The sequence below is a fragment of the Flavobacterium sp. genome, from assembly GCF_047602195.1.
Lineage (GTDB): Bacteria > Bacteroidota > Bacteroidia > Flavobacteriales > Flavobacteriaceae > Flavobacterium.
In genome coordinates this window covers 115,344-173,014 of record NZ_JASGHW010000004.1, presented here as the reverse complement: position 1 = coordinate 173,014, position 57,671 = coordinate 115,344, and the positions used below count along the sequence as shown (strand labels likewise).

At 48.9% G+C, this 57,671-nt stretch carries 40 protein-coding genes (1 of these 40 only partly in view); 28 read left to right on the top strand and 12 right to left on the bottom strand.

Annotated features, from left to right (window positions below; translation table 11 throughout):
• The 6 genes from QM717_RS07175 to QM717_RS07150 all read left to right on the top strand — a co-directional run.
• A protein-coding gene (locus QM717_RS07175; protein ID WP_415036309.1) for an aminotransferase class V-fold PLP-dependent enzyme crosses the window boundary here: on the top strand, window positions 1-853 show its 3' portion. The gene continues 362 nt to the left of window position 1, outside the view; only the last 853 of its 1,215 coding nucleotides appear in the window; its start codon lies beyond the left edge, outside the window; it ends in the stop codon at window positions 851-853.
• 10 nt (window positions 854-863) lie between these two features.
• Window positions 864-1,301: a hypothetical protein gene (locus tag QM717_RS07170; protein ID WP_415036307.1), complete on the top strand. Its 438-nt coding sequence runs from the start codon at window positions 864-866 to the stop codon at window positions 1,299-1,301.
• The gene (locus tag QM717_RS07165) at window positions 1,301-1,726 is read left to right on the top strand and encodes a SufE family protein (protein ID WP_415036305.1); all 426 of its coding nucleotides are present in this window, start codon (window positions 1,301-1,303) and stop codon (window positions 1,724-1,726) included. Before QM717_RS07170 ends, QM717_RS07165 begins: the two co-directional genes overlap by 1 nt.
• A gap of 6 nt (window positions 1,727-1,732) precedes the next feature.
• Window positions 1,733-2,056, top strand: a complete 324-nt coding sequence (locus QM717_RS07160) for an SUF system Fe-S cluster assembly protein (protein ID WP_415036303.1) — start codon at window positions 1,733-1,735, stop codon at window positions 2,054-2,056.
• A 5-nt stretch (window positions 2,057-2,061) separates the two neighbouring features.
• The gene (locus QM717_RS07155; protein ID WP_415036301.1) at window positions 2,062-2,574 is read left to right on the top strand and encodes a DUF2480 family protein; all 513 of its coding nucleotides are present in this window, start codon (window positions 2,062-2,064) and stop codon (window positions 2,572-2,574) included.
• 69 nt (window positions 2,575-2,643) lie between these two features.
• A complete protein-coding gene (locus tag QM717_RS07150) occupies window positions 2,644-3,576 on the top strand; it encodes a DUF3078 domain-containing protein (RefSeq protein ID WP_415036299.1) in 933 nt (310 codons plus the stop codon).
• A 41-nt stretch (window positions 3,577-3,617) separates the two neighbouring features.
• Here the strand turns inward: QM717_RS07150 and hflX are convergent, their stop codons facing one another.
• Window positions 3,618-4,844 carry a GTPase HflX gene (gene hflX / locus QM717_RS07145; RefSeq protein WP_415036297.1) on the bottom strand — a complete coding sequence of 409 codons (1,227 nt, stop codon included), beginning with the start codon at window positions 4,842-4,844 and terminating at the stop codon, window positions 3,618-3,620.
• A 170-nt stretch (window positions 4,845-5,014) separates the two neighbouring features.
• On the opposite strand from hflX, the gene QM717_RS07140 reads away from it, so the two are divergent.
• The 7 genes from QM717_RS07140 (at window position 5,015) to QM717_RS07110 (ending at window position 26,094) form a co-directional block, all read left to right on the top strand.
• A complete protein-coding gene (locus QM717_RS07140) occupies window positions 5,015-11,620 on the top strand; it encodes a choice-of-anchor L domain-containing protein (RefSeq protein ID WP_415036295.1) in 6,606 nt (2,201 codons plus the stop codon).
• A 66-nt stretch (window positions 11,621-11,686) separates the two neighbouring features.
• Window positions 11,687-12,610, top strand: coding sequence for a type IX secretion system membrane protein PorP/SprF (locus QM717_RS07135; protein ID WP_415036289.1), 924 nt, complete (start codon window positions 11,687-11,689; stop codon window positions 12,608-12,610).
• 159 nt (window positions 12,611-12,769) lie between these two features.
• Window positions 12,770-14,509 (top strand): OmpA family protein, encoded by a 1,740-nt coding sequence (locus QM717_RS07130; RefSeq protein ID WP_415036293.1) that lies wholly within the window; start codon window positions 12,770-12,772, stop codon window positions 14,507-14,509.
• 357 nt (window positions 14,510-14,866) lie between these two features.
• Window positions 14,867-21,904 (top strand): fibronectin type III domain-containing protein, encoded by a 7,038-nt coding sequence (locus tag QM717_RS07125; protein WP_415036291.1) that lies wholly within the window; start codon window positions 14,867-14,869, stop codon window positions 21,902-21,904.
• A 66-nt stretch (window positions 21,905-21,970) separates the two neighbouring features.
• A complete protein-coding gene (locus QM717_RS07120; RefSeq protein ID WP_415036289.1) occupies window positions 21,971-22,894 on the top strand; it encodes a type IX secretion system membrane protein PorP/SprF in 924 nt (307 codons plus the stop codon).
• A 20-nt stretch (window positions 22,895-22,914) separates the two neighbouring features.
• Window positions 22,915-24,792, top strand: coding sequence for an OmpA family protein (locus QM717_RS07115; RefSeq protein WP_415036287.1), 1,878 nt, complete (start codon window positions 22,915-22,917; stop codon window positions 24,790-24,792).
• A gap of 294 nt (window positions 24,793-25,086) precedes the next feature.
• On the top strand, window positions 25,087-26,094 hold the full coding sequence (locus tag QM717_RS07110; RefSeq protein ID WP_415036285.1) for a hypothetical protein: 1,008 nt from the start codon (window positions 25,087-25,089) through the stop codon (window positions 26,092-26,094).
• 147 nt (window positions 26,095-26,241) lie between these two features.
• Here QM717_RS07110 and QM717_RS07105 read toward each other — a convergent pair whose 3' ends face one another.
• From QM717_RS07105 to QM717_RS07095, 3 genes are read right to left on the bottom strand one after another with little or no spacing between them, the layout of a single operon-like run.
• The gene (locus QM717_RS07105) at window positions 26,242-27,645 is read right to left on the bottom strand and encodes a DUF5689 domain-containing protein (RefSeq protein ID WP_415036283.1); all 1,404 of its coding nucleotides are present in this window, start codon (window positions 27,643-27,645) and stop codon (window positions 26,242-26,244) included.
• Between the two features lie 10 nt (window positions 27,646-27,655).
• Window positions 27,656-28,270 carry a DUF5017 domain-containing protein gene (locus tag QM717_RS07100; RefSeq protein WP_415036281.1) on the bottom strand — a complete coding sequence of 205 codons (615 nt, stop codon included), beginning with the start codon at window positions 28,268-28,270 and terminating at the stop codon, window positions 27,656-27,658.
• A gap of 12 nt (window positions 28,271-28,282) precedes the next feature.
• On the bottom strand, window positions 28,283-31,099 hold the full coding sequence (locus QM717_RS07095; protein WP_415036280.1) for a carboxypeptidase-like regulatory domain-containing protein: 2,817 nt from the start codon (window positions 31,097-31,099) through the stop codon (window positions 28,283-28,285).
• A 138-nt stretch (window positions 31,100-31,237) separates the two neighbouring features.
• On the opposite strand from QM717_RS07095, the gene QM717_RS07090 reads away from it, so the two are divergent.
• The 8 genes from QM717_RS07090 (at window position 31,238) to QM717_RS07055 (ending at window position 41,447) form a co-directional block, all read left to right on the top strand.
• Window positions 31,238-32,341 (top strand): endonuclease/exonuclease/phosphatase family protein, encoded by a 1,104-nt coding sequence (locus QM717_RS07090; protein ID WP_415036278.1) that lies wholly within the window; start codon window positions 31,238-31,240, stop codon window positions 32,339-32,341.
• 87 nt (window positions 32,342-32,428) lie between these two features.
• Window positions 32,429-32,953 carry a 3-hydroxyanthranilate 3,4-dioxygenase gene (locus QM717_RS07085; RefSeq protein ID WP_415036276.1) on the top strand — a complete coding sequence of 175 codons (525 nt, stop codon included), beginning with the start codon at window positions 32,429-32,431 and terminating at the stop codon, window positions 32,951-32,953.
• Between the two features lie 106 nt (window positions 32,954-33,059).
• Window positions 33,060-35,207: a histidine kinase gene (locus QM717_RS07080; RefSeq protein ID WP_415036274.1), complete on the top strand. Its 2,148-nt coding sequence runs from the start codon at window positions 33,060-33,062 to the stop codon at window positions 35,205-35,207.
• 3 nt (window positions 35,208-35,210) lie between these two features.
• Window positions 35,211-35,960 (top strand): LytR/AlgR family response regulator transcription factor, encoded by a 750-nt coding sequence (locus tag QM717_RS07075; RefSeq protein ID WP_415036272.1) that lies wholly within the window; start codon window positions 35,211-35,213, stop codon window positions 35,958-35,960.
• Window positions 35,961-36,088: 128 nt separating this feature from the next.
• Window positions 36,089-36,310, top strand: coding sequence for a hypothetical protein (locus tag QM717_RS07070; RefSeq protein ID WP_415036270.1), 222 nt, complete (start codon window positions 36,089-36,091; stop codon window positions 36,308-36,310).
• Window positions 36,311-36,555: 245 nt separating this feature from the next.
• A complete protein-coding gene (locus QM717_RS07065) occupies window positions 36,556-39,078 on the top strand; it encodes a T9SS type A sorting domain-containing protein (protein WP_415036268.1) in 2,523 nt (840 codons plus the stop codon).
• A 254-nt stretch (window positions 39,079-39,332) separates the two neighbouring features.
• Window positions 39,333-40,889 (top strand): aldehyde dehydrogenase family protein, encoded by a 1,557-nt coding sequence (locus QM717_RS07060; RefSeq protein ID WP_415036266.1) that lies wholly within the window; start codon window positions 39,333-39,335, stop codon window positions 40,887-40,889.
• A 168-nt stretch (window positions 40,890-41,057) separates the two neighbouring features.
• Complete coding sequence (locus tag QM717_RS07055) at window positions 41,058-41,447, top strand: carboxypeptidase-like regulatory domain-containing protein (protein ID WP_415036264.1); 390 nt, start codon at window positions 41,058-41,060, stop codon at window positions 41,445-41,447.
• Window positions 41,448-41,499: 52 nt separating this feature from the next.
• Here QM717_RS07055 and QM717_RS07050 read toward each other — a convergent pair whose 3' ends face one another.
• From QM717_RS07050 to QM717_RS07035, 4 genes are all read right to left on the bottom strand, one after another.
• Entirely contained in the window at window positions 41,500-42,036 is a 537-nt protein-coding gene (locus QM717_RS07050) for a DUF6646 family protein (RefSeq protein WP_415036262.1), read from the bottom strand.
• A 43-nt stretch (window positions 42,037-42,079) separates the two neighbouring features.
• Window positions 42,080-42,811, bottom strand: a complete 732-nt coding sequence (locus QM717_RS07045; RefSeq protein WP_415036260.1) for a metallophosphoesterase — start codon at window positions 42,809-42,811, stop codon at window positions 42,080-42,082.
• A 74-nt stretch (window positions 42,812-42,885) separates the two neighbouring features.
• Entirely contained in the window at window positions 42,886-43,602 is a 717-nt protein-coding gene (locus QM717_RS07040; RefSeq protein ID WP_415036258.1) for a LytR/AlgR family response regulator transcription factor, read from the bottom strand.
• Between the two features lie 9 nt (window positions 43,603-43,611).
• Window positions 43,612-44,895: a histidine kinase gene (locus QM717_RS07035; RefSeq protein WP_415040087.1), complete on the bottom strand. Its 1,284-nt coding sequence runs from the start codon at window positions 44,893-44,895 to the stop codon at window positions 43,612-43,614.
• A gap of 659 nt (window positions 44,896-45,554) precedes the next feature.
• Here QM717_RS07035 and QM717_RS07030 point away from each other — a divergent pair.
• The 3 genes from QM717_RS07030 to QM717_RS07020 all read left to right on the top strand — a co-directional run bounded on the left by QM717_RS07030 (window position 45,555) and on the right by QM717_RS07020 (window position 47,921).
• Window positions 45,555-46,622: a hypothetical protein gene (locus QM717_RS07030; RefSeq protein ID WP_415036256.1), complete on the top strand. Its 1,068-nt coding sequence runs from the start codon at window positions 45,555-45,557 to the stop codon at window positions 46,620-46,622.
• Between the two features lie 6 nt (window positions 46,623-46,628).
• A complete protein-coding gene (locus QM717_RS07025) occupies window positions 46,629-47,378 on the top strand; it encodes a T9SS type A sorting domain-containing protein (RefSeq protein WP_415036254.1) in 750 nt (249 codons plus the stop codon).
• A gap of 141 nt (window positions 47,379-47,519) precedes the next feature.
• On the top strand, window positions 47,520-47,921 hold the full coding sequence (locus QM717_RS07020; RefSeq protein ID WP_415036252.1) for a response regulator: 402 nt from the start codon (window positions 47,520-47,522) through the stop codon (window positions 47,919-47,921).
• 9 nt (window positions 47,922-47,930) lie between these two features.
• Here the strand turns inward: QM717_RS07020 and QM717_RS07015 are convergent, their stop codons facing one another.
• From QM717_RS07015 to QM717_RS07005, 3 genes are all read right to left on the bottom strand, one after another.
• The gene (locus QM717_RS07015) at window positions 47,931-48,125 is read right to left on the bottom strand and encodes a hypothetical protein (protein WP_415036250.1); all 195 of its coding nucleotides are present in this window, start codon (window positions 48,123-48,125) and stop codon (window positions 47,931-47,933) included.
• Between the two features lie 143 nt (window positions 48,126-48,268).
• Window positions 48,269-50,122 (bottom strand): hypothetical protein, encoded by a 1,854-nt coding sequence (locus tag QM717_RS07010; protein ID WP_415036248.1) that lies wholly within the window; start codon window positions 50,120-50,122, stop codon window positions 48,269-48,271.
• Between the two features lie 5 nt (window positions 50,123-50,127).
• Window positions 50,128-51,426, bottom strand: coding sequence for a hypothetical protein (locus QM717_RS07005; protein WP_415036246.1), 1,299 nt, complete (start codon window positions 51,424-51,426; stop codon window positions 50,128-50,130).
• Window positions 51,427-51,703: 277 nt separating this feature from the next.
• Here QM717_RS07005 and QM717_RS07000 point away from each other — a divergent pair, with 277 nt between their 5' ends.
• From QM717_RS07000 to QM717_RS06985, 4 genes are all read left to right on the top strand, one after another.
• On the top strand, window positions 51,704-52,288 hold the full coding sequence (locus QM717_RS07000) for a TetR/AcrR family transcriptional regulator (RefSeq protein ID WP_415036244.1): 585 nt from the start codon (window positions 51,704-51,706) through the stop codon (window positions 52,286-52,288).
• 51 nt (window positions 52,289-52,339) lie between these two features.
• On the top strand, window positions 52,340-53,392 hold the full coding sequence (locus QM717_RS06995; RefSeq protein ID WP_415036242.1) for an aldo/keto reductase: 1,053 nt from the start codon (window positions 52,340-52,342) through the stop codon (window positions 53,390-53,392).
• An 18-nt stretch (window positions 53,393-53,410) separates the two neighbouring features.
• Window positions 53,411-54,304 (top strand): NmrA family NAD(P)-binding protein, encoded by an 894-nt coding sequence (locus QM717_RS06990; protein WP_415036240.1) that lies wholly within the window; start codon window positions 53,411-53,413, stop codon window positions 54,302-54,304.
• 134 nt (window positions 54,305-54,438) lie between these two features.
• Window positions 54,439-55,347, top strand: a complete 909-nt coding sequence (locus QM717_RS06985) for an alpha/beta fold hydrolase (RefSeq protein ID WP_415036238.1) — start codon at window positions 54,439-54,441, stop codon at window positions 55,345-55,347.
• 46 nt (window positions 55,348-55,393) lie between these two features.
• Here QM717_RS06985 and QM717_RS06980 read toward each other — a convergent pair whose 3' ends face one another.
• Entirely contained in the window at window positions 55,394-57,631 is a 2,238-nt protein-coding gene (locus QM717_RS06980) for a histidine kinase dimerization/phosphoacceptor domain -containing protein (RefSeq protein WP_415036236.1), read from the bottom strand.
• Between the last annotated feature and the right edge of the window lie 40 nt (window positions 57,632-57,671).

Here is a 57,671-nt window from a genome sequence, read left to right as displayed (position 1 = left end):
CCACAGCAACATTGTGCCTTGGCAGATGTTGTGCGAAAAGACCGGAGCCGTCCTCAAAGTCATCCCGATGAATCAAAAAGGCGAACTCATAATGGCCGACTACGAGCAATTGCTTTCGGGAAAAACAAAAATCGTAACGGTAAATCATATTTCGAACGCACTCGGCACCATCAACCCGATTGCGGAAATGATCGAAAAGGCGCACCGTTTCGGTGCGGCGGTCTTTATCGACGGCGCACAGGCTGCCCCGCATTTGAAACCCGATGTGCAGAAATTGGACTGTGATTTTTATGCGTTTTCGGGACACAAAATCTGCGGGCCAACCGGAACCGGGATTTTATACGGAAAAGAAAAATGGCTCAACGCATTGCCGCCTTATATGGGCGGGGGCGAGATGATCAAGGAAGTCACTTTCGAGAAAACGACCTATGCCGAATTGCCGCACAAGTTTGAAGCCGGGACGCCGCATATCGCCGGAGGAATTGTATTGGGAACAGCCATCGATTATTTGAATTCGATCGGGTTTGAGAACATCCAGCGGCAGGAAAAAGAGTTGTTGGATTATGGAACCCGACGGCTGCTCGAAATCGAAGGACTCCAAATTTATGGAACGGGGGAGCAGAAAACTTCCGTAATTTCGTTTAATATAGAGGGCATCCATCCGTATGATGTGGGCGCCATACTCGACAAAATGGGAATTGCCGTCAGGACCGGACACCATTGCGCGCAACCGGTGATGCAGTTTTTTGGCATTCCGGGAACCGTGCGCGCCTCGTTCTCATTTTACAATACCAAAGCAGAAATCGACAGCATGATCGAGGCGGTAATCAAGGCCAAAACCATGTTGTCTTAAATCAAACACCATGAAAGCACTATCCCTATTTTTTTTGACCCTCTTTCTGGCCAAAGGATGTGGTGGCGACACAAGCCAAGATTTAGCCACGGCGGTCGTCGAATATGAAGCCAATACGCGCGGTTTTTACCAAAAAATCACCATCAAGGACCAGATGGTCACCAATACCCGAAACCGCAAAAGCGAGGATGCACCCCAAGCCGAAAAGATTGCTGATGCCAAATGGAAAGAATTGATTTCAGAATTCCAAAAGGTAGACCTCAAGAAATTGCAGGACCTCAAGGCACCGACCGAAAAACGCTATTACGACGGGGCCGCGATTGCCAATCTCAGGGTAACCTACCAGAACAAAACCTATGAGACGACCGGTTTTGACCACGGACAACCCCCGGCGGAAATTGCCCCATTGGTCAACAAAATACTGTCACTCGCCAAAAAAGACGAATAATGACCATAGCCGAAATACAGGAAGAAATTGTCGACGAGTTTTCGATGTTTGACGACGAGAACTGGGACGAGCGTTACCAATACGTCATCGACCTCGGGAAAACGCTGCCCATGATCGACGACCAATACAAAACCGATGCGAACATCATCAAGGGCTGCCAGTCGAAAGTCTGGTTGCATGGCCAGGAGCAGGACGGCAAGGTGGTTTTTTCGGCCGACAGCGATGCGATTTTGACCAAAGGCATCATCGCCATCCTGATCCGCGTATTTTCGCACCAGAAAGCCGCCGACATTCTAGAAGCCAATACCGATTTTATCGACCAGATAGGACTCAAGGAACATTTATCGCCCACGCGTGCCAACGGTTTGGTTTCGATGGTGAAACAAATCAAGATGTACGCGCTGGCCTTCCAATCACAAAAATAAAGCACCATGGAACAAGAAATAGACACCAATGCACTTGGCGAGCAGATCGTCAAAAAACTCAAAACGATTTACGATCCGGAAATCCCGGTCGACATTTACGAACTCGGGCTCATCTATGACGTCATGGTCAACACTGATTATGAGGTCAAGATCCTGATGACGCTGACCTCTCCGAACTGCCCGGTAGCCGAAAGTTTGCCGCGCGAGGTCGAAGAAAAGATCAAGGCGATCGAAAACGTAAAGGACACCGAAGTCGAAATCACCTTCGATCCGCCGTGGAGCAAGGATTTGATGAGCGAAGAAGCCAAACTCGAACTCGGTATGTTGTAATCCAGATGGAAGAAGAAGCAATCATCAACCGCGTGGCGGGCAGCGCGCTAGAAGTGTTTGACCTCGAGGATTATTATCCGAAAGGCCCACGCGTCGCGCTTGATATTTCGCAATGGCTTTTCGAAGGTTTTTTGCTGCGCGAGAAGGATTTCCGCCAGCAGCTCAAGAACCACGACTGGAGCCAATACCAGGGAGCGTATGTGGCCGTGCATTGCAGTACCGACGCGATCGTCCCGGCCTGGGCTTCGATTTTGGTGACGGTGCATCTGACGCCGTACGCCAAAAAAATCGTCGACGGAAAGCTCGAGGCCATCGACGTGGCGTTGTATGAAGAAATCCTGCCCACGCTCGACTATTCACCCTATCAGGACAAACCGGTTATCATCAAGGGCTGCTCGAAAAAACCGGTACCGATGAGCGCCTATGTATTGGCGGCGCAGAAGCTCCAACCCATCGCCAAAAGCATCATGTATGGGGAAGCCTGTTCGGCCGTCCCGCTGTATAAAAAAGCCAAATAATCGCACAAATGTTAAAATATTAGCGGGGCGTTTTTTAATTTTGCCTCCTAAACACTAACGCTTTATCCAATGAAGAAAATTGTAACGTTGTCGATCTTGCTCCTGGGGCTGCTTCATGCCCAGGCCCAAGAGGCCGTCGCCACGGCTGTAGACACCACGAAAGCATGGACATCTAAAGGGAATTTTTCGTTGTTGCTCAACCAGTCGAGCTTCAGCAATTGGCAGGCCGGGGGCGAGAACAACATTTCGGGAACCATTGGGCTCAATTACGACCTCAATTACAAGAAAGACGATTGGTCGTGGGACAACAAATTCATCGGATCGTATGGTTTGGTCAAGACCAACAATTCGCCGTTCGAAAAGAAAACCGATGACCGCCTCGAATTCAACTCCTTGCTCGGTAAAAAGGCATTCGAAAATTGGTCGTACTCTTTTTTCCTCAATTTCAAATCGCAGTTCACCAAAGGATACGAATACGGGAAAGATGATTTCGGCGCCGAAACGAGAACCGAAAATACGCGTTTCCTGTCGCCGGGTTACCTGACTTTCGGTCCCGGTATGGCCTGGAAGAAAAGCGACAACCTCAAGTTCAATGTTTCGCCGGCCACTTCCAAATTGACTTTTGTGGACAACCGTTTCACGCAAGACCGTGTGGTGATTGAAGAAGGTTTGCCGGTGGTTGAGGAATATGTAGATGGCGAATATTTTGGCGTGGACCGCGGCAACAGCATGCGCTACGAGCTCGGTTTTTATGCCTCGGGTTACTACAAATTTGCTTTGATGACCAACGTGACTTTCGAAAACATCATCAGTTTGTATTCGAATTACCTCGAAGACCCGCAGAACGTTGATCTGGATTACCAACTCAACGTGGTCATGAAAATCAACCGCGTGTTGTCTACCAATATTTCGTTCCAGACGATTTACGATGACAACGCTTTCCGCGGATTCCAGACGCGACAGGTGTTCGGATTGGCCGTCAATTACAGCTTTACGAATTAATCGAAATAAAAAAGCCCTTCACAATAGAGGGGCTTTTTTTATTAATCTTCTTTTTCGGTGGCGTCCTTGTAATCGGGATACAAAAACTTGTTGTACGGGAAACGCGTGATGTGGATCTGGCGTACGGCTTCGTAGACGCGCTCGCGGAATTCCTCGAAATTTTCCTTGTTCGTGGCTGAAATGAACAGCGCATTTTCGGCGCCCACATTCGACATCCAGGTTTGTTTCCATTCGTCGAGCGTGTAGTGGCGCTTGGTTTTTTCGGTGATCAGATCATCTTCCTCAATGGTCAAATGTTTGTAGGCGTCGATTTTATTGAACACCATGATGATGGGTTTGTCATTGCTTTTGATGTCGGTTAAAATCTGGTTGACCGATTCGATATGGTCCTCGAAATCAGGATGCGAGATATCGACGACGTGCAACAGCAAATCGGCTTCGCGTACTTCATCGAGCGTACTTTTGAACGATTCGACCAATTGCGTCGGCAACTTGCGGATGAACCCCACCGTATCCGAAAGCAAAAACGGTAAATTCTTGATGACTACTTTTCTTACCGTCGTGTCGAGCGTCGCAAACAATTTGTTTTCTACAAATACATCGCTCTTTCCGATGGCATTCATCAGCGTAGACTTTCCCACGTTGGTGTAACCCACCAAAGCCACGCGTACCATGGCACCACGGTTGCCGCGTTGCACCGACATCTGTTTGTCGATGGTCTTGATCTTGTCCTTGAGCAAGGCGATGCGGTCGCGTACGATACGGCGGTCGGTCTCGATTTCGGTTTCCCCCGGGCCGCGCATCCCGATACCGCCACGTTGCCGTTCCAGGTGCGTCCACATGCCCGAAAGTCTTGGCAACAAATATTGGTATTGCGCGAGTTCGACCTGCGTACGCGCGTAGGAGGTTTCGGCGCGTTGTGCAAAAATGTCGAGGATGAGGTTGGTGCGGTCGAGGATTTTGCAGTTGAGGATGCGTTGGATGTTTTTCTGTTGGGAGGGCGACAATTCGTCGTCAAAGATCACGGTGGAAACGCCATTTTCCTTGACATAGTAATTGATTTCGTCCATTTTTCCGGTACCGAGGAAGGTCTTCGGGTTCGGACGATCCATTTTTTGCCAAAAACGTTTGACGACTTCCCCGCCGGCGGTAAAAGTCAGGAATTCCAATTCATCCAAATACTCGGATAATTTTTCCTCATTTTGGTGTTGGGTGACAATTCCGACAATGACGGTCTTTTCAAAATTGGTATTTTCTTTCTCTAGCATACAAAAAATTGAGCTTACAAAGCTATGAAAATCTGCGCGAAATATAGATAATTCAACGAAATTACTAAATTCAGCATATGATTTAAAAATATCTTAAAAGTTTGATAATTTTTGTTAAATTAGCGAGGCAAAAATTGCAAAAACGATAACAACCAACTAAATTTTCATTTATGAAAAAAAATTTCCTATTAATTTTAATGGGATTCCTCTCCTTTTCTGGCTTTGCACAGCTCGATGAGGATTTCGAATCCGCTCCCGCAGCACCGGATGGTTCCGGTGTGTGGACCATGACTTCCGGGAACTGGTTAGTCAAAGACAACCGGGTCAATGCAGCCCCCAATTGGGAAATCAATCCACAGGGCACTTATCCGGCCAACGGCGGAGTAAAAGCCGCTTTTGTCAACAGGGAGAACACCGGGCCTGGTGTTTTGGCCGAAGAATGGCTCATCACACCGCTGGTTAACGTGACCGATGTCAACCGACAATTGCGTTTTTTCACCAGACAAACCTTGACCGGGGATGATGGCAACGCCGTATATCAAATCCGTGTTTCAACAGATGCCAACCAAGGCAACTTGGGCGCCTACGAAGTATTGGTTACGTACACCGAAACCCAACTGAGTACCATTACGCCTACACAATTGGATTATGAAGAAAAAATCATCAACCTTACGGGAATGTCGGGCAACCGGTATTTTGCCTTTGTGAAGGTTTGTACCCAGCCAAACGCCCAAACGGTGGGTGACCGTTGGCTTATCGACGACGTTCACATCGTGGAACGCTGTCTTGAACCGGATACATTTGGGGTGACCAATGTTTCGGCTTACAATGCCACGCTTACCTGGGAAGGCAACGCGGCCAATTATACGATTGAATACGGACCGTCTGGATTTTTACCGGGATCGGGGACCATTGTAACAGGTATTCCTGATGGAGGAAATACAGATTCTTATACGATTCCATTGCAATCAGGCCCTCCGGGACCTTTGACCCCGGATACAGCTTACCAGTTTTATGTGACTTCGGTGTGTTCGACTTCATCGAGTCTGCAGACCGGGCCGTTTAACTTTATTACCTCGCCTTTGGGCTCTACTTGCGAGGGTCCTATCGAAGTAACCCCATTGCCCTATTCCGATACGGGAGATACCCTCCAGCAAGGCAATAACGTCGATGAAACCACACCGGGATCCAATTGCGGGACGACGGGCGAATACCTGGCCGGAAACGATGTGGTGTACTCGTATACGGTGCCGGATACCACAACCGGGCTGATCAGCATCGAAATGAACCCGCTCGGCAATACCAACACAGGGGTTTTTGTTTACGCAAGCTGCGATGACATCGGGAACAACTGTATTGCAGGTGTCGCCAACAGCAATGGCGGAGTCAGAAGCATTCCTGCTTTGCCTGTTACGGCGGGCAGTACGATATATATAGTAGTGTCGTCGACGATGGCCACACCTTCTTTCACGTACAACATCTTGATCCAGAACGTAACCTGCGCCCCGCCGACCGGATTGTCCGCCACGGGAACAGGACCAAACAGCGCGAACCTTTCTTGGCAAAATCCGGGCAACGCGACCCAATGGGAAGTGTTTGTACAGACGGCCGGAAGCCCAGTGCCTACCACTGCGGGTATCCAAGCCGATACTAATGTCAATTTTGGAGTGACCGAGCTTACCGCCGAAGGAACGACTTTGCAACTCGGCACACCTTACCAATATTGGGTAAGAGCCCTGTGTCCTGATGGCGTATCGTTCAGCCAATGGGCGGGACCTTATTTGTTCAACACCACTTCTTGCTCAAGCGGTTGTAACTATACGTTTGAATTGGTAGATGCCTTTGGCGATGGCTGGAATGGCAATACCATCAGCGTGATCCAGGACGGATTGGCAATCGCAGTACTCGGACCAACATTCACCGATGGCGAAGGACCGGTAACCGTTTCGGTGCCTTTGTGTGACGGACCATTTACGTTGTTCTGGAATGAGGGTGGAGATTTCCCGGGTGAAGTCGGGTTGTCTGTCATCAACTCATTCGGACAGGTTATTTTCGTAAAAGAATTTGGCGATTTTTCACAAAACTCAGAAATTTTCGCAGGAACGGTAGATTGCCAAAACCCATTGTGTTTGCCACCTACCGAAGTGACTTGGTCTACACCAACCACCAACGGGGTAATCGTGGCCTGGGTACCTAACGGGCCAGCACCGGTAACCTGGGAAATCTATGCGCTCCAGGCGGGTGACCCAGTTCCAGATGCGGGAACAACCCCAACAGTAACAGGAATCCCAGGAACCGACAATACCTTTACGCTTACCACCCAATTGGATCCGGATACCGAATACACCATTTATGTAAGGGCGGTTTGTTCAGGACCGGGCGAAAACCCATGGTCTGAGCCATCGGAGCCGTTCACAACTTTACCGACTTGTCCGAGACCGACCAACATCCAAACCACGGCAGCCGATTTGACTTCGTTGTCTTTCACCTGGACTGCCGGCGGAACCGAAACCGCTTGGGAATACGCGATTGTACTGGACGGAGATCCGGTTCCGACGACTTGGTTGCCAGTTGGTACGAACTCGGTGACCATCAACACCGATTTGACCCAAGGGACGGCTTATGATTTCTATGTACGCGCGGTTTGTATACCAGGCGAAGACATCAGTGTACCGGCAGGACCGCATTCGGCCAATACGACCGTCTGTCCGGCATCGGAACAATGTAACTATACCTTTACGCTGACCGATTCATTCGGTGACGGCTGGAATGGCAACACGATGAGCATCCTCCAAAACGGCATTGTGGTCGCTACGATCGGTGCCGATTTTGTAGACGGAGCAGGTCCAATCGAAGTCCAAGTGCCTTTGTGCCACGGTGTCGCTTTCGAATTGTTCTGGAACAATGAAGGAAACTTCCCGGGTGAAGTAGGGGTTTCAGTAACGAGCTTCCTCGGCGCGACCATCTACAACAAACCATTCAACACAGGCGAACCGGGAACAACCTTATATTCAGGAACAGGAGAGTGCGTCGCACCAACCTGTTTGGTTCCTACTGGCGTGCTGGTTACCAGCACATCGTTGACTACAGCGACCATCACTTGGGATGAAAACAATCCGACACCATCTGGATCATGGGATATTTTGATCCAATCCTCTACCTTGCCACCACCAATACAGAGTGCACCGGGATGGATCAACGTAGACCAAAATCCATACACTTATGGTCCATTGGACCCAGCTACTTCCTATACCGTTTATGTGCGTTCGGTATGTTCAGAGACCGATAAGAGTTTCTGGAGCATCGGAGCCGATTTCGGTACACAGATCTGTTTGCCTGCCAACGTGTGCGACTATACCTTTACCATGACCGATTCCTTCGGTGACGGCTGGAACGGCAACACGATGACGATTTTACAAAACGGCATTCCAGTAGCGGTGATCGGAAACGAGTTCACCGGCGGAACCGGCCCAATTGAAGTAGTCATTCCATTGTGTAACAACATTCCTTTCTCGGTGTTCTGGAATAACGGTGGAAACTTTGCCGGAGAAGTGGGCATGAGCATTGAAAACGCCTCGGGCGATCCAGTGTTTACCCTCGAACCGGGCAGTTTCGATCTGCAAGGAACCACTATTTTCGAAGGCGAAGTCAACTGTGTACCGGCAACTTGCCCAAGACCAGTTCAACTCAACGCTTTGGAAATCACAGAAACATCGGCTCAATTGAGTTGGACCGAAGCGGGTACGGCCACTTCATGGGAAGTCATCGTACTTCCTGCGGGCTCGACTGCACCAGCCAATACGCCACCACCTTACCCAGGTGCTATCTTAACCACCGATAATCCGGTTACAGTCGCTCTTGAATCAGGAACAGCCTACGTATTTTATGTACGCGCGCTTTGTTCGGACAGCGACATCAGCAACTGGGGCGGACCAAAAGCATTCAACACGCTCATCACCAACGACGAGTGCGACGAAGCCATCCATGTTCCGGTTAACGGCGACCAGTCTTGTGCGGAGTTTGCCTCTGGAACCATCATCGGTGCGACGCCATCGGCATTGCCAACAGATTGCGGCGGTACGGCCGACGATGATGTCTGGTTCGAATTTACCGCGGTGACCACGGCACACAACATCAACCTGACCAACGTGGCCGGTTCGACCGAAGATTTGTTCCACGTCCTGTACCAAGGAGACGAATGCGGCAACATGACGCAGATCTATTGCAGCGATGACAACCAGAGTATCGCCACGGGTCTTACACCGGGCGGACATTATTTCATCCGCGTGTATTCTTGGACCGATACGCCAAACCAAACCTCGACTTTTAATATTTGTATCGGAACCATTCCGCCGCCGATTACCTCGAATACGGAAACCTATACACCGGTGCAGTTGATCGAGGACGTATTGATCAATTCGACCTGTGCGAACATCTCCAACATTACGTATTCTACAGGAACCAATTTCGGTTCGGTCAACGGTATCGGTTATTTTGAGAAAAACGGATCTTCGTTCCCATTCGATTACGGTATCGTATTGACTTCTGGAAACGCCGACTTGGCGCCGGGTCCAAACACCAACATCATGAGTGAAGGTATTCCGGAATGGCCGGGCGATCCTGATTTGGCGCAAGTCCTGACCGACCAAGGCATCACTGGAATCACCGGAAATGCCACGACGCTCGAATTTGATTTCGTGCCACTTACAGACAGCATCAGCTTTGACTTTATCTTCGCGTCGGAAGAATACGGTACATTCCAGTGCCAGTATTCGGATGTATTCGCGTTCTTGTTGACGAATTTGAGTACAAATGAAACGACGAATCTTGCGGTATTGCCAAGTACCGACATCCCGGTTTCGGTAACCACGATCCGCAACGGGTTGTACAATGAAAACTGCGAATCGGCCAATGAGGAATATTTCGCGGCTTACTATCTCGATCCGGGATTGAACCCGCTCGAGGCTCCGATTAATTATAATGGTGTGACCGTCCCGTTGACGGCTTATTCTCAGGTTACGCCGGGCCAAGCTTACCACATTAAATTGGCGATTGCCGACTTCGGTCCGTTCTTCCAGGATAATGCGCTCGATTCTGCGGTGTTCCTCAAAGGGGGCAGTTTTGGAATCGGAGACATCGAATTGGGGGATAACCTTTTGGAAGAAACGGGTAATGCCGTTTGTTCAGGCCAAACGGTCGTGATCAACTCGACCCTGGATCCTGCAGATTATACTTTCGTATGGTTGGATGGCGAACAGGTGATCGATGGTGCCAATGGAGCGACATTGACCGTAGACCATGAAGGAACGTACACGGTTCAGGCGCATTTGAACAATTCAACATGTATGGGAACCGACTCGGTCATTGTAGAATACTACAGCCCAGTTCAACCTACACAGGCGCCAGATTTGGTGTTGTGCGATTCAGACATGAATGGCGTAGAAACTTTTGACCTGACGGTTAATGAACCGGTCATTTTGGGTGCGCTTGGCGGAAATTACACGCTGACGTATTTCAATACTTTGGCCGATGCCCAAAGCAACAACCTCGATGCGGATATCGAAACCCCGACCACCTATACGGGTACGAATGGAGAGACCATTTATGTTAGGGTAACGTTGAATCCGGTGGGTTGTTTCGAGGTCACCACCTTCGATTTGATCTTGACCAATCCGAATATCGTTCCGGTATTCAATGCCATCGGAAACATCTGTTCAGGCGATGCGCCTCCGGTGCTCCCTGGAACCGACAACAATGGAATCACCGGAAGCTGGAGTCCGTCGTTCATCGACAATACGCTCAGCGGGGTGTATGTGTTTACACCGGACTTGGGTCAATGTGCCGTTCCTTACTCGGTCAATGTGACTGTACTTCCTGCGGGACAAGTACCGCTTTTTGCCGCCATCGGACCAATCTGTGTAGGGGAAACTTTCGTGTTGCCGACGCAATCAACCAACGGAATCAATGGAAGTTGGACCCCGGCGGTAAACAATACGCAAACCACAACCTATACCTTTGAACCGGCACCGGGTCAATGCGCGGTGAATACCACGATTACTGTGGTAGTCAATCAACCGATCGACCCTGGATTCGAACCAGTAGGTCCTTTGTGTGAAGATTCACCACCACTTACCTTGCCAACTACTTCGGACGCCACGGGCATTACCGGAACTTGGAATCCGGCGGTAGTCAGCACCGATACCGTAGGGACATCAAGCTACGTATTTACGCCTAATGCAGGGCAATGTGCCAATGGGCAGACGCTTTCGGTAACTGTTATCGGACAACCGGCGTTTACCCTGGCCAGCGGATGTGTGGGCTTGGAATATGTATTGACCGTTACGCCAGGAACCAATTTAGGAAACGATGTTACCTATACCTGGACCGACGCACAAGGCGATCCGATACCGGGCGCCGACGAAGCTTCATTTGTGGTTACCACTACCGGAACCTATGGATTGACCGTAACTTCGGGACAGTGTTCCTACAGCCAAGACATTCTTGTGACTACGATATCTTGTACGATCCAACGCGGTATTTCTCCTGGTGACGGATCAGACAACGATTTCTTCGACCTTGCGGGTCTCAATGTCCGCAGGCTGGAGATCTTCAACCGTTACGGTACCAAGGTGTACAGCAAGACGAACTACTCCCGCGAGTGGTACGGCCAGTCGGACAACGGCAACGAGCTTCCGGACGGTACGTACTTCTACGTGATCGAACGCGACGGGGTCGAGAACACCACGGGCTGGATTTACATAAACCGAGTAAAATAAGAGAATAAGGAAAAGCCTTTCCCCCGGTCTTATGGGACCGGGGCGTTGGGCACAAAACATACACACATGAAGAAAATCTATTTCGCGGCCCTCTTGCTTGTATTGGGTCTTTCGGAAGCCGCGGCGCAGCAGGATCCGCACTACACGCAGTACATGTACAACATGAACGTGATCAACCCGGCGTATGCCGGCTCTAAGGAGAACATGTCCTTCGGTCTTTTGTACCGCAAGCAGTGGGTGGACATCGAGGACGCCCCTTCCACGTTCTCCTTCTCGGGCTCGACGCCCGTTGGCAAGAACGTCGGTATCGGTTTGTCGTTGATCAACGACCAGATCGGGCCGGTGGAGGAGACCAACGCCTATGCCGACATCTCCTATACGCTTAACCTTGGGGGGGAGCACCGCCTTGCCTTCGGTATGAAGGCCGGGGCTACGTTCCACAAGGTGGGCCTTTTCTCTAAGATCGGCAACGGCTATGTCCCGGATGCGGGCGACGATGCCTTCGCCGAGGACACCAGCAACACGTTTTTGAACGTGGGTGCGGGCTTTTTCTACTACACGCAGAAGTACTACGTTGCGTTTTCGGTGCCCAACATGCTCAAGAGCACGCACCTGGATTACAACGGCCGCAAGTTCGGTACCGAGAGCCTGCACTACTTCCTGACGGGGGGTTACGTGTTCGATCTCTCCCCGAACACCAAGCTCAAGCCGTTCGCGATGGTCAAGAGCGCCTTCGACGCGCCGGTCTCTTTCGACGCCTCGGTCAACGCCTTGTTCTTCGAGAAGTTCGAGCTTGGGGTTACCTATAGGCTCGAGGACAGCTTCGGCGGTATGGTGGGCTACAACATCACCCCGAACCTGAAGCTTGGCTACGCCTACGACCACATCATCTCGGACCTTAACGTGACCACCCCTTCCTCGCACGAGTTCATCCTTTTGTTCGATTTGAACTTCCCGAAGAAGGTATCGCGTTCGCCACGTTATTTCTAACCCAAAAAGCAGCATAGCACATGAAAAATCTATATACAGCATTGATATTCGCCCTGGCGGGAGCCACCCTTTCTGCACAGAACAAGGACACCCAGAAGGCGGACAAGCTCTTTCGAGAAGTACGAATACGTCGACGCGGCCCAGGAATACCTGAAGCTTGTGGACAAGGGCAAGGCCGACAACTACGTCTACCTTCAGCTAGCCGACACGTACTACAACATGTTCAACACGGCCGAGGCGGCCAGGTGGTACGCCAAGGCGACCGAGCAGAAGCAGGACGCGGAGATCTACTACCGCTACGCGCAGATGCTCAAGGCCAACGGCAAGTACGAGGAGTCGAACAAGCAGATGAGGACCTTCGCGCAGATGGCCCCCGGGGACCAGCGTGCCAAGGCGTTCAACGAGAACCCGAACTATGTCCCGAGATTGCTTGACAAGAGCAAGCTCTATGAGGTCAAGCCCTCTGATGTGAGCTCTGACAAGTCGGACTTCGCCGCGGTGCTCTACGACAAGAGCGTATGGTTCGCCTCAGCCCGCAACGGCGCGCGCAAGGACTACGGCTGGAACGAGGAACCTTACCTTGACATCTACCGCGCCGACTACAACGACGACGGTACGATCACCAACGCCGGAACGGTATCGGAACTCAACTCGAAGTGGCACGACGGCCCCGTGACGATCTCGGCCGACGGCAACACGATGTACTTCTCTAGCGAGAGCTTCAAGGAGAAGGAATCGGAAAAGAACAAGAAACTCAACGCCAAGTTCGGGCAGGTATACCTTTTCAAGGCGACCAAGCAGGGGGACAAGTGGGGCGATATCACGCCGCTTCCGTTCAACGACAAGACCTACTCTTGCGCCAACCCGAGCCTGTCGAGGGACGGCAAGACGCTGTATTTCTCCTCGAACATGCCGGGCTCTATGGGCTCTACCGGAGCCACCGACATCTGGAAGGTATCGATAGGTTCGGACGGCAGCTACGGCAAGCCGGAGAACCTTGGGAAGAACATCAACACCGAGGGGGCCGAGAGCTTCCCTTACATATCGGATGACGGCACGGTGCTGTTCTTCGCCTCGGCGGGACGTCCCGGACTGGGCGGCTACGACGTGTTCCAGGCCGATTTGCAGAAGAATACGGAAGCCACCAACCTTGGCAAGCCGGTCAACACCGAGAAGGACGACTTCGCCTTTACGTTCAACAAGCAAAGGAAGACAGGTTTCCTCTCGAGCAACCGCAACGGCAACGACGACATCTTCGTGGTGAGCCCGATCTGCGGGGTGCAGTTGCTGACGGTGGTTACCGACGCCAAGACGGGCAACATCCTTGCCAATGCATCGGTGTCTATCGTTGACGACAGGAAGAACGTGATCGCCACCGAGCAGTCCAACGCCAAGGGCGAGGTGACCTATCGTGTGGAGTGCAACCGCGAGTACACGATCCAGGCCTCGAAGGACGGCTACGAGGGAGCGGGCTTCCCCGTGAAGAAGCAGGACGGCGGCGACCAGAGGGTCGAGGCCAAATTGCAGCCTATCGAGACGATCGTCAAGGAAACGGAGATCGTTTTGAACCCGATCTTCTTCGAGTTCAACAAGTCTAACGTCACGCGCGAGGGTGCCTTCGAGCTGGACAAGCTGGTTCAGGTGATGAAGTCGAACCCGAACTTGACGATATTGGCCAAGTCGCACACGGACAACCGCGGTTCGGACGCGTACAACCTTGCCTTGTCCGACCGACGTGCCAAGAGCACGGTCCAGTACGTGATCTCCAAGGGTATCGCCAAGAGCAGGATCACCGGCAAGGGCTTCGGGGAATCCGAGCCTAAGGCCGACTGCGGGGAGAACTGCACGGAGGAGCAGCATGCACAGAACAGACGCAGCGAGTTCCTGATTGTCAAGTAATCGGAAACACAATCATAACGCAATCATAACACAAAACCTCCTGTATGGGAGGTTTTTTTATTGGATTATTGTAGGGTTAAATCGAACTCGGTGGTTTATTGGAAACCGGGAGCCGCATCAGGGATGGCAGCAGGGCACCGTGTGCCGCGGACAGCCCGGCGCCGACGAGGGACGAGGAAGCGGATGCCAAAAAAAGTCGAAAACGTCAAAATCAGGAACTTATTTTCCTTACTGTCAGTGCATTTATTAACAGAAAAAAGTTAAAAAGTAATTTTGTCTTAACGGTTTCATAAATTTTGTTAAATTTGGAACTCAAAAATTTACAAAACTATATTAAACCACCTAAATTTTCATTTTATGAAAAAAATTATTTTACTTTTTTTGGTGTTGTTGAGTAGTTCGTTGGCTCATTCTCAGGGGCTTAACGAAAAATTCGAGTCAGCACCAGACACGCCAGATGGCTCGGGGGTTTGGACTTTGACCGACGGTAACTGGTTGGTGACGGATAACGTTGCCTCTTCTACTGTCGATTGGCAAGTGAACCCAGATCCGCCTTATCCGGCTTATGAAGGCGTAAAATGCGCATTTGTGAACAGGGAAAACCTTGGGAATGGAGGCAGTTCGGAAGAATGGCTGATTACCCCACAGGTAAACGTCACTGCCAACCAGCAATTGCGTTTTTTCACCAGGCAGACGCTGGCCGGGGATTCGAACCAAACCATTTATGAGGTAAGGGTTTCCAGCAATGCCAACCAAGCCAACTTGAATGCGTATACGGTTCTGGCCTCTTACACAGAAACACAGTTGAGTTTGCTTACGGCAAACCAGTTGGACTGGGAGGAAAAAATCATCAACCTTGGTTTTACCGGTATGCGCTATTTTGCGTTTGTAAAAGTATATACCCAACAAGGAGCGGCGACCAATGGTGACCGCTGGTTGATTGACAATGTAAAAATGGTACAACGCTGTGTTGAACCGACTGTTTTGACAGCAACTAATATTTCTTCTACCGGTGCAACCGTGGGTTGGACAGGATCGGGAAGCAACTACACGATTGAGTACGGTCCTCAAGGTTTCACACCAGGAACCGGTACGATCGTCAGCAACGTTCCGGACAGCGGTCCGAATGACACTTATGTCATTCCAGTAGGATCATTGACACCGGACACTTGTTACCAATTTTATGTAACGGCACATTGCGGATCCGGAGAGACGGGTTCGAGCAGTTTGCAGACGGGACCTTTTAACTTTTGTACGGAACCTTTGGGAACGACTTGTGCGGGACCAATCGTGATCGATCCAGGATTGCCTTATTTTACTTCTGATGATACCAACAACTATGGTAACGGCATCAGCGGAACAGGAAACACTTGCGGCACCAGCGCCAACTTCCTCAACGGAAACGATGTGGTTTATTCTTGGACGAATACCGCTGCGGCCGCTGTCAATGTTAACATCCAAATGAATCCGGGTTCGGCTACGAACACCGGCGTTTTTGTTTACAGCAGTTGTGCCAACATCACCAGCAACAACTGTTTGGCCGGTGTTGGAAATGCCAACGCGACCATCCGCGAAATTCCTTCGCTCAGCGTAGCCGCAGGCGCGACCATCTATGTGGTGGTTTCTTCGACAACGGCTACACCAAGCTATACGTATACTTTGGCTTTGCAAATCGTCAACTGTCCGGCTCCAGTCAATGGACAGGCCGTACCGGGAACGATTGGTATGACCGATGCACAATTGTCATGGGCCAACGGAACAGGCAGTACTTCTAACTCTTGGGACGTAGTGGTTCAACCTGCCAATGCGGTTACCATCCCAACAGTGCCTGGATATGAAGTAAACGGAACACCTCAGGTATCTGCGGCGCTGGCTTATGGCGCACCATTGACGTCAGCCACAGGATATGTATTCTGGGTTCGTGCAGATTGTGGCAACGGAACCAACAGCCTTTGGTCTGGACCGTATGCTTTCGCCACCAAAATTTGTGAGGCGGTTGACCAGTGTAACTATACCTTTACTTTGACCGATTCATTCGGAGACGGATGGAACGGTGCCACCATGCAAGTAAGACAAGGCAACGACCACATCGTCGTAGCGACTTTGGGTACGACTTTCACCACAGGAGGTGGACCGATTGTGGTTACGGTACCGATGTGTAACAACTTGCCATTCGATTTGTACTGGAACGCCGGCGGAGGTTTCCCTGGCGAGGTCAGAATTTCGATCAAGAACTCTTTTGGACAAACCATCTATGCGATGACCACAGCCAGTGGCGCATTGGTCAATACGGAAGTTTATTCAGGAACAGTTGACTGTCTCAACCCATTGTGTTTGACACCGACAGCTTTGGCAGTTCCTACGGCTACCGTTACTTCTAACGGTGCGGTGATCAACTGGACTTCTTCGGGTGTGCCAACATCAGGTTGGGATTTGTACGTGGTACCGCAAGGAACTGCTGCACCGCTATCAGGAACACCACCGACTTATACTGTACCAGGACCGACACCGACTTACACGATTCCAAACGGACTCTTGGCAGACCAATGCTACGATGTTTACATCCGTTCGGTATGTACGGTGAACAGCCCAAGTGTTTGGACAACGACACCGGTTACTTTCTGTACGTTGCCAACTTGTCCGAAACCGACCAACATTCAGGTTCCGGCAGCAGGCATCACTTTGGACAGTGCCAACATCACTTGGACGGCTGTAGGCGCAGCGACTGGATATCAAGTAGCGATTTTGCCATCGCCATCGACGCTTCCTATTCCAGAAGTAGCATGGTCAGCGGTACAAACGGGAACCACTTATCCTGCAAGCGGATTGAATTCGGGGACATTGTATGATGTGTACGTAAGATCGATCTGTTTGGACGGAGGTGATATAGGTCAGCCAAGCGCGCCGGTCACTTTCAATACCATCATTTGTTTGCCGGAACAACAGTGTAACTATACGTTCACTTTGACCGATTCATTCGGTGACGGATGGAATAACGCCAGAATGCAGGTAAGACAAAACGGTATCGTAGTGGCTACCTTGGGTGCCAACTTCACCGGTGGTGCCGGACCAGTAGTGGTCAACGTACCACTTTGCCACGGTGTTCCATTCGATTTGTACTGGAGCGTTGCCGGAGGTTTCCCTGGCGAATGCCGTATTGCCATTACCAACAACTTTGGCCAGCAGTTGTATGCCATGACTGCAGCAAGTGCCGGTTTGGTTGGAACGGTTCTTTACGAACAGGATGAAGTAGATTGTTTGGCGCCATTGTGTTTGCCACCAACCGTGCTCACAGCGAATCCGAGTATTTTTGATGCGGTCATTTCTTGGACGCCTTCTACATTCAATACCGCTTTTGATGTGTACATCGTAACGGAAGGTTCGCCTGCTCCGGATGCCAGCACCATCCCAACTTATTCAGGTGTAACTGGCAACTCGGTCAACACTTTGACGCAATTGCCTGAATTCCACTTGAACCCAAGTACGACTTACGTCGTGTACGTAAGAGCGATTTGCGACGCAAACAGCCCAAGTATTTGGACTCCACCAACTACATTTACTACTTTGCCGACTTGTCCGCAGCCAATCAATTTGATGGTTGATGGAACAGATACGAACTCTGCGACCTTGACCTGGACCGAAGTGGGTCCTGCAACGCAATGGGCGGTTTACATCGTACCTTCGGGTTCACCTGCACCAGTTCCAGGAACGGATGCACCTACTTTTATTGTCAATGGCGCAGGGCCGACAATAACTTTGAATACTTTGACAGGAGTCCTTCCTGACCAGCCGGGCGCACCGATGGATCCAGGATTCTACCAATATTATGTAGTGGCCCAATGTACCGAAACCGACCACAGTACGCTTGCTGGTCCGGTTAACTTCTTTATCTTGAACTCTACTTCGGTATGTCCGGATGTTATTGTGCCGCTTGAAACGCCAATACCGGGAATCGTCGATTTCTGTCCGGGAGAACATTGCTTCGACCTTACAGCGGAATACGTAGATTTCAAAGACACGACTACTTATATCGTAGATGCGGTTCCATTCGCCCCGCCATTCCCATTCGTCGGCGGCACCGAATTGAACATCACCACAGACGACATCTGGGGACCACCAGTAACCTTGCCTTTCGATTTCTGCTTCTTCGGGGTGAATTCACAGTCCGTACAAGTTGGATCGAATGGTGTAGTGACCTTTACACCACAAGCATTCCCGGGCAACTGTCCATGGGCATTTACCCAAACCATCCCGAATGCGAACTTCCCGATCAAAAACGCAATCTATGGCGTGTATCAGGATATCAACCCGAACGTTTCGACCGCACCACTGGTACACAGTATCAACTACCAGGTATTGGGTACGGCACCATGTCGTTCATTCGTGGTAAACTACTACCAAGTAGCGCAGTTTAGCTGTGGTACTACAGTTGGTTTGCAAACGAGCCAGATCGTATTGTATGAAACTTCGAACATCGTTGAAGTATATGTTCAAGACAGAACCGTTTGTACCGGATGGAACAGCGGAAGCGGTGTGATCGGAATCCAGAATGCAGCCGGAACACAGGCGCATTTCCCTCCAGGAAGAAACACCGGACCATGGGAAACCCATAACGAAGCTTGGCGTTTTACACCGAACGGTGATTCAAACGTAGAGTTTACTTGGTTGCAAGGCGATTCTCCTATTGGAAATGGTTCTACTGACGTTACCGTTTGCTTCTCAGAAACCACATTGATGACTGCCCGTGCTACTTATACCGGTTGTGGAGGTGATCAGGTTGTGAAAGAAGTGAGCGTCTTGCTCAGAATCAATGAAGTGGACATCGAGCCAATCGAAGATGTAGTACAATGCGAATGCTATGTATTGCCTGCATTGGAAGAAGGTCAGCACTATTATACCGCTACAGGCGGACCTAACGGAACAGGAACCGAAATCGCTGCCGGAACTTCCATCTGCGACCCATCGACTACCATTTTCGTATACGCAGCTTCGAACACCGAACCACCATGTTCCGATGAAGAAGAGTTCAATGTGACCATCAATTTGGTACAGGCACCGACGCTTCCGGACGTAACAGTTTGCGAAAGCTATACCTTGCCTCCGCTTGAAGAACCATACTACTATTTCGAGCAACCAGATGGCGGCGGACAGCAGTTTGAGCCTGGAGCAGTAATCAGTACGCCTGGACCAATTTACATTCTGGGTGTAGTGGGCGAATGTCTCAGCCAAAGCAGCTTTACCATTTCAATTGGTGCCATCGAAGCCGATGTATTGGCCGACGTGACCGATTGTAACGGATTCATCTTGCCGGAATTGTCAGCGAACAATACCTACCATTCAGAACCGGGTGGAACAGGAGCGACTTATGAGCCGGGAACAAATATCAACCAGACGCAGATTATTTACATCTATGCGCAACAAGGCACTTGTATCGACGAGAGCCAGTTTACGGTAACTGTTCAGGATCAAATCATCCCGACCTTCGAACCGATCGCGAACATCTGTGTAGGCGGAACAGCCGATCCATTACCGACGTCTTCTACAAACGTTCCGGCTATCAATGGAACTTGGAATCCGCTGACTATCGATACATCAGTTGCAGGTACATTTGATTTTACCTTTACTCCTGATGGAACGATTCCTTGTGCAGTTCCAACAACAATCCAAGTGACGATCGATCCATTGATTACACCGGCGTTTACGCAATTGTCGGCGGTTTGTGTCGGCGGTACGATTACTTTGCCAACGCAATCGAACGATCAAACACCGATTACCGGTACTTGGTCTCCTGCACCAGACAATACACAAACAACGGAGTATACCTTTACACCGGATGCGGGTCAAGGCTGTGCAACGACAACGACAATGACCGTTGTAGTTAATACAAGCATTATCCCGACATTCAATCCGATTGCACCAATTTGTGCGGGTGATGCGAATCCTTTGCCGGCAACCTCAAACGGACCTGAATTCGTGACGGGTACTTGGACACCAGTTTTTGATCCGAACCTGACTACAGAGTATACGTTTATACCAGATCCAACTTTGTTCCCATGTGCCGATGCAAATCAAAAGTTGACCGTTACTGTCAACCCTATCATCACACCGTCATTTAGTATAGCAGCTATTTGTGCGGGCGATGCATTGATCTTGCCAACGACATCCAATGGGCCTGACGCAGTAACAGGTACTTGGTCTCCTACACCGGATAATACGCAAACCACGACATACACCTTTACGCCTGATGCAGGTCAAGGTTGTACTGTTCCGGTTGACGTAACCGTAGTGGTAAATCAGCCAGCTACTCCAGTGTTTACACTTCCATCAACCATCTGTACAGGCGATGTTCCTCCGGTGCTCCCTGCAACAGACAACAATGGAATCCCTGGAACTTGGAGTCCACTGACGGTAGACAATACGTTGAGCCAAGTGTACACCTTTACCCCGAATTCGGGTCAATGTGCCGTACCATTGGTTGTTAATATTACCGTATTGCCTTCGATTACACCGACGTTCAACCAACTTGGACCAATCTGTGCCGGTGATGCTTTGGTATTGCCAGCGCAATCAACCAACGGTATCAACGGAATCTGGACCCCGGCGGTAGACAATACGCAAACGATGACTTATACGTTTAATCCTGCTGCAGGACAATGTGCAGCTCAGGTTACCATGACTGTTGTTGTGAACCCGATTGTTGTCCCAAGTCTTACTCAGATTGGAGCGATTTGTTCTGGAAGCACGGCACCAACATTATCGCCAACCGATCTCAACGGGGTGAGCGGAACATGGAGCCCTGCCCAAGTGAGCAATACACTAACAGGAACGTATACGTTTACGCCAGACCCAGCCATTTACCCATGTGCTGAATCGGCTTCTATCGAAGTAACGGTGAATGGTTTGCCGGCATTTACGCTGACAGACGGTTGTATCAACAACGATTATACGTTGTCTATTTTGAGCAGCAATTTCGAAGCAGATGATGTTACGTATGCATGGACTGATAGTAATGGATCACCAATCCCAGGTTCTGGAAACAATCCTAAAGCGGTTATTACTACGCTGGGAACTTACTATCTTACTGTAAACCTGGGCGGATGTACCACTACCGAAAGTATTACACCGACCACCGTATCTTGTACGATCCAACGCGGTATTTCTCCTGGTGACGGATCAGACAACGATTTCTTCGACCTTGCGGGTCTCAATGTCCGCAGGCTGGAGATCTTCAACCGTTACGGTACCAAGGTGTACAGCAAGACGAACTACTCCCGCGAGTGGTACGGCCAGTCGGACAACGGCAACGAGCTTCCGGACGGTACGTACTTCTACGTGATCGAACGCGACGGGGTCGAGAACACCACGGGCTGGATTTACATAAACCGAGTAAAATAAGAGAATAAGGAAAAGCCTTTCCCCCGGTCTTATGGGACCGGGGCGTTGGGCACAAAACATACACACATGAAGAAAATCTATTTCGCGGCCCTCTTGCTTGTATTGGGTCTTTCGGAAGCCGCGGCGCAGCAGGATCCGCACTACACGCAGTACATGTACAACATGAACGTGATCAACCCGGCGTATGCCGGCTCTAAGGAGAACATGTCCTTCGGTCTTTTGTACCGCAAGCAGTGGGTGGACATCGAGGACGCCCCTTCCACGTTCTCCTTCTCGGGCTCGACGCCCGTTGGCAAGAACGTCGGTATCGGTTTGTCGTTGATCAACGACCAGATCGGGCCGGTGGAGGAGACCAACGCCTATGCCGACATCTCCTATACGCTTAACCTTGGGGGGGAGCACCGCCTTGCCTTCGGTATGAAGGCCGGGGCTACGTTCCACAAGGTGGGCCTTTTCTCTAAGATCGGCAACGGCTATGTCCCGGATGCGGGCGACGATGCCTTCGCCGAGGACACCAGCAACACGTTTTTGAACGTGGGTGCGGGCTTTTTCTACTACACGCAGAAGTACTACGTTGCGTTTTCGGTGCCCAACATGCTCAAGAGCACGCACCTGGATTACAACGGCCGCAAGTTCGGTACCGAGAGCCTGCACTACTTCCTGACGGGGGGTTACGTGTTCGATCTCTCCCCGAACACCAAGCTCAAGCCGTTCGCGATGGTCAAGAGCGCCTTCGACGCGCCGGTCTCTTTCGACGCCTCGGTCAACGCCTTGTTCTTCGAGAAGTTCGAGCTTGGGGTTACCTATAGGCTCGAGGACAGCTTCGGCGGTATGGTGGGCTACAACATCACCCCGAACCTGAAGCTTGGCTACGCCTACGACCACATCATCTCGGACCTTAACGTGACCACCCCTTCCTCGCACGAGTTCATCCTTTTGTTCGATTTGAACTTCCCGAAGAAGGTATCGCGTTCGCCACGTTATTTCTAACCCAAAAAGCAGCATAGCACATGAAAAATCTATATACAGCATTGATATTCGCCCTGGCGGGAGCCACCCTTTCTGCACAGAACAAGGACACCCAGAAGGCGGACAAGCTCTTCGAGAAGTACGAATACGTCGACGCGGCCCAGGAATACCTGAAGCTTGTGGACAAGGGCAAGGCCGACAACTACGTCTACCTTCAGCTAGCCGACACGTACTACAACATGTTCAACACGGCCGAGGCGGCCAGGTGGTACGCCAAGGCGACCGAGCAGAAGCAGGACGCGGAGATCTACTACCGCTACGCGCAGATGCTCAAGGCCAACGGCAAGTACGAGGAGTCGAACAAGCAGATGAGGACCTTCGCGCAGATGGCCCCCGGGGACCAGCGTGCCAAGGCGTTCAACGAGAACCCGAACTATGTCCCGAGATTGCTTGACAAGAGCAAGCTCTATGAGGTCAAGCCCTCTGATGTGAGCTCTGACAAGTCGGACTTCGCCGCGGTGCTCTACGACAAGAGCGTATGGTTCGCCTCAGCCCGCAACGGCGCGCGCAAGGACTACGGCTGGAACGAGGAACCTTACCTTGACATCTACCGCGCCGACTACAACGACGACGGTACGATCACCAACGCCGGAACGGTATCGGAACTCAACTCGAAGTGGCACGACGGCCCCGTGACGATCTCGGCCGACGGCAACACGATGTACTTCTCTAGCGAGAGCTTCAAGGAGAAGGAATCGGAAAAGAACAAGAAACTCAACGCCAAGTTCGGGCAGGTATACCTTTTCAAGGCGACCAAGCAGGGGGACAAGTGGGGCGATATCACGCCGCTTCCGTTCAACGACAAGACCTACTCTTGCGCCAACCCGAGCCTGTCGAGGGACGGCAAGACGCTGTATTTCTCCTCGAACATGCCGGGCTCTATGGGCTCTACCGGAGCCACCGACATCTGGAAGGTATCGATAGGTTCGGACGGCAGCTACGGCAAGCCGGAGAACCTTGGGAAGAACATCAACACCGAGGGGGCCGAGAGCTTCCCTTACATATCGGATGACGGCACGGTGCTGTTCTTCGCCTCGGCGGGACGTCCCGGACTGGGCGGCTACGACGTGTTCCAGGCCGATTTGCAGAAGAATACGGAAGCCACCAACCTTGGCAAGCCGGTCAACACCGAGAAGGACGACTTCGCCTTTACGTTCAACAAGCAAAGGAAGACAGGTTTCCTCTCGAGCAACCGCAACGGCAACGACGACATCTTCGTGGTGAGCCCGATCTGCGGGGTGCAGTTGCTGACGGTGGTTACCGACGCCAAGACGGGCAACATCCTTGCCAATGCATCGGTGTCTATCGTTGACGACAGGAAGAACGTGATCGCCACCGAGCAGTCCAACGCCAAGGGCGAGGTGACCTATCGTGTGGAGTGCAACCGCGAGTACACGATCCAGGCCTCGAAGGACGGCTACGAGGGAGCGGGCTTCCCCGTGAAGAAGCAGGACGGCGGCGACCAGAGGGTCGAGGCCAAATTGCAGCCTATCGAGACGATCGTCAAGGAAACGGAGATCGTTTTGAACCCGATCTTCTTCGAGTTCAACAAGTCTAACGTCACGCGCGAGGGTGCCTTCGAGCTGGACAAGCTGGTTCAGGTGATGAAGTCGAACCCGAACTTGACGATATTGGCCAAGTCGCACACGGACAACCGCGGTTCGGACGCGTACAACCTTGCCTTGTCCGACCGACGTGCCAAGAGCACGGTCCAGTACGTGATCTCCAAGGGTATCGCCAAGAGCAGGATCACCGGCAAGGGCTTCGGGGAATCCGAGCCTAAGGCCGACTGCGGGGAGAACTGCACGGAGGAGCAGCATGCACAGAACAGACGCAGCGAGTTCCTGATTGTCAAGTAATATTGAATCACAAAGACAACATAAAAGCCTTCCGAAAGGGAGGCTTTTTTATTAGAACTATGGGCCAATATGGATTCACTCGGTAACGGGAAGGGAAACTAAAGAAAGGACACGGAAGACCGATTTAAAAAGAGCAAACAGAATCTTCATTGCTTGTTTTTTGGCATTGGAAGGTTTCGGATTTGGTTAGCAATGTGCTGTAGAATTTATAGCTGCTACAACGGCGAATAGCAAAAACACCATGCAGGAATTCAGGGTCATACAGTAAAAACGATACACACAATTAACACTTAAATGAGCTCAGTACATTATTTTCAAAGATATTCTCAACCCGAGAACGTAGCAACAAATAACACCTTGCATTTGCTTTCTCGGCTTTACCAACAGTCGCCGAATAAGTTCAAAGGTTTTTTAAATGAACTTTTGGGAGATACCGATTTAGAAGCTGGAATTTTGTTTCATCAACAAATTAAAGGCAAAGGTTCCATACCTGATGGAAACTTGAGTCAGTCGAGTTTCAAAGTTGCTATTGAAACCAAGCTGCACCAGAACTTTTCATTACAGCAACTCACGAGTCACCTCAATAGCTTTTCTAACGAAGAACATAAAATTCTTTTATCGTTAAGCCCACAATTTCCTTCACTGCATTTGAAAAATCAAATCGAAAGCAATGTTCATAGTTTCAATATTACAAACAATGTCAGCATTAAATATTTTCCAACAACGTTTCAGCAAATAGTTGAAAAATTCAATAATATTCTAGAGGATTACGATTTTGAGTTGCAACAATTGATCGACGACTTTGAGAGCTATTGCATCCACGATAAGTTAATTACGGATAGTGAATATAGAATGAGAGCTGTTACCTGTGGATGGACGCTGGATGAAAATTTTGAATATTCCCTCTATTATGATAATGTTAGTGATGGCTATTCCGAACATTCATACGTAGGAATATACAGCAAAAAAAGTATTCGGGGAATTGGCAAATTGACGAATATCATAGAGGCGGATCTCGTTGGTGGAGTATTAAATATTAAAAAAAGCTTACAAACGCCAACGCAAGCGCAGAAGCAAAACATAATTGATGTGATTGCGGCTGCTAAAACAAATAATAATTGGGATATTTCGAAATCGCACAATTTCTTTTGCGTAGATAAATTCTACAGAACAGATTTCAAAAAAGAAACGAAATATCCACTACAAGGGACAAAGTTTTTCAATCTAAAAAAAGAACTTAACCTGACAACATTGCCTTCGACAGAGAAGATTGCCGAATTGTTGAAAAAGGAAACATGGTAAGCACAACCGCAAGCCATGCTCTACTATTGCTAGTTTAAAGCAAAATTTGACGCTTACGCCGACCAAAACCATTTTTCTTGGAAAAGATAAAGCATAAAAAAAGAGGCCCTTAAAGAGCCTCTTTTTGATTGATAGCAATCGAACGGATTAGTTGATCACGATATCGTCGATCTGTGCTGTAGTGGTCACCGCTGGTGTTCCAGAGTGCTCAAACACAAAGAAACCGGTTCCGGTCAAACTGGCCGGGATGTTGTAGGTTCCTGCAGAGTTGAAATTCGCTTCTGAAGCGCCTGAAGCTGGATAAGTAATACCGAAGCTTGCCGTGATGTCGGTGAAATTGGCTACGTTGAATGAACCCAGCGCCGTGTATTGGTCTGAAGTCACATAGTAAACCTTCAAAACTTCACCGGCCATAAACCTCATTTTTTCCTTGAAGGTCATCGTGCTGGCCGCGGTAAAGTCTACCGGGATGAAGATATAAGCCTTGGCTGTTACACCACTGCCACCAAATGAAGTCATCTCGATGTATTTGTTTCCTGAGAATTCTTTGATCTGCCAGTATCTGTTTCCAACAGTTTGGTCGTTTACATAAGCCGGGAAGCTTGTTGCGTTGGCGGCATAGCTTGTAAACGGTTCGTTGAGCGTACCGCTAAAAACGATATTGGTTCCGCCCAGTGGCGCGTGCGCGATGAAACGATCGCCTTGCATATCGATGTCGGCTTCGGTACGTGCGAGGAATTGGTAATCGCCACGGTATTTGGTCAAGACGCCGCGTACTTTTCCGCTTCCGGTTGGTACTCTTTTGTTGGCGAATTTGGCAAACTCACTGGTTCTGAAAATGATGCTTTTTCCAGCCTCGTCCATCAACATCAGGTTGGTTGCCCCTCCGATGGTTGCAGTAGAATTCTCCTGGTAATAGGTTTTTTCTTCACCGCTGTAAGCCGATTCAGTAAACTGAACCCCGTCGAGTTCGATCAGTTTGTTGATGTTGCTGTCGCTCAAAGCCTGCGTGATGGTCAGGTGCTGTACGAGTTGCTCCTCATCGACTTTCTCGCAAGAAGCTTTTACGGTTCTCCTGAATTCCTCCGGAACCAAGCGGCCGATCTGGTCGATGAGCGGGGTGTCCGGATCGTTGTACAAATCACCGATGATCAATGAACCATACGTCTGGTTGAAGTGTCTTCCCTTGAGGTTGACATACACTTTTCTGCCTGGGATGAACTCGGTGTAGATGTTGTACATATCGACCGGGATACTGAAGGCAAGGCTTCCGTCGAGGGTTTGGAACGAAATTGATTTGTAAAAAGTACCTCCTGCATCGCTCGAAGTCACGTAAGCCTCAAGAATGCCGTCTTCGTCATAATATTGTACCGCACCGATGTCGGTTGAATTGGCCGGTGCCAAAGCGTATACGTCAGCAACAGTGGTGGTTGGCGTAGCGGTATAGCAAGTCGCGGCCGGATCTTGGTATCGGTCGTCGTTTTCACAGGCTGAAAAGATTCCCAACGCTGCCAAGGATAAAAGACCCGATTTTATAAGAGTTGATTTCATTTGTCTAGTTTTAGAATATTTTGATATTGTCTACCTGGAATCCTCCGGTTTGTGTAGTCGAGTTGCCTTTGACACGGAAAGCGATGTAAATTTCTCCAGAATATTGAGAAAGATCCACTACGCCAGAGTTTGCAAACTCATAATTTTTTCCGCCGTATCCGATGTATTTTGGCAATCGGAATGTTTTGGTTTCCCAATCGGCAGTCAAAACATTTTCTCCGTCATAGTTCGTAGAAACCAAAAGCTCAAATTTGTTGTCCAATGAAGTGGCGTGGTGCTGGGCCGATTGGAAAATCAATCTTTTGAGTTTGGCATTGTCGATATTGATCGCAGGGCTAACAAGCCATCCGATGTTGGAGGCATTGCCCGAATTGAACGAACTGAATTCGAGGTATACATTATCGTCGAAATCATTGATGAACCAGTTCTTGGTTCCGGCCTCTGCAAAAACAGTCCAGGTATCAAGGTCAAAGCTGTAATCGCCAGACTCACTCACCGTACCGAAATCTTCTGAATAAGTCGCGTAAGCAGTCTCAGGAAGCGCGGTATCATCATCTTCAGAACACCCGGTGAATACACCCGCGAAAAGCAGGGCTACCAGTGTCGATTTTAAATAATTCTTCATCTTTTATAGCAATTAAAAGTTAATGTAAAGGTTTACAAAATAAGTTCTTCCGTAACCAAAGAAATACCTGTTTCCAAAAGCACGAGTGCCGCTGGCGTTGTCTTCGTTGATTTCACGGTAGTTGGCATTTCTGGCCGATTCGAAACCACCGGTTTTGTATACTTCGTCGAGCACGTTGTTGACCGAGGCAAAGAAACCAACGGTTTTCCCTTTGATTCTCCAAGACTTACCACCGGTTAAATTTACCAAATAAAACGGGTCGAATTTCTCCTGCTTCAACAAAAAGTCCGCTCTTTCCGGAGTGGCCTCCGGGAAAGTAATACCGCCTTGGTTAGGCACTTGGTAGAAGTTGTTGGTTCTGAGCAATGGATCGATATCTACGTAAGAATCCGCGAGGTAGTTTCCATTGACGCCCACCCACCAGAAGTGCGGGTCGCGGTATTCCACACCAAACGAATAAGCCTGTTGCGGCATGCCACCTTGCTTGTAGTTTTTCATGTACGATTGACCGAAGTTCACTACCGGGTTCAAACCGGCGGCCTGTCTTCCGTCAACGCTCAATGAAACGTTCGGGTTGTTGTTGTAGATGTACTGTCCGTAAGCGGCAGAACCGGTCAATTTAATCGTAGAAGTCACTTGGTATTCCATACCGAGTTCGGCACCGAGGTTGCGTTTGTCCATGCCTTGGGTGATTTCGGCTACGAATTCGTCTTCGCCGCTGTCGTCGTCCAAAGAAAGTCCTTCAGAATAGAAGAAACCAATTTTGGTTGCATTCTGGATCATTGAGTAGTAACCGGTCAATCTCGCCTTGAATTTAGGCGCGTTGAGGATGTAGCTCACATCGGCACCCGATACGGTTTCGCTTTCGAGACCATCGAGGATGTTGTTGTTCAAACGCGCATTGGTAAAGGTGTTTCTGAGTGAAGGCGCTTTGGTCATGTAAACGGCATTGACGTTGAAGAAGCTTCTTCCAGACAATTTATAAGTCATACCGCCTTTGAAACCAAAGTTGTCAAACTCGGCTTTCTCGCTCTTTCCGTAAGAATTGTTGGCGTACAGACCATTTCTGTACAGACCGTCTCTTTGGTATTCTGTTCTGGTGTAGTTCTGTGCCAGGTAGAAATCGATTTTCTTGTAGGTGAATTTGAATTGCGTAAACGCATCCAAAGTGCTTGCGTACAAAATGTAGTTGTATCCGTAACGGTCGCCTTCGTAAACGGCACGGTTCGGGTTGTTCAAATCCGATTGGTTCTGACCTTCAGAAAATTCGGCGCCTTCGTAGAAACTGTCGGTATCGATGAGCGGATTGTCGCCCAACAAATCGATCATTTTCTGGAAGTTCTCCGAGCGCAACGAACGGAAAGTAGCACCTCCGTTGAAAGAGATGTTGTCGGCCAACTGTGAACTCAAGATCGAGTTGACGGTAATCAAATCGTCTTCGGTGCGGTCTTCGTAAAGCGCGTAAATCGCACGACCGTTGTCCTTGTTGGCGGCATACATACGGTCCCAGTTGATTTGGCTGTTCGACATGAAATCGCCCAATGCACCGGTCGCTTTAATATAGTCGGGTTGCCATACCGGTACGTTGAAAGGATCGTCGAGGTTGTTGTCGTAGTGGTAGTTCAACCAATAGCTAGGCAAGTTTTTGTAGTACGTAGGGTCAGGATTGTTCCCGCCGTTGTAGTCCAAACGCGTGTTGGCGATGTGTCCGGTTTGAAAAGTCACATTGGTGTTCAAATTCGTTTTTGGCGAAATTTTCCAGAAGTGGCTCAGCATGATGATCGGCTCCTCAACATCCTTGTCTCTTGAGTTTCTTTTCTTGCCGTCTTGCCAACCCCAGTAAGAGTTGTATTTTTCGCCTTTAAGGTCGATGGTTTCCTGTGAATTCGGTGAATTCTTGCCACGGCTGTTCTGCGCATAGATCGCCGTGAGGTTCAAGGAATGCTTGCTGTTGAATTTCTTTTCGACACTCGCAAACAAAGAAGCCGCTGCATAATCGGTTCCTTCGAAATACCCCTCGTCGGCCCATCTTCTTCCGGCAGAAACCACAAAGGCCCAGCCGTTGGTGTTCATTCCCGAAGCGTGTGTTCCCATCACCCTCCAGTTGTAATTGGTATTGGTTCCCGCAAACGAGATTCTCGATCCCGGTCTGTAGATCGACGCGCGGGTATTGATTTCCTGCGTACCGAGGATGCCGCCGAAGGTATAATCGGAAGGAGCGGAACCGGTGGTGAATTCCTGGTTTCTGGTCGCGTCGTTGAGTCCGCCCCAGTTGCTCCACTGCGGTCTTCCGTCGTAGATTTTATTCATGACAACCCCATTGATCATGGTAGTCGCGTACTCATTGTCAAGGCCACGGATTCTGTAACGCGCCTGGCCCCAGTTGAAAGCGGCCGTTTGTTGGAACGCGTCGCGCGAAGCCTGAAGCAATCCTGCGGTACTTTCCGAACCACTGTTGTCATCGCCCAAATCGTTCTCGGTGATGGTGATGAGGCTGAGCTGTTGTTCTTCGGTCTGGTCTTCTTCGAGGACAACGATTCCCAAGTCGAGAATTTTCCCCTTTACGATTTCAACCTGAAGCAATTGCTCTTTGTAACCTTGCGTTTTGATCTGCAATAATTGATTTCCGGCAGCGATGTCAGAGAAGGTGAATTTACCAGTGGCATCGGTCAACTGGGTCAAATTGGTGTTCTGAATCGTAGCAACCACATTTTGCAATGGTTGTTGCGTCTTCGAATCGACCACTTTACCCGAAACACCGGTTCCGGTCTGGGCGAATGCCAAAACGACTTGCATTACAAATAGAGTACTAATAACAAGTTTTTTCATAAATAAAAATTAGTTTAATTTTCCTTTTTTGTAAGTTAATAAAAACTTAACAGCCGACAAATGTACATCTTTTAATAACATTACATACCTTTGGCGCGAAAATTATAGCAAAGTTCACCATAATTTAATATGTGATTTATGAGGATTAAAAGATTTATCGCCCTGTTTTTTGTTATATTCGCAATTCAGGCGTCAAAAGCACAGCAAAAAAAATTTATTGTTCATACGGTCGCATTCTACAACTTGGAGAACCTTTTTGACACCATCAACCAAGCCAACAACGACGAAGAGTGGTTGCCCAATGGCGCACAAAACTGGACTTCGGCCAAATACAAGCAAAAGCTCAAGAACATGGCGCGTGTCATTGCTGAAATCGGCACGGGCGAGAATCCAAACAATTCACCTACTTTAATCGGTGGGGCCGAAATCGAAAACCGCTTCGTACTCGAGGACCTGGTCAAGGAACCGGCACTCCTTAATAAGGACTACGGCATCGTGCATTTCGACTCCCCGGACAAAAGGGGAATCGACGTGGCTTTGCTCTACCAGAAAAAGCACTTCAAGCCAACGAGTTACAAAAATATCCCGCTCTACATCTACAACGATGTACAGAACACCAAAGAAAAAACTGAAAAAGAGGAAGCCACCGATGACAAATCGGCCGAAGACCTTGCCTCCAAAAGAGTCTACACCCGCGACCAGTTGCTCGTGACCGGATTGCTCGACGGGGATGAAGTGAGCATCATCGTCAACCACTGGCCCTCGCGTTCGGGCGGGGAAAAGAAAAGCAGCCCGTTCCGTGAAGCCGCCGGGAGACTCAACCGCCAGATCATCGACTCGCTTTATAAAATCAATCCGAACGCCAAGATCATCACCATGGGCGACTTGAACGACGGGCCTTACAACAAAAGTGTCAAGGTCGAACTCGGTGCCAAGCTCAAGCGCGACGACCTCAAACAGGGCGACATCTACAACCCGTTCGAACAGATGCAGAAAGAAGGCAACGCGACCTTGTTCTACCGCGACGCGGGCGACATTTTCGACCAAATCATGATTTCAGAACCGCTCGCGCGCAAGGACTATTCGTCGTTCCGTTACTGGAAAGCCGGAATCTACAACAAACCCTACCTGATCCAGACCACCGGCCAATACAAAGGTTATCCGCTCAGGCACGGGGCCAACGAAGTGGGCTTTAGCGACCACTTCCCGGTGTACATTTACTTGATCAAGGAAGTGAAATAATTACAGCAAACAATATTTCAAGGTCGGTTCATCCGGCCTTTTTTATTTTCGTAAATTAGCGACACAACTTCAGTAAAACCGAAAACCATGAAGCCGTTCAACCTCCACCAATGGATCGAAGAAAACCGCCACCTCTTGAAACCGCCCGTCGGCAATAAAAATATGTACCCAGATTCGGGCGATTATATCGTCATGGTGGTCGCCGGACCGAACGCGCGCAAGGACTATCATTACAACGAAACCGAAGAATTGTTTTACCAACTCGAGGGTTCGATCAAGGTTATCGTACAAGAAAACGGGCAGCGCAAGGAAATGGAACTCCACGCCGGAGACCTGTACCTGCATCCGGCCAAGATGCCGCATTCGCCTGTGCGTTCCGAGAATTCCATCGGATTGGTCATCGAACGCAAACGCGCCGGCAAAGGTTTTACCGACGGTTTGTTGTGGTTCTGTGACCACTGCAACCACAAACTGCACGAGGTTTATTTCGAGCTGCACGACATCGAAAAGGATTTCTTGCCGCACTACCAGCATTTTTACAAGTCCGAAGATTTGCGTACCTGTAAGCAATGCGGGACCGTCATGCCTACCGACCCGCGTTATATGCAGTAATTTCGGCTGTTGAAAACCCGCTTGCCGGAGCTTCCGTTTTTTGTCTGACCAATATTCTGATAAATTCGTTACATTTGGGACTTTGAATGACCAACCCAAACCATCCATGTTCAGATTGCCCCAACTGATCCGCCTGCTATTTTTCCTTTTTGTTTTTTCAGCCGGTTTTGCCCAGAACAGGAATGTCGATTCCTTGAAGGTCGTATTGGCCAATCCCAAGATCAATGATACGGCCCGCATCGGCACCCTGCTCGCGCTCATGGACCATACGATTACCTGGAGCAAGGAACACATGGGCTATGTGTACCAATTGGAACCGATTTTTCGAAAAGGGCTGGAAATCAAGCACAGCAAACCCGAAGTAAAGGAAAAATACCATTATGCGGCGGCCGTTTATTATTACAACGTCGCCAAAAAAGAATCGATCGACGGCAAGGGCAATCCGCCGGCGCATTTTGATGAAGCCATGAAGTATTTCAAATTGGCCCACGAAGAAAAGGCGGCCAATATCGCGATGGTCAGCAAAGGCGCGCATTACCTTAAACTCGCCAATTATCCCAAAGCCTTCGAATGTTATTTCCTTGCGCTCAAATTCTACGAAAGCATCAACAACGAGTCCGGCATTGCCAACGTCAACAAAGAGATCGGGGGCGCACGATTGGTACAGCGCGAATGGCAAAAAGCAATCGGGCATCTTCAAAAAGCCCTCAAGTATTATGACGTGCCGGTTTCCACGATGTACATCGGCGACCGCTATGAAGTCAGCGTCATTTACAACAACCTGGGCGTGGCCTACAACGGCCTGGGTAAATTCGAAGAAGCGCACCAGTGTTTCCTCAAGGCCCATGATTTTATCAAACGCAACAACGACCCGTCGACCGAAAGCATCATACTGGTCAAGCTTGCAGGCTCAAGTGCCGATCTGGCCCGACCCGCCGATACGCAACGTTACCTGCAACAGGCGCTCGAATTGAGCAAGACAGATGCATCAAGACAAATGGTGTACACCAAGGCGGCCGATATTTACTACCGGAACAAGAATTACGACAAGGCCGCCGAATATGGCGAATTGGCTTATGTCATGCTCAAGGAAACCAAAAGCATCCACCCGATGACCGCGCTGAGCACGATCCTGTACAAAATATACAAAGAAAGCGGACAATATGAAAAGGCGCTCAAAATGTATGAAGTATCGATGACGCTCAAGGATTCGACCCAATTGGAATCGTCCAAAAACGAACTCGCCCAGCGCCAATTGAAGTACGATTTCGAGAAAAAGGAACTGCAGCAAAAAATACTGCAGCAAAAGAAACTCGAGGCGCTCAAACTCGAGGCGGCCAAGGAAAAAGCCATGGAAGCGTCGAGGAACAAACTCGAGCAGCAGCAGCTTCGGTACGATTTCGAGAAACGACAGCTCAACGAAAAACTGACCCAGGGAAAGAAACTCACGGCCATCAAGCTCGAGTCGCAAAAGAAAACGGCTGCGATCAAACTCGAGGGCGAAAGGAAGGCCGCGGTCAAAAACAATTGGCTCATTGGTCTATCGGGCATCCTTTTACTGATCGTGCTCGGCGGTATTTTCTATTACCGCAACAGCCGCCAGAAACAGTCGATCGCGGTGCTCGAGAAAAACCAGATCAAGCAAAAGCTGCTCGTCACGCAGATGAACCCGCATTTCATCTTCAACTCGGTGCACAACATCCGCAACCTGATCGACAACCATCAAAACAAGGATGCGGTCAAATACCTCGACAAATTTGCAGTGCTCACGCGCCAAATCCTCGAGCATTCCAACGAGAATTACATTTCGCTCGAGGAAGAAGTCGACATGATCCGCAATTACCTCATGATCCAACAGTTGCTCTACAACCACAAGTTTGACTTTGAGGTGTCGGTCGAGGAAGACATCGATACCGAATCGACTTTCCTGCCGCCGATGCTCACCCAGCCGTTTATCGAAAACGCGATCAAGCACGGTTTGGGCAACAAGGCGGCCAATGGCAGGGTCGAGGTGCGTTTTTTCCTCGATGCGGGCAAACTGTTCTTTGAGGTCACCGACAACGGGCAAGGTTTCGATGCCACCAAAGTCACGACCAACCACAAATCACTCGCGATGACCATCACCAAGGAGCGCCTGGTGGGCTATACCAAAAACCAGGACTTCAACGTGCAGACCGACAACATCAAGGACCAGCATGAAAACATCGTCGGTGCCAAGGTGCGTTTCGAAATCCCTTATATTTACGAAAATTAAAACATGGTACGAGCGGTTGTTATTGACGATATGGACGGGATACGCAAAGACAATGTGGCATTGATCAAAGCCCATTGCCCGAACGTATCGATTATTGGACAGGCCGATTCGGTCGAATCAGGCATTGCACTGATCAAACAAGTGGCCCCCGAACTGGTGTTCCTCGACGTCGAGATGCCCGACGGCACGGGATTCGATTTGCTCCAAAAGCTAAAGCCATTCGATTTCAAGGTGATTTTTGTGACCGGTTATGAAGATTTTGCGATCCGTGCGTTCCGCTTTTCGGCCATCGACTACCTGCTCAAGCCACTCAGGGCCACCGATTTGGTAGAGGCCGTGCAAAAAGCCGAGGAATCCTTGAACAACGAGGTGCTCGAGCTCAAGCTCAACAACCTGTTCGCCAATCTCGAACGCCCCAAAAACCTGCAAAAACTGGTGCTCAAAACCACCGACAAGATCTATTCGGTCAACATACAGGACATCGTGCACTGCGAATCCGACAAAAATTATACGACTTTCCATTTCATCAATGCGCCGCAACTCGTCGTTTCGACCAACCTCAAGGAATACGATACGATGCTGACGCCGTACCAATTTTTCAGGACACACAAATCGCATTTGATCAACATGGCTTATTTCGACCATTTTGTCAAATCCGAAGGCGGCAATACGATCGTGATGAAAAACAAGACCAGCATCCCACTATCGGTGCGCAAAAAAGACGAATTCCTCATTTTGCTCGACCAGTTGTAAGGCCGTTTTTACCCCAAAACGTTGTTCCGTCGTTTCCCGACGTTAATAGTCCAAAAACCGACGTTGGTTCATTGGCCAAAATTCCCATGCGCGTTTGTTTTATTATTGCAGCGTAAAAATGCAAAACGATGAAAACAGCACTCAAAATTTCGGTAGCCCTGGGCTTGATTTCAATCCGAAGTGCCCGTTCGATTTACCGGGGCCTGCTTTTGCGCGAGCAGATCAAGCAGCAAAACAAGGAACAGGCAAACCATGCCGCACTCCCATTACCGAAAATGATACGCCACGGCGGCATTAACACCCAATCCATTGAAATCACCCAAGTACTTAATCGACAGAAGGTGTTTTAATAGGAAAAACTAAGAATAGTTGTACAAACCCATATTAAGACTTATGTTTGCGTCCCAAAAAATCTGCATTACAAGCCCAATAAAATAGGTGTTTTTCTATAAAACATTGACAATCAATAAAATCAAAAAAAATAAACATCGGTGTTTCTGGCCTGGTTGCCGGTGCTTACCTGGTGCAATCGGATACAGGTACCAACAGTTCGTCCAAAAATGATCAAACAATAAAACCTAACAATTACCTTTATATGAGAAAACTCTATCTATTGCTCTGCACTGTTTTTACCGCGGCGGTATTCGGTCAGAACTACAATTACACGCTGTACCATCCGTCGAATTCGGCGATTGCGTCGGCCAACATCTATGACATCGAAATTGATGGCAGCGGCAATCTTTGGCTGGCCACCAACGAGGCACTCACGATGTTCAACGGAACTACTTTTACCAATTACTCGGGCCTTCAATCGGGAATCGAAATCTGGGGCTTGCGCAAGATTGCCATCGATGGGCTCAACCGCAAATGGATCACGACCGTACAAAACGGCTTGATCATGTACAACGGCACGACCTGGACCAATTACCGAATGGACAATTCGGGCATCCCGAGCAACGTCATCAACGACGTCGCGGTCGATGCTTCGAACAACGTTTGGCTTGCGACCTACAGCGGACTCGCCAAGTTCAACGGTACGACCTGGACCGTGTACAACGGCACGAATTCCCCGATCCTGGGCGGTGCAGTCAATTCAGTAGCGACCAGCGGAAATACGGTTTATTTGACCAACGAGGGTACGTTGCGCAAACTCGTCGGCAGCACGTTTTCGATCTTGGGCGACCAGGCCAAGGAAATCAGACGCATTGTGGGCAACGATATGTATGTTGAAAAATACGGCGGTTACCTCAAATACACCAATGAAGATGTGACTTTTGGTGTCGACTATCAAAACTCGTGCATGCTCGACTGTCAGATGGGCGGCCTCGATGTAGACCAAAACGGCAAGGTCTGGATCGGCTATTCTCGTGAATGCGAGAGCGGCGGCTTGCAAAATTTCACCGATTGCGCGAGCTACATTCCGGCAACACCGGGTGCGAGCTTCGAATACACCAGTTGTCTCGAAGTGGTCAACTCTAATACCATCTGGATTGGAACCTATGAAAACGGTTTGGTTAAAATGACCGCACCGGCAGGAACCTGCAACGCGCCGAGCAATTTGACGGTCGGTACCACTACTTCTACAACGGCTTCGTTTAGCTGGACCGCCGCTTCGCCTGCGCCAAACGGCTATGCGGTATTGATCAACAACTCGCCTACGATCGGAGGAACTCCTTATTATACGACCTCGACCTCGATTACAATCGATGGCCTCAGCCCGAATTCTGACTATTACTTTTGGGTGGCTTCGAATTGCGGAAACGGCCAAAGTCAATGGGTTTCCGGAGGCTTTTTCAACACGCCGATTCCACCGCCATGCTTTGTAAAAATGTCCAACGGCGACAACCACACACTGGCCATCAAGGCCGACGGCTCGCTTTGGGGTTGGGGACTCAACGACGAATACCAATTGGGATTGGGTGTGACCGGAAACAAGAATACACCGCAACGCATCGGGATCGCCAACAACTGGGTCGCGGTAGCAGCGTCTGCATACCACAGTTTGGCACTCAAATCAGACGGAACGCTTTGGGCTTGGGGACAAAACAACGGAGGTCAGTTGGGAATCAATTCAACGACGGCAGCGATGGTGCCGACCCAAGTCGGTACTGCCAACAATTGGGCTAAAATTGCAACGGGCGGCGAAATTTCGATGGCCATCAAAACCGACGGGACTTTGTGGGTTTGGGGTAATGGCGTTCTCGGATTCGGAGACTTCCATACCTTTTTGGTACCAACACAACTCGGTACAGCGACCTATAAAGAAGTCTCCACCGGCGGCGGACATACGCTTGCGATCAGAACCAACAATACGTTGTGGGCTTGGGGTTGGAACAACTTGGGATCGGTGGGCATTAACAATACATCGACGACCGTGGTTTACACACCAACGGCAATCGGCACCGCTTCTTGGAAATATGTCGAGGCCAACCAAGCCGTGAGCTACGCCATCAAGACCGACGGCACGCTTTGGGCTTGGGGCGTAAACGAACAGGGTCAATTGGGCTTGGGCACAACAGCGAGTGCCAATGCGCCGACGCAAATCGGCACATCAAACCTTTGGTCTAAAATCCAATATGGCATCGGTTCCACAATGGCCATTCGCACCGACGGCTCGCTTTGGGGCTGGGGATCGAATACCCAAGGCCAATTGGGCACCGGGGATGTCAATTTCCGTCCAACACCGGTACGCATCGGATTTGCCAACGACTGGACCGAAGCCGGTGGCGGCGACCGTTACGGCATCTACCTCAAAACCAACGGCGATGCCCACACCGCAGGCTGGAGTCCGCAAGGACAAATGGGTCTCGGACCGAACGCGCTGCACACGACCATGGTGCAGATTGCCTGCCCGACATCAACCCTGGAAACCGAAGATTTCGAAACGGCAGCCCAAATGAAAGTCTATCCGAACCCGGTCAAAGACCAATTGCAGCTTTCTTACGATTCGAAAATCTCGACCGTGGTTCTCTACAACCTGCTCGGTCAGGAAGTAATTGCCAAAACCCTCAATGCCAATGAAGGTACTGTCGATGTTTCGCACTTGTCTGCCGGAACCTACCTCGTAAGGGTTGTTGCAGGCGATGAGGTGAAAACCGCGAAAGTCATCAAACAATAGTAGTTAGGTTTTTAATAGTTCAAAATCCCAAATTCTTCGGAGTTTGGGATTTTTTGTTTGGGGGAGCCGGTCCCGAAGCGTCGGGATGCTGTCCGCTCTATCTTTTGCTTTTTAAAGAAAAAGCAAAAGGATGCCACTTTCACCGGGGCTAGGGCATCCGTTTCCAAACGAAATGTCAATTATTAACTATTAATTATTCATTATTAACTACTTTTGCGTCCGAAAACGATATCACGAATAAAACAATATAGATTATGACAACGACAATCGCAGAACAATTCGGTATGACCGAAGCCCTCGCACAACTTGGCGTAAAAGCCATCAACGAAGGAACTTCAACCGGACAAAATAATTTTGCCTCAGGCGAGCTTCTCGAATCCTATTCACCCGTAGACGGCCAATTGATCGGTAAGGTAAAAATGTCTACCGCCGCCGATTACGAAAAAGCCATGCAGGCGGCTACAGAAGCATTCAAGACGTTCCGTTTGATGCCGGCACCGCAACGCGGCGAAATCGTACGCCAATTCGGGGAAAAACTCAGAAAACACAAAGAAGCCTTGGGCAAACTCGTTTCTTATGAAATGGGCAAATCGTTGCAGGAAGGTTACGGAGAAGTTCAGGAAATGATCGACATCTGTGATTTCGCAGTCGGTTTGTCGCGCCAGTTGCACGGACTCACGATGCATTCGGAGCGTCCGGGCCACCGCATGTACGAGCAATACCATCCACTCGGAATCGTCGGAATCATTTCGGCCTTCAACTTCCCGGTGGCGGTTTGGTCCTGGAACACGGCCTTGGCTTGGATCGCCGGAGACGTTTGCATCTGGAAACCATCCGAGAAAACCCCTTTGTGCGGCATCGCCTGCCAAAACATCATCGCCGAGGTATTGAAAGAAAATAACCTTCCGGAGGGCATTTCTTGCCTCATCAACGGCGACTATAAAATCGGGGAATTGATGACCGCCGATACGAGAATTCCACTCGTTTCCGCAACGGGTTCAACAAGAATGGGTAAAATCGTGGCGCAAGCCGTGGCAGGTCGTCTCGGAAAATCATTGCTCGAACTCGGCGGCAACAACGCCATCATCGTCACACCGGATGCCGACATCAAAATGACGGTAATCGGAGCGGTGTTCGGAGCCGTTGGAACAGCAGGACAAAGATGTACGTCCACGCGTCGTCTGATCATCCACGAAAGCATTTACGATAAAGTAAAAGACGCGATCGTGAACGCCTATGACCAACTCCGTATCGGAAACCCACTCGACCAGAACAACCACGTCGGGCCGCTGATCGATACGCACGCCGTGGAATTGTACAACAAAGCACTTGATAAAGTCGTAGCCGAAGGCGGTAAAATTCTCGTTCCGGGCGGCGTATTGTCGGGCGAAGGTTACGAAAGCGGTTGCTATGTCAAACCAGCGATCGCCGAGGCTGACAATTCATTTGAAATCGTACAGCACGAGACCTTCGCGCCGGTATTGTACCTGCTCAAATATTCAGGCGAAGTAGAAAATGCAATCGCGTTGCAGAATGGTGTGGCGCAGGGACTTTCTTCGGCCATCATGACCAACAATTTGCGCGAAGCCGAGCGTTTCCTTTCCGTAGCCGGATCAGATTGCGGAATCGCCAACGTCAACATCGGAACTTCGGGTGCCGAAATCGGCGGGGCTTTCGGTGGCGAAAAAGAAACCGGCGGCGGACGCGAATCGGGATCGGATGCCTGGAAAATCTACATGAGAAGACAAACCAACACCATCAATTACACCACGAGCCTGCCATTGGCACAGGGCATTAAGTTCGATTTGTAAAAAAATGCTTCGCGCGACGCAACCATTGCCCTCGCGCGACGTCTTACCAATAACTTAGTAATTGGGTTAATAATACACACGGAAAGACCGGCTTACTCTTGAGCCGGTTTTTTTACGCAACCAATTTTCGTAACTTGCATCTCACAAGCAATACTTATTCAGAAAGTTATGAAAAAAATACTGATGCTGTTGTGCCTGTCATCGTTGCTGATGTCGCACACTTGTACCGACGATGACCGTTACTATTACCATGATTATCCTTGCACCGAAGAAGCGCGCGCCGGACTCAATGTCAATGTAAGCCTCAACGGAAACCCCAATGTCAGCGCGGACGGGATTACCGTTACCGCCCGTTCCGGCAATTACATCGAGGATTTATTTCCGAATATTCCCGATACGCCCAGTTTTTCGGGCGCCTACGAACGCGCCGGCAATTATATCATTACCGTGAGCAAACAAGGCTATGAAACTTTTGTGTCCAATCCCGTTCGGGTAGAACGCGATGAATGCCATGTGATCCCGAGGATTATTTCGGTCAACCTGATTCCAGAAAATTAAGCATAAAAAAACCCGCAATTGAAGCGGGTTTTTCATTTATAAGAGGATCGGTTTAGAAATTGAATGACGCCCCGATATTGAACACAAACTGGTTGTTGTATTGCTCTACGCCATGTGCCGAACCGCCATATTTGGTGATTGGGATTCCGGCCTCGCTGAATACGCCGAAACCGTCGGTAAAGAAATAACGGAAACCGAGGTGCGTACCGAAATTGCGCAAACCGAGGTTCAATCCCGGATAGACATCCATTGCATCGGGCAAACCGATTACGTTGCCAAGGTTCGCATTGAAACGGAATTTGGCATCGAACTTATCGGTAAAATCCGGTTCTTCGGATGCGGCATACGGGAATCCGAATCCATCGCGTTTGATTTCAACCTGGTCATCGGCCGCCAAAAGATAAGTCGCCGAAAAACCGTAGGAAATGTTTTCCCCGAGTCCGAAATCGGCCGAAGCGTGGATACCGGTACCGCCGCTCTGGATGTTGGCCGCCACCTGGAATTTCTTGTCCCCTTTGCCATTGTAGGCTTTTTGCGCGTGGGCGAAAAATGCCGCAGCCAAAAACAACACTGTAAAAACTTTTTTCATGTTTGGAATATTTGAATTAGCGGTGCAAATGTAACAAGTTTCCTTACAAATTTCGCCCATTTTCATTCGGATAAAGTTGCGGCAGCGGATCGCTTTGCCAAAATTGCTTGGTTTCGATGTCCATAATCGTGAGCGGACCATGGAAAGCGGCGCCCGTATCGAGGTTCCAAACGTTGGCGCGCCTGACCGGAATGGTTTGGCCGATTCGCGTCACCGGGGTATGCCCGATGTAAATTTCTTTATAAAGCAAGAACCGTCGTGGATAGGAAGGATCGTCTTTTTCCATCTGTGGGTCGAGCGCGAGCGCGGTTTCCCAAAGAGTGCGGTCCCAATACAACAGCCGTGGAAAATGTTTGAGCAATACCCCGTGCAGGCTCGTGAAGCCGGCATGCACGAACAATCGGTTTTGCTCGTCAAGGTAATAATCCTGCAGTGATTCGAGAAAGGCGATGTGTTTTTTGCGGTCGGATGCGGAAATGTTTTCGTAGGCCAATATGGTTACGCCGCCACCATGTTTGTTCCACAGTACATTTTCATCGGCCCCGTTGAGCCATTGCCACAAGAGTTCGTCGTGGTTGCCGCGCATGAAAATGCAGTCCTGTTTGGTCCTGAAATCCATCAGGAAATCAATGAGTTGCGGCGTCTGGCTCCAGCCATCGGCATAGTCGCCCAGGAAAATGATTTGGTCTTCGGGCGAGAGGCCGGCGCGTTCAAAAACCTGCTGTAAAGCAAGTAGTCCGCCGTGAATATCGCCAATGACAAGGGTTCTTTTCATATTTTAAAGCTAAAGAACATCAAGGCGAAGGAAAAATTATTTAACATTTTTTACAGAAATCAAACTTTACGTTTTCAATCTTTCGCGATTTTGCGGATGATTTTATCGCAAAGCACCACCATGTGATTTTGCTGGTCGATTTTGGTAATGAAAGCCGGATTGATCAGGTGTTTCCGGTGGATGCGTTGGAAATCGAAATGGTCGGCCTCGAAATAAGTTTGGTATTTGCCCAAATTCCAGGAAACGTCATGGTGGCTTTCTATGGTCTGGTCTTTTGAGAGGTAGAAAAGGATGGTGGTGTTCTTCTCTGAATCGCAGCAAATCACTTCTTCGGGCTTGACGTAAATGCCCGATTTCAAAAGTCTTTTGATGCAACCGCTTTTCGCAACCACAAATTTTTCTTTCGTTTTTTTGATATTGCGCTTGCCTTGGCCCATCCTTTTTTTAAGCAGGTCTATCGTTTCCTGCATTTTTTTGCTTAGCGGCGGCTTTCCAAGAAAATTCACCGGATCGAAAGGGAAGGCATCGAGCGCATATTTTTTGTGGTCGGTCAGGAAAACCACGTACGGATGATTGCCTGCGAAAAGTTGCAACAAATCAAATCCGGTTTCTTCGCCCAGGTGAATATCGAGAAAAATGAAATCGGGTTGGAGCTCCGTAATGGCTTGGTAAGCGGTCTTGACGCTGTCGCAATAACCCAAGATTTCGATTTCCTTGGCAAACTCCTCTTTGATCAACGCCTCGAGCGTGATGTAACTGTTGTATTCGTCATCGACGATAATGGCTTTCATAGAAACGAATTATAGGGGAACATTTATTTCAACCTTGGTACCCGAGGCCAAGGGAATGATGTTGAGCGAGCCGTTATTTTTTCGGAGTCGGCTTAAGATTTTCAGGCGCTCGCGGATCAAGTCGATGGCGTGTTGGGTTTGGTCTGTTTTTGGCGCTTCGGAGGGCTTGAATCCTACGCCGTTGTCTTCAATGGTGCAATGGAGCAGGCGTTCGTTTTGCCGGATTTGAATCCGGATCAGCCCGTCGTCTTTTTTGGATACCAGCCCATGCAGGATGCTGTTTTCGACAAACGGCTGTAGCATCAGCGGCGGAATCATGACCCGGTCCCGATTGATTCCCTGATCGACCAAAATCTCATAACGGAACCGGTCGTTGACCCGGGAGCGTTCCAGGTCCATATAATCCTCGAGCATTTTGATTTCGGCCGACAACGGGATTGCTTTTTTTTGCGCGTTGTCGAAAATCCCGCGCATCAATTCAGCGAATTGCGCCAAAAGCTGCGTGGCTTTTTGTCGGTTTTCCTGAATAACGGAGGCCGAAATGGCGTTCAAGGCATTGGACATGAAGTGCGGGTTGAGCTGTAAACGGAAAATGTTGAGGTTGTTCTCAGAGCGCAAACGTTCCAGCTTGTCGCTTTTGCGCTTGCGGTCAATCCAGTAAATGCAGGCCAGCGCAAGGAACAAAACGGCCCCGGAAATGAGCAGGTAATTTTGGCGCCTGATTTTTTCCGCGGCGGTGCGTTTTTCGGCTTCGGCCTCGAACCGGGTTTCCATACGCGCGATGGCTTCTTTTTTATCGACGATGATGCTGTCCTTGACTTTCGAATATTGTTTGTAGGTGTCGAGCGCCAATTCGAATTTTTGCTGTTTCGTATACACTTCGGCCAGCAGCCCGAGCGAATCATAAACGCGCGATCCGGAGCGTGACGATCTGGCTAGCGCCAAGCCTTCGCTCAAGTATTTTTCGGCTTCGGTATAACGGCCTTTGAAAAAATAAGCCTCGCCCAGTCCGCAGAGCAAATCGGGTTTGGCCGACGGATCTTCCGAAGTATAAGCCATGCCTTGGTTGAAATAAGTGATTGCGGCATCATAGTGCTTGCGTTGGGTTTCAATCATGCCTTTGTTCCCGAAACAAAGCGGCAGGATTTGCGTAAAGCCGATCGATTGTGCCATGGCGATGGATTGGTTGGCGTGCGCTTCGGCTTTCTCGAGTTGATGGAAAGCAAGATAACTCGTAGAAAGGGTCAGGTGGATGACGGCAATCGAACGCTTGTCGCCTGATTTTGACGAGATGGAAAGTGCTTTTTTGCCGAATGAAATGCTTTTCTGATGGTCTTTCGAGCCGCGTGTAAATCAGCGCCAGGTTGTTGTAGAGCGTGGCCTTGACGAAATTTCGTTTCTGCTCCGGCACTTTGGGCATCCTTTCGAGCTGTTGCTCGGACGCCAACGAATAGTGGAGGGCTTTCGGATAATCGGCCAGGTTCAGGTAGATGGCTCCCATTTGCCATTTGGCCGAAAAAATACCGTTTTCCCAATCGGCTGCCTTGGAAACCTCGAGTCCTTTTTGGGCATATTTGAGCGCTTCAATGTTGTTGTAATTGATCAGTATTTGGCTTACTTCGAATAGTTTTCTCGCCTTGACCGAATCGGTTTTGGTATACGCGGCAGCGTCACGTTTCATCGCCGCAATGAGCGAATCGTTTGGCTGTTGGGCAAACAGCATCTGGGCCACCAACAAAGGGGCAATCCATAAATATCGCATAGTGATAGAATTCTGTGTATTAGTGTTTGATCAAATATAAATACAATATGTCGGTTTTAAGTACTTCAAGTACAGGTTTTTGCCTTTCAATCATAAAAAGACCCTGTTTAATCACGATAAGCGGTGGCGTCCATTGGGGCGGTTTAAATTTGGGTCAAATAAAAACAAAACCACTTTAAATGAACACATTATGAAAACAACATTACATTTATGGATCTGGGCCGCATTGGTCCTGTGTGGCTCCGAAAGCGCGATGGGGCAGCAACACGTTTGGCGCGTCAATAAAAATACGGCCTACAACCAGTGGACCAACCACCAGGTTTTTACCGAATTGCAACAGGCCATCAACAGCAATGTCGTGCAGACGGGCGACACGATTTACGTGGAAGCCACGGCGCCTTCAGAATACTACCTTCCTGCGACTATCACCAACAAAAAACTGACGATCATTGGGACGGGCTATTTCCTGACGCAGAATCTGGGTTTGCAGCACAATTCCAATACTTCCCGTGTCGCGAGTATTACTTTTGGCCCGGGCTCGAGTGGTTCTTCGGTCTACGGAATCGAGACAACCGGTGGCGCCGGATCCGGCATCCATTTCAGCAACAATGCACTCAGTGACATTACGGTGGCGCGTTGCACGGGATTCATCGAATTCAACAATTCGGTTTCCGTTCCGCTCAACAACATCCGGATCCAGCAGAACCACGTTACGATCAACTTTGGGGCGAGCAACATCAGCCAGTTGTTGGTGACCAATAATTACCTCAAAGTGCTCGAGATCGGGGAATTGGCAGAAGGAAACGTCGCCCAGAATGTCATTTTCACCAATGTCAACATTCGCGGCATCCAGTTTTTCAACAACATTGTGCTCGGCGACATCATTCACCAAAACACCAACAGCGCGGCCAATGTGTACAACAATATTTTCGACTTTGCGCAACCGGCCTGGCTTGTCGGCGGGAACAACAATTTCGGCTTGCCTTCTGAATACATTTTCTCGACAGCACTGACCAGCACTGACGGACGTTTCCAAGTTAGGCCAGCCAACCAGTGCCCGGAATGTTACCAAGGATTTCCATTTCCGACAGGGACAGGCGTGCAGATTGGAATGTTTGGCGGCAACAATCCGCAGGTCGAGGCTTACCGTTTGAGCGGAATCCCAAGTATTCCCAGCATTACCAATCTGTACGGTCCGGCATTGGCGGTCCCCAGCGAAACCATTCCCGTTACAATCAGTACCAGAACCAATAATTAAGGCGTCATGAAAAAATTACTTTTGCTTCTGCTGGCGGCGTTGTGGTCAATTCCGTTTCAGGCACAAAACATCACGAAGATGGAATACTGGGTCGATGCCGATCCGGGGTTCGGGCAGGCATTTCCGATTACGGGATTTGCCAGCCAATCCATGATCAATAATTTTGGGTTCCAGACCATGTCATTGTCCCCGGGTGCACATACCATCGGTTTCCGGACCAGGGACGCAAACGGGCGTTGGAGCCACGCCAATTTCGTCCAACTGTATGTTTCGGCATCCTTGGTGGAATCGGACATCGTTTCGCTCGAATATTTTTGGGATAGCGATCCGGGATTTGGAAATGGACAAGTCGTCGCTTTTTCTCCTTCGGAAACCATCAGCGGGCCCTTCTCGGCAGACGTTCCGCCGCTTTCTGTTGGCGACCATTATTTGTTTGTCAGGAGCCTGGACAGCCACAACCGGTATTCGCATACCAATTACCTGTTGGTCAGTGTTCCGGGTATCGGCTTTGAAGATATGGAAAACGAGTCTTTCAAGATTTATCCCAATCCGGTCGAGGATAATCTTTACATCGACTTAAAGAAAAGTGGCAAAACGCGGCTGCTGTTGTACGACCTGAGCGGCAAAGTGGTGGCCGATGAAGTGATGGACCAATCCACCCAGGTCCCGGTCGGCCATTTGGCTTCAGGCGTCTATTCGGTTTACCTTTGGACCTCGGAAAACACAATCTACACGGCCAAAATAATCAAGAAATAAAACCGAAGATTGCCCGGCCTGATGTCGGGCATTTTTTTTATGGGGAGGGATGTGATTTTGGAATTTCATAAGAAAACTTTAAAATCATGTAAAAGTCAATCAGTGAAGGATTTATAAATTGCAAATTGACTATCCCCAATCATGAAAAAAGCAATTTTCTACCTCGACGACGACACCGACGACCTGCATTTCTTTAAGGAAACCGCCGAAGAAATGGGTCATGAGGTCCACATTTTTGTCAACGGCACGGTCATGCTCAAGGCCCTGACCAAGGGTAAGCCGCTGCCCGATATTATTTTCCTCGACATCATCATGCCGGTATTCAACGGCGAGCAGTTCCTCGATGTGCTCAAAAATTCACCCGAATGGAAACACATTCCCGTGGTGTTGATTTCGGGGGCTTATTCCAAAGGCTCTGTGGCGGGTTACCTCGATTCAGGCGCCAATTATTTGATGAAGAAATCGGTAGACTTCCAGGATTTGCGTTCGAAACTCAAGGAAATCCTTGCGATCGACTGGGCCAATTTCAGGGCCTACAGCTAAGTGATGCCTTCAACCCCTTTTCATGATTCGGTTGCTGGTGTAAAAAATAAAGATGACCACGGCAAAGAAAAGGATGTCACCGCCATCAATATTGAGTCCCGGCGGCGGAGGCGTTTGTGGCGGCGGCAGCGATGGTCTTGAAAAAACGGTTTGGGTCAACAGTACGGCCAGGCTGCACTGGAGCAAAGTAGGGAAAATTTTCATCAGTAGGTTTGTTTGGTTGGCAGGCAAACATAACCCAATGACCGCAGAAGCCGATCGTTCGTTGTTGTGAAGGCGCGAATCGGTGTCGTGGAGGTGAAGGTCACGATCGAACCGGTTGCAAAACAAGAAAGAGCCCCAACGGCTTATAATTTCGATGGCGAATCAAACCGAACCCCTGGCGTACTGAAAGGAACGCTTCCCGGAACCAGAATTTGTGGGTTTACTTTTCCTGTTTCTGTTTTAACTTTTGGATGTTTGTAAAACAGGAATTTGTATAAATCTTCCAAAGCCATATTTTGCAGTTCTAAAATCATTTTATTTTCTATGGGCTTACTTTGAGGGAAATTGCTTTTCTTGAATCGTTGCCGCAAGAGATCCATCAGCAGATGTACACCTTGCGGGTCTTCTTGTTCTTCTTTGGGCATTGGTTTAATTGGTTTTGATGATGAAGCTACCGGTAAACCACCCGAACCCTCTGTTTTCGGCTTATGCAGATGCATCCCCGAAAATACATGATCGACTGGGTTGATTCCTGACTGGCTGTTGAGATCCACCAAATAACCATGCATCCCGACAGACGGAATTGCATTTAAAGGGAACGACACCCTTCGTTCTGATCCATCCAGTTTTCCTTTTTGGTGTAATGTGGCATCCCCAACTTTTGGGGAACCGCCAAACCGTGAATTGCGAAACACGGATTGCTTTTCGGGGCTTTCCTCATATTCGCCATAAAAGAACACATGGTCGGTATTGCCCAATTGATCATCTAACGTACCACTTTTGTTGGGTACTTTTTCACCTTTCTTGGCTTTGCGTATGCGTCTTTCCTTGCTTTGCAATCGGCCCGTGTCCAGAATGGATTCTTCTGACTCGGCATCATAATAGTGTGTGAGCCGTATTTTGTGTGAAAGCAATACCAATCTTGGTTTGAGAGCCTTCATTATCTCGTCTTCCAATTTTGCATTTTGCCGATCCATATACGCTTTATATTCGACCTTAGGATTAAAGGTTCTTGACTCCCGCATCGCATCAATATGGGTAATGCCTGATCCAAACTCCGGCTGATCAACCTTTCTCATCGAATCTTTTGCCGTAAGGGTTCCTTTTGCGTAGGTCAACTTGGCATGTTCTACTTCTAGCAAGTGGAAAGGTAGGTTCTTGAGTTTTTCTTGCGAGGGAGTATCGAACGATTTCAGCAGCAGTTCCCTCATTGCGTTCTCTTCCTGTATGTCCCGAAGCGCATTGTTTTGCCGGTCTCCGAATGTAGGATGTGTAAACTGCCGTTTCTTGCGCTCGATGCGTTCCTGCTCGGTTTCTATTTTTACAGGCGCATTCGTGCGGTTGCGAAGAACCAAGGGTTGATGGGAATGTGAAATATTTTCTATCGAAGGCGGCATCAGGGCGCGCAAATTGTCTACTTTGAAAGTCACCGGGCCCTCGGGGTTGGGGAAATGCAACGTAGCCCCGCCGCCTTTGAACACAGAGATGCTTTGTTGGATAAAATCGGGATTGAGCTCGAAGAACGCCAGCAGGTTCATCAGATGCGGCTCCGGTTTTTTCGCAGACGGATCTTCTTGATGGGCAATCATGCGTTGGCCGGACTGTGCCTGGATCATTTGGCCCAACATCGGAATTGCTTGTCCCATGATGTGAAAATACTGGATTTGCTGTTTGCTGTTCATGCTGAAAAATTCGGGAAGTTCCTCGGCGGTCAGGATCAGGTGCTGGACAAAAGGATGGGTTTGGTGAAAGGCATCCAGTACTTCGGCAGAAACGGTTTTGCGGCTGATCTCCACGCGTTGGATCACGTTCGGGTTTGCGCCTTGCTGCTGCTTGCCCAACAGGCTGTTGTGGGCCATTTCTTGCAATTGCCTTTGGACAACCGCTTGTGGTCTGTTGTCGGTAAATGGTAATGCAGCGGACCCTTTTTTTTGCACTACTTGGCGGCTAGATGGCTGCGTTTCTTTTTCGGATGGTTTGGGTGAAGATTTAAACATAGGCATTACAATTTATCAACATCGACGACTGGTTTTTTTTCTTTGTCTGCACCCGAGGCTTCTTCGGGCGATACAATTTTGAGGGTGTATTTTTTACCGTCGACTTTCCCGATTTTTGGGATTATCATCGAGAAATTTTCGACATCCATTACGACAGCTTTCATGCCCGGCGGGATGACTATTTCCACTTCATCTGGGTAATATTTTTTGTCGGGCTTCAATATTTTTGTGCGACCCTGGAACTTCAATACAGCCAGTTTGGTCAGGTCACCAAATGTGCCTTCGCCGATATCCCCCGCCATGTTTTCTACTCCTTTCGCGGATGGATGCATGCTGGTAAAGGCCGGGAAATTCAAGGAATCTCCTTTTTTCGGGTCACCCATCCATTCGGCTTTGAGTTCTACCCTTTGCGCTTGTATTTCTTGGGTTACCATATCATCGTGGACCGTTTTTTCAAGTACAGCCAATGTTTTTTCTATGAGCGCGATGATGGCCTTGTCTACGTTCCCCGGTAGCAGCCTCCTCAGGAAGTTGTTGATTGGGGCATAGAAATAGGTCGTGTACAGGCATTTGGCCAGTATGCCGAGGTCGAGTTCGCCTTTGCACATTTTGACGCAATATTCGAGTTGTCCTTCGGGGGTCATGTTGTAAACCTTGTCGTGCGGCATGATGGATTTGAGTTGGTCGGGCATCCTGGAGGCAAGGTCAACCACATCTTTTAGCAATTGAACCATAACTTGCTTGTCATTTTCCTCCCGACTTGTCGGCGGTTGGCCCAATTCTGTCCACGGGGATACAGGCCGGTGGAAATCCACAATCAACGATTGCAACATTTTGACATCGGTTTCGTCTACGAGCCATTTTACGCCTCCGGCTTCAAAACGGTAATGGCCGTCTTGCTCAAATGCCTTGCGGATGGCTTTGGGTTTTTTTAGGAGTTCCGTCTTAACCAACCCGATCATTCCTGAATCGTCTTCCCAAGGGATAGGGGTCCATTCTTTTCCCGAATCCATTTTGAGCAACTGTATCGGGGAATTGCTACCGGTTTCGGACTTAAATTTTCGCTGTACCGGGAATTCATTTTGCGCAAGGGCAGGCTTTGTAAAACGATCGTCCATTTTGTGATCGGTATTCCATGGGTTTACTTGCGGACTGCCATGAAGGGCTTGCTGGATTTGTTTTTTTGCCACGGTTCCCGGTCGGTTGTCTACCAAAGCAAGGCCAGGGCTGGATTTCTTTTGGGTCACCTTGCTGTTCAAGGGTTGAATGGTTTTTTCGGGAATAGGTTGTGCGTATGTATCCATGGTCATTGGTTGCAAATGGTTGTTGGCCCCTGGTCTGAAAGGGGGGGGTAAATGAGCGCGGGACACGCTGTCGAAACTAATATTGTGGCAATAGTAATCCTGGAGACGGCCTGAAGTGGTATTGGCGGTCTTGATGTGAATAAAGATAACATAAATATTTGTGAATGAGGAAGTTTTATAAAATTATTAATAAGTGTTAAAATAAAGTTAAATACGATATTATATTTTGTACCAATCAGTACAAAATATATCTTTGTCCCATCAAATTGATCAGAAGATGTCAGGAAGACCCAAAATATTCAATGAATACGACGTAGTCAACAAGGCTGCCGAAGTCTTTTGGGAAAATGGCTATGAAGCATCTTCTTCCGAAGATTTGCTTAAAGCAATGGGAATCGGCAAAGGGAGTTTTTACCTTTTTTTCAAAGGGGGAAAGAAAGAACTTTACGAAAAAGCATTACGTCAATTTGCAGATAACTTGCTAAAAGGTTTAAAAGGTGAAATTGAAAAAAGCAAAGACCCGATTCTTTACCTGAAAGAGTTTTTCTTAAGCCTGTCGTCTTTAAGCGATTCCAACGACGCGAAAGGATGTTTCATGGGAAATGCTTTAGCAGAAATGTCTGCAAAGGATGAATTTACACGCAGGCAGGTAAGTAAATTACTGGTAGATCTGGAAGTGATTTTTACTGAGGCTATCCAAAGAGGCCAACAGAACAATAAATATTCTTTCAAAGCAAGCCCGGAACTTTTGGGCAAGCACCTACTAAACCTTTGGAATGGTATCCATTTAACGCGTCGTATGCCCTCAGAAAAGGCTTCGCTTAAGGAGCTCATCCAGCTAAACCTTGAATTATTGAATTAAATTTTTTTAACCAATTTTGTACCGATCAGTACAAAATAAAATTACGATAAAATGAAAAATAAAATTTTTGGCCAAAAATCAGGTCTTCGAGTATCAGAATTGGCATTAGGAACAGGAAACTTTGGAACTAGCTGGGGGCATGGTGCCGACGCAGAAACCTCTGAAAAGATTTTCAATCGTTATTTGGAAGCAGGAGGGAATTTTATCGATACGGCTGACGGTTACCAAAACGGTGAATCAGAAACCCTGATAGGCAAATTCATTGCAGACAAGCGTCATGACTTGGTTATATCTTCTAAATTTTCTACAGGCGGAAGCAGTATGTTAACGACAGGCAATAGCCGCAAAACGATTATGCATGCTGTTGAACAAAGTCTCAAACGGTTGGGTACTGATTACCTAGACATCTATTGGGCACACATTGCCGATGGGCAAACCCCTATAGAGGAAATCCTACGCGCTTTTGACGATTTGGTTCGCGCCGGAAAAATTCAGTACGCAGGATTTTCTAATTATCCAGCTTGGCAAATTGCCAACGCAAGCCTCTTGGCAGACTTAAGAGGATGGGCACCTATCGTAGGTATTCAAACCGAATACAACTTGATAGAGAGGGCAGCCGATCGTGAATTATTGCCAATGGCCGAAGCACACGGATTGGGTGCTACATTTTGGTCCCCGCTCGCAGGAGGGACCTTGACGGGCAAATACCGCAATAACAATCCTGATGCAGTTTCGAGACAGCAAGCTTGGGGCGGTACATTGGTAAAAGGAGAAACAGGTAATCGCGAATCACAAATCCTTGATGCGCTTGAAGCCATTGCCAAGGATAAAGACGTGACGATGCTCGAAGTGGCATTGGCTTGGGTGCGCCAAAAGCATGACCACAGCGGATTGTCTACTGTAACATTGCTCGGTCCGCGTACCGAACAGCAACTGATAGACAATTTAAAATCACTCGAAGTATCATTGTCTACTGAAGAACTGCAACGTCTTGATTTTTTGAGTGCCATCGACCTGGGTTCGCCTCACGTCATGATCGCTGAATCACAACAGAAAATCTTCGGGCAGTCATCGGGACTCATCGAGAACAAAAAATTTCACTAATCAATTAAATATATAAAAATGATTTTAGTTACTGGAGCAACAGGAGGTTTGGGAGGTGCAACGATTGACGCACTGCTCAATTTGGTTCCCGCCAAGTCGATTGTGGCATTGGCAAGGGATGAAGAGAAAGCACAACAATTAAGACAAAAAGGAATCAGCGTTCGGATAGGGGACTACGATGATTACGACAGTCTGGTGCAAGCATTCTATGGCATCGAGAAATTGGTTTTGGTTTCTGCACCCGCACTTTCAGACCAACGCCACAAAAGGGAAAGCAATGCGGTACAAGCCGCAAAGGAAGCAGGGGTTAAACATATCATATTTACAGGAATCCAAAACCGAAAAGACAGGCAATACATCATGCCGATGGTTACCGAGGTGAGCCTGGACATTGAACAACAAATTAAGGAATCAGGAATGGCCTACACCATTGTTGAAAATTCCATCTATGCAGATTCCGTATCGGTTTTCGTGGGAAGCGATGTACTCAAAGACGGCGTAATTTTTCCGGCAGGGGAAGGACGCATAGCCTACGTTACCCGTGTAGATTTGGGCGAAGGAATCGCAAAGATACTTATAGGTGAAGGGCACGAAAACAAGAAATACACCTTGTCCAATACCACCTCATGGTCATTTGCTGACATTGCAGCAATTATTGGAAAGGCCGCAGGCAAATCATTGGATTACACTGATGCTTCACGTGAAGATTTCATAGCCTATCGCATAGCGACCGACCATTTGCCGGAGTTCGTTGCTGGATTTCTCGCAGATTGGGGAGAGGCGACCAAACAAGGCGAGTTTGCAGAACCCGATCCAATACTTGAAAAGCTTTTGGGCAGAAAGCCAATGAGCCTTGAAGAATATCTTGCAACTGAATACGGCGAAGCGGTATTTCGCCAATCAGTAAATTAAAAACGAAATAAAAAGAATCAATTACCAACCAATCTAAATTGGCAGCCCTTAAATACAGCGTTGTTCTTAAATGGTACAGACTTAGCATTTAAGGGTTTGCCTAAAAACAATAATCGAATTTTAAAATCAATCTGATGAAAACAAAACTTTCACAAATCGCAATTTTCCTCACCCTTGCCACTGGGGTGCAGGATGCCGCAGCACAGTCGGCTGCAACAGCACAAAATCAATACGTAACAATCGACGGGAATAAGATAGCCTACCGTTCAATAGGAAAAGGAAGCCCGATCTTAATGGCCAACCGTATGCGTGGAACGCTCGATACATGGGACCCGCTTTTCCTCGATGAACTTGCCAAGAAACACCGCGTGGTTTATTTCGATTACCCAGGCATCGGATATTCCGAAGGACAACTTCCTGACAACTTCAGCAAAGTCGCAAAGTTTGTCCATGACTTTGCCGACGCGCTCAAGATCAAGAAGTTTACAATGGCCGGTTGGTCTTGGGGTGGTTTCGTCTCACAGACCGTGTTGTTGGAATACCCAGAAATGGTGACACAGGCTATCCTGATAGGAACAAACCCTCCGGGAAAAGTAGATGTACCAATCCAACAATTTTGGGTCGACCGCGCACTCAAACCGATCAACAGCCTCGAAGACGAGGAAATCCTGTTCTTCGAACCTAAATCGGCGGCAAGTAGAAAAGCAGCAAAGGAATCCCGCGACCGCATCTATGCAAGGCCGGGCGTGGTAGACAAAATACCCGCAACCATGGATTTGTTCCAGATGTACCTTAAAGGGCATGAAAAATTCAAGGAAGACAAAGAAAACCGTGTGGAACAGTTGACCAAGACGCAAATCCCTATGCTCATTCTTTGTGGCGATAACGATACGAGCGTCCCGGCATCAAACTGGTATCCGCTTATCGGCAAGATTCCAAATGGACACCTGATTGTTTACCCGCATTCAGGACACGGTCCTCAGCACGAGTTCCCTGAACTGAGCGCACAATATATATCAGACTTCATCAAGAATACGAATTGAGATTTTTGATTGGTTTCCAACGACCGGGGTGCAAGCCCCGGTTTTTTTATGCCGTTTTTGAAAGGGAAGAATCGGCGGTTTTTTGCAGGTAATCAAACTCGATAATGATGGCCAACCCGTTCTCTGAAACGATATTCAAATCGGCGTCGAGGTCGGCGCTCAACCCCTTGATGAGTTTCATCCCCAACGATTGGTAGTCAATGTCGGGACGGTAGTCAGGTATACCCTTCCCGTTATCCTTGATAGATAGTTTTAGCCTGCCGCTTGAAATCCGTTTTAATGCTATCGCGATCAAGCCCTGTTGGTTTTCATCGAAACCGTGTTTAAGTGAATTGGTAATCGCCTCGTTGAGTATCAAGCCGGTCGGGACTGCCTGTACCGCATCGAGTTCGATATTTTCGGCATCGATATCAAATACAATCCTTTGGCCTGTATTATAGCTTTGCCTGAAATACTGAACAAGCTCGCCGATATAGACACACATATTGATCGAGACCACATTCTCGGTCTGGTAGAGTTTCTTGTGGATAAGCGACATCGAATAGATTCGATCCTGGCTTTCTTTTATCGCAGCCATCGCCGTTTCGTCCTTAAGGTAGTGCGACTGTGCATTGAGTAGGCTGATTACCATTTGGAGATTGTTCTTGACCCGATGGTGGATTTCCCTTACCAGCCATTCCTTTTCCGTGACCAATTTTTCAAGCGCACTGTTTTTTTGGTCGATCTCATTCTTCTGTGAATCGAGCATTCGGTTGGTCTTTTGCTTGATCCGGTAACGGTTGTAGAGCAGTACCAAGATGACGGCGAACACACCCACGCTGGCAAATGCAATGTTACGCATCAGGTTAGATTTGCTCAGCTTGCTTTGCTGCAACTCGCTTTGTTTTTTCAGCAACAGCAGGTCGCTGTCTTTTTTCTCGGTTTGGTATTTCACCTGCAATTCCGCGATTTCGCGGTTCTTTTCGGTGTCTAGAAGGCTATTCTTTATTTCGTTCTCCCTTTTATAGTTGGCCAGCGCAGCATCGAAATTTCCTTGCGCCGAATCGATTCGGAACAGCATGTGTTGCATATCTTTCTCTACTATAGGGTTCTTGAATCGCTCGTTATACTTAAGGTAATTCTTGGCATATTTCCGTGCAAGGCCATATTGTCCTGTTCTGTACAGGTATCCCGTCAGGCCGTTATAAAGGGGCTCTTGCCGATCGTCATCGGGTGCCATCTTATCTGACAACGCCATGCTTTTGTTGGCATAAGGCTCGGCCTTTTTGTATTCATTGAGTGAGGTGTATGACCTGATTAAGGTCCCGATATTGTAGATTTGACCAGACGGGGACAGTTTGGCAAAAGTCTGTTCCATCCCTTTCAGTACATTTAACGCGGCATTCCTGTCCTTGGCGAGCATATAGTTCCGGAAGAGTATGGCCTCGATTTGGTTCGTCGTGCTGTAATCGGTATAATTACGGGATATTTCAAGGGCTTTGCGCAGGTAGTACATTTCTTTGTCCTTATCTTCGACGTGTCCGTGCACTACCCCTGCATAGAAATTCACCTGTACGGCTTCTTGGTCGTTCTCGTTGAATTTTTCTGCAAGCCTCACTGCCTTAAGGGCATGTTCCATGGCAGGTTTGTATTGGCCTTGGGCATCATAGAGTATGCATATCCAGGATTCGAGGAATTGGTTGTCCTGTTTCCCTGCCGATTCATTCAGCGCGATGCTTTTCTTGAACAACTCGATCCCGGGGTTTATCTTTCCGGTATTGGCAGTGAATTCGGCTATCTTCGCCACCGCCACCGCCTGGTTTTTGGTATCCCCCGCCTCCTTGAAAATCTTTTCGGCTTTTTCGGCTATGGCTACGCTTTCGGCAGGGTTTCTCTCGTCGGCTCGCGACAGCAGTTGCGCTATATAGGCTTCCCCTAGCAACGGGTTTTTGTCGCCAAGTTGTGCGATTGCTTTGTTTGCCCAAGCTTCCGCTTGGCCAAATTGTTGTTTTCGTAATGCGATTTTCGAATACAGGATGTAGGATTTGGCCAATCCGTTTTTAGATGAGGTGCTTTTCTTTTCGGCTCTTTTTGTATAGAAGTAGGCACTGTCGAGCGACCTTGGCCGTGAAACCTTGTTCGATTCTTTCAGGTGGTAATCGGCCAGTTTCAGCAATGCGGCGATTTGTGTAGAATCGGGTTTATTGGTCTTGATGTTTTGGTACAGTTGCTTTGGCGCGTGGTTTTGCGCTAGGCAGGGGATGGCTGCAAATACGGCTAGGAGGAGGGCGATAATTCTGGCCATTATCTTTTTGTTTGGTTAGGAATAGCAATGGCGGGTAGGT

Coding starts and splice junctions, on each gene's coding strand:
- QM717_RS07125 (WP_415036291.1), top strand. CDS start 14,867: ATGAAAAAAATTATTTTACTTTTTTTGGTGTTGTTGAGTAGTTCGTTG.
- QM717_RS07015 (WP_415036250.1), bottom strand. CDS start 48,125: ATGAAAATTTTCCCTACTTTGCTCCAGTGCAGCCTGGCCGTACTGTTG.
- QM717_RS06985 (WP_415036238.1), top strand. CDS start 54,439: ATGAAAACAAAACTTTCACAAATCGCAATTTTCCTCACCCTTGCCACT.
- QM717_RS07155 (WP_415036301.1), top strand. CDS start 2,062: ATGGAAGAAGAAGCAATCATCAACCGCGTGGCGGGCAGCGCGCTAGAA.
- QM717_RS07140 (WP_415036295.1), top strand. CDS start 5,015: ATGAAAAAAAATTTCCTATTAATTTTAATGGGATTCCTCTCCTTTTCT.
- QM717_RS06995 (WP_415036242.1), top strand. CDS start 52,340: ATGAAAAATAAAATTTTTGGCCAAAAATCAGGTCTTCGAGTATCAGAA.
- QM717_RS07025 (WP_415036254.1), top strand. CDS start 46,629: ATGAAAAAATTACTTTTGCTTCTGCTGGCGGCGTTGTGGTCAATTCCG.
- QM717_RS07075 (WP_415036272.1), top strand. CDS start 35,211: ATGGTACGAGCGGTTGTTATTGACGATATGGACGGGATACGCAAAGAC.
- QM717_RS07070 (WP_415036270.1), top strand. CDS start 36,089: ATGAAAACAGCACTCAAAATTTCGGTAGCCCTGGGCTTGATTTCAATC.
- QM717_RS07010 (WP_415036248.1), bottom strand. CDS start 50,122: ATGTTTAAATCTTCACCCAAACCATCCGAAAAAGAAACGCAGCCATCT.
- QM717_RS07050 (WP_415036262.1), bottom strand. CDS start 42,036: ATGAAAAAAGTTTTTACAGTGTTGTTTTTGGCTGCGGCATTTTTCGCC.
- QM717_RS06990 (WP_415036240.1), top strand. CDS start 53,411: ATGATTTTAGTTACTGGAGCAACAGGAGGTTTGGGAGGTGCAACGATT.
- QM717_RS07005 (WP_415036246.1), bottom strand. CDS start 51,426: ATGGATACATACGCACAACCTATTCCCGAAAAAACCATTCAACCCTTG.
- hflX (WP_415036297.1), bottom strand. CDS start 4,844: ATGCTAGAGAAAGAAAATACCAATTTTGAAAAGACCGTCATTGTCGGA.
- QM717_RS06980 (WP_415036236.1), bottom strand. CDS start 57,631: ATGGCCAGAATTATCGCCCTCCTCCTAGCCGTATTTGCAGCCATCCCC.
- QM717_RS07045 (WP_415036260.1), bottom strand. CDS start 42,811: ATGAAAAGAACCCTTGTCATTGGCGATATTCACGGCGGACTACTTGCT.
- QM717_RS07095 (WP_415036280.1), bottom strand. CDS start 31,099: ATGAAAAAACTTGTTATTAGTACTCTATTTGTAATGCAAGTCGTTTTG.
- QM717_RS07090 (WP_415036278.1), top strand. CDS start 31,238: ATGAGGATTAAAAGATTTATCGCCCTGTTTTTTGTTATATTCGCAATT.
- QM717_RS07160 (WP_415036303.1), top strand. CDS start 1,733: ATGGAACAAGAAATAGACACCAATGCACTTGGCGAGCAGATCGTCAAA.
- QM717_RS07040 (WP_415036258.1), bottom strand. CDS start 43,602: ATGAAAGCCATTATCGTCGATGACGAATACAACAGTTACATCACGCTC.
- QM717_RS07105 (WP_415036283.1), bottom strand. CDS start 27,645: ATGAAATCAACTCTTATAAAATCGGGTCTTTTATCCTTGGCAGCGTTG.
- QM717_RS07020 (WP_415036252.1), top strand. CDS start 47,520: ATGAAAAAAGCAATTTTCTACCTCGACGACGACACCGACGACCTGCAT.
- QM717_RS07030 (WP_415036256.1), top strand. CDS start 45,555: ATGAAAACAACATTACATTTATGGATCTGGGCCGCATTGGTCCTGTGT.
- QM717_RS07135 (WP_415036289.1), top strand. CDS start 11,687: ATGAAGAAAATCTATTTCGCGGCCCTCTTGCTTGTATTGGGTCTTTCG.
- QM717_RS07065 (WP_415036268.1), top strand. CDS start 36,556: ATGAGAAAACTCTATCTATTGCTCTGCACTGTTTTTACCGCGGCGGTA.
- QM717_RS07055 (WP_415036264.1), top strand. CDS start 41,058: ATGAAAAAAATACTGATGCTGTTGTGCCTGTCATCGTTGCTGATGTCG.
- QM717_RS07115 (WP_415036287.1), top strand. CDS start 22,915: ATGAAAAATCTATATACAGCATTGATATTCGCCCTGGCGGGAGCCACC.
- QM717_RS07170 (WP_415036307.1), top strand. CDS start 864: ATGAAAGCACTATCCCTATTTTTTTTGACCCTCTTTCTGGCCAAAGGA.
- QM717_RS07120 (WP_415036289.1), top strand. CDS start 21,971: ATGAAGAAAATCTATTTCGCGGCCCTCTTGCTTGTATTGGGTCTTTCG.
- QM717_RS07080 (WP_415036274.1), top strand. CDS start 33,060: ATGTTCAGATTGCCCCAACTGATCCGCCTGCTATTTTTCCTTTTTGTT.
- QM717_RS07100 (WP_415036281.1), bottom strand. CDS start 28,270: ATGAAGAATTATTTAAAATCGACACTGGTAGCCCTGCTTTTCGCGGGT.
- QM717_RS07110 (WP_415036285.1), top strand. CDS start 25,087: ATGAGCTCAGTACATTATTTTCAAAGATATTCTCAACCCGAGAACGTA.
- QM717_RS07085 (WP_415036276.1), top strand. CDS start 32,429: ATGAAGCCGTTCAACCTCCACCAATGGATCGAAGAAAACCGCCACCTC.
- QM717_RS07150 (WP_415036299.1), top strand. CDS start 2,644: ATGAAGAAAATTGTAACGTTGTCGATCTTGCTCCTGGGGCTGCTTCAT.
- QM717_RS07060 (WP_415036266.1), top strand. CDS start 39,333: ATGACAACGACAATCGCAGAACAATTCGGTATGACCGAAGCCCTCGCA.
- QM717_RS07000 (WP_415036244.1), top strand. CDS start 51,704: ATGTCAGGAAGACCCAAAATATTCAATGAATACGACGTAGTCAACAAG.
- QM717_RS07165 (WP_415036305.1), top strand. CDS start 1,301: ATGACCATAGCCGAAATACAGGAAGAAATTGTCGACGAGTTTTCGATG.